Below are 55,914 nucleotides of genomic sequence, written 5' to 3'. Positions count from 1 at the left end.
ATCGGGATGAGGCCCTCGCGCTGGGCGCGCTTGCGTGCGAGCTTGCGAGCGCGACGCACGGCTTCCGCTTTTTCGCGGGCGCGCTTCTCGGACGGCTTCTCGTAATGATTGCGCAGCTTCATCTCACGGAATACACCCTCGCGCTGCATTTTCTTCTTGAGCGCTTTGAGAGCCTGTTCGACGTTGTTGTCACGTACGAGAACTTGCACGAGTGCTGCCTTTGTAATTCCTGACGAATGGATGAACGAAGCGATTTTGGGTCAGCAAGGAAACAAAATACCCTGCAAGCCGCTTCCGCCGCTTCGGATCGCGGATGATTAGCAGAACTCCAACAGCCTGTCCACTCCGCCAACCGCAACATCGTCATTTAGCGACGTGGCAGACCTAATCTGTTGATGTGTCCCATCTTCCGGCCTGCACGGGCGGAGCTTTTGCCGTAAAGATGCAGAGCAGTCCCGGCCTCGCTGGCATAGTGCTCCCAAAGATCTGCGTCCACGCCCAGCAGATTCGTCATCACCACGTCGCTGTGGCGATGAGGGGAACCAAGCGGCCATCCCGCCACGGCGCGCATATGTTGTTCGAACTGGGACACGAGGCAGCCATCCTGGGTCCAGTGTCCGGAATTATGGACCCGTGGTGCGATCTCATTGACGATCAGCGCCTCTCTTCCGTTTTGCCGGGTGACGAACAGCTCCACCGCCAGCACGCCGACGAAATCGAGGGCCTCTGCGATGACCCGACCAATGCGTTCAGCCTCGTTCGCCGTCTCTGCCGACACGCGGGCCGGTACGGTGGAGGTTTTGAGGATGTGGTTCTCGTGGTGGTTCTCGACGATCTCGTAGGGCGCGATCTGTCCGGCGGCACTCCGCGCCACGATGACGGAGCACTCAAGCGCGAAGGGCACGAATCCCTCGAGAACGCAGGGTGCATTCCCGATCTCAGACCAGACCGACTCCGGATCTGTCTCGCCACGTATGGCGATCTGCCCCTTGCCGTCATAGCCGAAGCGGCGGGTCTTCAGGATGGCCGGCCGGCCGATGTCCCGAAGCGCTGCGCCGAGATCCGCGGCCGAATCGACGGCGGCGAAGGGAGCGACAGAGAGCCCGAGGCTGCTTACGAAATGCTTCTCGTCGAGACGGTCCTGGGTGAGACGCAGGGCGCGTTCGCCCGGGAGGACCGGCACCTTCGACGCGAGGAAAGCGACAGTGAAATGCGGCACATTTTCGAATTCGAAGGTCACCCGGTCGACGCTGTCGACGAAGCGGGAAAGCGCCGCCTCGTCGTCATAGGCAGCGCAGGTGTGATGGCGCGTGACGTCGAAGGCGGGACTGTCGGGGTCGGGACAATAGACATGGCTGCGAAGACCGAGTTCGGCTGCGGCAAGGGCAAGCATGCGCCCGAGCTGCCCGCCGCCGAGAATGCCGATGGTGCCGCCTGGGGCAAGGGGAGGGGGTGTCACCCTTAGGCTCCCTCGACAGGAAACTCGGCCACCGCATCCGTCTGCGCCCGGCGCCAGGCGGCCAGACGCGCCGCAAGGGACGGGTCCGACAAGGCCAGGACGCTCGCCGCGAGCAATGCCGCATTGATTGCCCCCGGCCGGCCGATGGCCAGGGTGCCGACCGGGATGCCGGCCGGCATCTGGACGATGGACAGCAGGCTGTCCTGCCCGTGCAGCGACTTGCTCTCGATCGGCACGCCGAAGACGGGCAAGGGAGTCATGGATGCGGCCATGCCCGGCAGATGTGCCGCACCGCCAGCTCCGGCGATGATCACCTTGATGCCCTTGGCCTGGGCGGAACCCGCGAATTCATAGAGGCGATGCGGTGTGCGATGGGCGGAAATGATCCTCGCCTCATGAGAAACGCCCAGCGCTTCCAATATCTCGGTAGCGTGCCGCATCGTCGTCCAGTCGGACTGACTGCCCATGATGACCGCAACCTGGGGATTCTTGTCGCTCATGGCGTCTCCGAAGGGGCAACAGAGGCCCGAAAAAGGCGCGGATTATAAGGAAGGAAGGGGGTTCTGCAACCAGCGAAATTCGATGGCCTTGCTCACGCGATGATATCGGGGATCATCTGGTCCTCGATCAACGAGATCTTGTCCTTGAGCATGAGCTTTTGCTTCTTCAGGCGCCGCAGTTGCAGCTGGTCGCGCGCATTTGCCTCTTCGAGACTGGCGATCGCCACGTCGAGATCACGGTGCTGCTCCCGCAGATTGGCGAGCTTCTGCCGCAGATCTTCTGACTGGCCATCCATAAGGCGATCCTCCTGACCGCAAATTGTTGTGACTGAGGCGCTGCAGCGCAGGCGGCGTCCAGACTATACACCGGTCTGCGGAGGACTGGAATTCGACAAGTCAAACCCAATATGTCAATCTTGTCATGTGACGTTCAACGACAGGAGTGTGCCCATGTCCCTTCAGAATCATCTGGATGAACTGATGAATAAGCACCGGAACCTGGACGGCAAGATACACGACGCCGAGGCTCATCCATCCATAGATCCTCTGGAGGTTTTGGAGCTCAAGAAAGAGAAGCTCCGATTGAAGGACGAAATCAGCCGCATCGAGGCGCGCCTCGACAGCAGGCACTAGGCGGGCTCTTCCGCTCGCGGTCTTCGCATTCGGAAGCAGCTCTCGAAGAGTTGGACACTGGGGACCTAGATGTCCCTGGCGAGATCCCGAAGCTTGAACTTCTGAATCTTTCCTGTCGACGTTTTCGGCAGTTCCAAGAACACGACATGCCGCGGCGCCTTGTAACGGGCAAGCGCGCCACGGCAATATTCTATGATATCCTCGACACTTGCCGATTTGCCGGGCTTGAGCTCCACGAACGCGCAAGGGGACTCGCCCCAGCGCTCGTCCGGCTTCGCGACCACCGCCGCCGCTTGCACGGCCGGGTGTTTGTAGAGCACATCCTCCACCTCGATGGAGGAGATATTCTCCCCTCCTGAAATGATGATGTCCTTGGATCGATCCTTGATCTGGATGTAGCCATCGGCATGCATCACGCCGAGATCGCCCGAATGGAACCAGCCGCCGGCAAAGGCATCCTCGGTGGCCTTGGGGTTCTTGAGATACCCTTTCATGACGATGTTGCCACGGAACATGACCTCGCCGATCACCTCTCCATTGGCGGGCACAGCCTCCATCGTGTCCGGATCCATCACCGCCAAGTCGTCGAGAGCGGGATAGCGGACGCCTTGCCGCGCTTTCTTTTGCGCCCGCGCAGCTGCATCGAGGGCGTCCCACTCCTGCTTCCACTCGTTCACGACAGCCGGCCCATAAGTCTCGGTGAGGCCATAGACATGGGTAACCTCGAAGCCGGCATCCGCCATGGCCGAAAGGACCGCTTCCGGTGGCGGCGCGGCAGCGGTGATGAAGCTCACCGTGTGGGTGATCGGCCGCTTCTCCTCTTCGGTCGCATTGAGCAGCATCGACATGACGATCGGTGCCCCGCAGAGATGGGTCACCTTTTGGGCGGTGATGGCCTCATACATGGCCGCCGCCCGGACCGCGCGCAGGCAGACATGGGTGCCGACGGCGACCGACACCGACCAGGGAAAGCACCAGCCGTTGCAGTGGAACATGGGCAATGTCCACAGATAGACCGGATGCTTGCCCATATTGCCGGAGATGACATTGGCATAGCCCATGAGATGGGCGCCGCGGTGATGGTACACGACTCCTTTGGGATTGCCGGTCGTGCCGGACGTATAATTGAGCGAGATCGCATCCCACTCGTCGTCGGGTGCCGACCAGAGGTAATGCGGATCGCCTTCGGCCAGGAACGCCTCATAGTCCAGAGCGCCGAGCCGGGCCCCCGTCTGCGGGAATTCTGGATCATCATAGTCGATGATCAGGGGTTTCACGCTCGCCTGCGCCAGCGCCTCCGCCATGACCCCGGAAAACTCCCTGTCCGTGATCAGAACCTTCGTCTCGGCATGGTCGAGCATGAAGGCGATATTGGCGGCGTCGAGGCGGGTATTGATGGAATGCAGCACGGCACCCAGCATGGGGATGCCGTAATGGGCCTCCAGCATCGACGGGACATTGGGCAGCATGACCGAGACCGTGTCGCCCTTTCCCACGCCATGGCTGGCCAGTGCCGAGGCCAGACGCCGGCTGCGGGCATAGAATTCCTGGTAAGTGGCCGTGCTGCTGCCATGGATGATGGCGATCCGGTTCGGAAAGGCGCGTGCCGCGCGATCGAGAAAGCCGATCGGCGTCAGCGGCTGGAAATTGGCCGAGTTGCGGCCGAGATCGATATCATAAGGGCTCTGGGCCATGGGGGTTCATTCTGCTGGCGTGACAAGGCACAGCACACTAAGCAGAACAGCCTCGCCGCAGCAATCCGTTCATGGCGCCTTCCTCACTTCGATCCCGCGGGTCCGAGAGGGCGCAGCCCCCCCCCCGCTGATCTCGTGACGTCCCGGCGGCTCGTTTCGCGTTCGGCCCTCATCAGACGTTTGAAAAAACGTCACAGCCCAATCGCACGCTTTATCGTCGGCAGGGAACCGGAATATGATCCTGGCCAAGACATCAGCCGGGAGCGTCACGTGGCGGCGTGCTTCATCCCGGCGTTAGGGAGCCAGGTGGACCAGATGAGTCGATATCGTGACGTCTATGATGATTGGAAGCGTGATCCGGAGGGGTTCTGGGCCGCAGCCGCCCAAGGCATCGATTGGATGAAGCCTTGGGACACGATCTTCGATCGCGTTGAAGGGCTCGACCGCTGGTTTGTCGGCGCCGAATGCAACACCTGCTATAACTGCATCGACCGGCACGTGGAGCGGGGGCGAGCAGATCAGACGGCGTTAATTTATGACAGCCCGGTCACCGGGCAGGTGAAGACGTTCACCTATTCCGAATTGCTCGAGGAGGTTCAGGTCTTGGCTGCCGCCATGGCTGAGCTGGGGGTCGAACGGGGCGACCGCGTCATCATCTATATGCCCATGGTGCCGGAGGCAGCATTTGCCATGCTGGCCTGTGCCCGGATCGGCGCCATCCACTCGGTGGTCTTCGGGGGCTTCGCCGCCAACGAGCTTGCGACCCGCATCGATGATGCCAAGCCGAAGCTGATCCTCAGCGCGTCCTGCGGCATCGAGGGGGCCAGGATCATCGCCTACAAGCCCTTGCTGGACAAAGCGGTGAGCCTTGCCCACCACAAGCCCGATCATCTCGTGATTCTCCAGCGGCCCATGCAGGCCGCCGAGATGAAGCCGGGCGACCGCGACTGGGCCGAACTCGTGCAGGAGACCAGGCAAGCGGGGCGGCGCGCCGACTGTGTGGCTGTCAAGGCGACCGACCCGCTCTACATTCTCTACACGTCAGGCACGACCGGCAGGCCGAAGGGCGTCGTTCGCGACAATGGCGGCCACATGGTCGCCCTGAAATGGAGCATGGACAATCTCTATGGGGTCCAGCCGGGAGAAGTGTTCTGGAGCGCTTCCGACGTCGGCTGGGTCGTCGGCCACTCTTACATCGTCTACGCCCCGCTTCTCCATGGTGCGACGTCCATACTCTATGAGGGCAAGCCCGTCGGCACCCCCGACGCCGGCGCGTTCTGGCGCGTCATCGCACAACACAAGGCGGTCGCCCTGTTCACGGCACCAACGGCCTTCCGGGCCATCAAGAAGGAGGATCCCGAGGGACGCTTGATCGGCGCCCATGACCTCGGCAGCTTCCGCACCCTGTTCTTAGCGGGCGAAAGGGCCGATCCGGACACCATAAAATGGGCCGAGCATCATCTAAAGGTGCCGGTGGTAGACCATTGGTGGCAGACCGAAACCGGATGGCCCATCGCCGCAAATCCGGTCGGCCTCGGCATGCTGCCGGTGAAATACGGTTCGCCGACGGTTCCCATGCCGGGCTACCAGATCGATGTCCTCGACGAAGGGGGCCACGAATTGGAGCCGGGCAAGTTGGGTGCGATCTGCATCAAGCTGCCCCTGCCGCCGGGCTGCCTGCCCACCCTATGGAACGATGACGACCGCTTCCGCTCGAGCTATTTCGACACGTTTCCGGGATATTATCAGACGGCCGATGCCGGCTTCGTCGATGAGGATGGCTATGTCTACATCATGGCCCGCACCGACGACATCATCAATTGTGCCGGTCACCGATTGTCGACCGGCGCGATGGAAGAGGTTCTCTCGAGCCATCCTGACATCGCCGAATGTGCCGTGATCGGGGTTGCCGACGCATTGAAGGGACAGGTGCCGCTGGGCTTCGTGGTGCTCAAATCCGGCGTGTCACGACCGGCTGAAGCCATCGAGAAAGAGGTTGTCCAGAAAATCCGAGACGAGATCGGACCGGTCGCAGCGTTCCGGATGGCGATCGTCGTCGGCCGGCTGCCAAAAACGCGGTCCGGCAAGATCCTGCGCGCGACGATGCGCCAAATTGCCGATGGTGAGCCCTGGAAGATGCCGGCGACCATCGACGATCCCATGATCCTGGACGAGATCGGCGATGCTTTGAAGGGGAGGGGACTGGCGAGCGAGCCTCCGGCAGCACTGGCGAAGGTCGCACCCTAGCGGCGACGTCCTCGATACTGGGTTTCCCCTGTTCGGATGATCCCGGACAGGGGAAACTTTGGCCGAGCGTCAGCGCGACTCGTCTTCGTCCTCTTCGCTCGGCGCCCGCTTCAAGCCTGCAAGCTTGGCGAAGACCTTGTCCTCATCGATCTCCTGATCCTCTTCCGCGGGCGCTTCGGGCGGGACGATCGAGGATTGACCAAAGATGTTCGCCGCCGTGACCTCGGGGCTTTGGGTCTCCTCGGCCGGCCGCAATGTGCCGCCCCGATCTTCTTCGACAGCAATGGGGCCACGTTCGCGCAGCACGCGATCGGAAGCCTTCCGGACCGCTGCATCGAGTTCGCTCTGCGCGCAGAGGCCGAGGGTCACCGGGTCCTTCGGCGTGAGATTGGGGGAATTCCAATGCGTCCGGTCGCGGATGGATTCGATCGTCGGCTTCGTCGTGCCGACGAGCTTGATGATCTGGCTGTCATTGAGCTCCGGGTGATAGCGCAGCAGCCATGCGATGGCGTCCGGGCGATCCTGGCGACGCGAGACGGGAGTATAGCGCGGCCCCTTACGTCGCTTCACCTCCGGGATGTCCACTTTCGACTCCGAAATCCGCAGACGGTAGTTCGCATCCCTCTGTCCGCGTTCGATCTCTTCCCGGGTGAGCTGACCCGAGACGATCGGGTCCATCCCCTTGATGCCCGTCGCCACGTCGCCGTCGGCGATGCCTTTGACCTCCAGGGGATGCAGCGTGCAGAAATTGGCAATCTGATCGAATGTCAGAGAGGTGTTTTCCACGAGCCAGACGGCGGTCGCTTTCGGCATGAGCAAGGTTTTCGACATGGGGGCACTCCTTCAGAACCTCAGGCTCTGTTCCACGAGGGCATCGATGTGTTGATGTATTAAAGGGGTATATAGGCGCGATGGGCGGTTGTTGAAAAGGCTTTTGTGGCCTCATTCCGCCCTCACGTGGTGAGGATGATCTTGCCGATATGCCCGCTCTGTTCCAACCGCTGATGCGCTTGGCTTGCCTCTTCTAGGGGAAAGGTCGAATCGATCACGGGCTTGATTTCTCCGGAGGTGAAGAGCGGCCACACCTGTGCCTCGAGCTCCCGGGCGATGGCGGCCTTCTGGGCGACGCTGCGCGGACGCAAGGTGGAGCCGGTCAGGATGAGCCGCTTCAGCATGACGGGGAGGAAATTCACCTTCACTGACGATCCCCCCAGAAACGCGATCGAGACGATGCGCCCGTCGGGAGCCGCGATCTCGATATTGCGCGGGATGTACTCGCCGCCCACCATGTCGAGGATCACGTTGGCGCCTTGGCCCTCGGTCTCCTTCCGGATGATCTCCACGAAATCTTCGTCGTGATAATTGATCCCTCGTTCTGCGCCGAGTTCCTCGCAGGCCCGGCATTTCTCCGGACTGCCGGCGGTGGCGAAGACTCGGGCGCCGAAGGCTCGGCCCAGCATGATCGCGGTCGTGCCGATCCCACTTGTGCCACCATGAACCAACAACACCTCTCCCTGCCGCAAACGGCCGCGCTGGAAGACATTGGTCCAGACGGTGAAATAGGTCTCGGGCAGTCCTCCGGCCTCAAGCGGCGTGAGGCCGGAGGGGATCGGGAGGGAATTGGACTCGGCTGCGACGCAATATTCCGCATATCCTCCACCCGGAACAAGGGCGCAGACGGTGTCACCCTCCTGGTAGCGTGTCACGCCCGGGCCGATTTTCACAACCCGGCCGGCAACCTCCAGCCCAGGGGTTGTCGGCGCCCCGGGCGGTGGCGGATAGTGTCCCTGGCGCTGTACGACATCGGGGCGGTTGACCCCGGCGGCGATCACCTGGATCAGGATCTGCCCGTCGAGGGGGCGCGGAACCGCCAGGCGCGTCGGCTGGAGCACCTCGGGTCCCCCAGGCGTCGTGATCTCGATCGCGGTCATTTCAGTGGGCAGATCGTGCATGGAGGGCGTCACCGTGGAAGGAAGACAGTGGGAATGATCTAGCGAGCCTGTACGTTGGTGACAAGCAAACCTATCGCCTTCGCGTCGTGTTAGTTGGGAGAGAGGTGCCATGGAAGCGGATGAAGTCAGAAGAAAACCGTCCGAAATTGGGATCGGTGAGGAACTTGATTCGGTGTCGGTGGAGGATCTTCATCATCGCATCACGCTCTTGGAGGATGAAATTCAGCGCATCCGCCACGCACTCGAAAGGCGGATGGGCGTCCGCTCTGCAGCCGAAAGCCTTTTCCGCAAGTAGTGGCTTTTTTGCTAAGCTGACCGAAACGAGTTGTTTTTCAGTAAGTTGCCCATTTGAACAGGGATGCGCGAACATGCAACGCGAGTTTTCGGTGAAGTTTCGATAAATATTAACTATTCAGTAAGAATCTGTGGTGTATTTTCGTTAACGTAATCCAGTCATCTGGATTCTCTGAGTGGCTCCTGTCCACTCTGTTTGACGCCTCCCTGTTAGACCTTGGAGCCGCTTCGCGCGGCTCCATTTTTTTGTGCATAAACTCCTGCTTTGGCCATGGTCCCGCCCTTATTTCCGGCGACGCACTGGACCTTGGCGTGGGCTTTGCATCATATCCCACATCAAAAGAGGTTCGACGGGGAACACGAATGCTTTCGTGAAGCTGCGGACCAGGGAAAGCAGTGGGCGCCATAGGCGCACCAGGGCGGCAGGGGTGAAGTGTGGTTGCAGTGATCGAGACCGTGTCCCTCGGACAAACCATCGAGTTCGGGCCGCGTTTTGCGACGTCGGCATTGTTTACGCGGATCTATTCCGAAGGAATGTCGCTGGTGGAGGAGGCCGCTGACTATCTGGACGGAGATGGCCGTGTCGAATCCCGTGATCTCGGCCAGTCCGGGTCCGCATCCTATGCAAGGGAAAGCATGCGCCTGACCACACGGCTGATGCAGCTGGCCTCATGGCTCCTGCTCCAGCGCGCGGTCAAGGAAGGGGAACTGAGTCTGGAGGATGCGCGGCGCGAAAAGCAGCGCATCAATCTGCGTGACATCGGCGCCGGCCCAGCGCTCTCGACGGCGGTTGATCTGCCGCCGGGCTTGCAGCGGCTGATCGGGAAGAGCTTACATCTTCATCAGCGAATTCTGCGGCTCGACCGCATGCTCTATGATCGCCGATCGAAACCAAAGCCCCAGGCGAGCCCGGTCGGCGAGCAAATCAACATGCTGATGCGCGCATTCACCACGAGCTGAACAAGAAAACCCGGCGCAGAGCCGGGTTTTCGCTGAAGGGGTGAACGACAATTCTCGAAGTCCCGAAACGGGACAGAAACTTACTTGCCGCCGAGAAAGCCGTATTTCTGCTTGAAGCGGCTGACCCGTCCACCCCGGTCGAGCAGATGGCTCGAGCCACCGGTCCACGCAGGATGGGTCTTGGGATCGATGTCCAGCTGCAGTGTCTGACCCTCAGTTCCCCAGGTCGAGCGCGTATCGAAGGTGGTGCCGTCGGTCATGACCACTTTGATCATGTGATAGTCGGGATGGATTTCTTGCTTCATGGCAGGACTCTTCTCTGCAATGTGTGGAAAAACGCCGACACCCTCGCGGAACCAGCAGCTTCCTCGTTGCGCGGTTCTATAGCGGACGCCCGACCAGGGTGCAAGTCCGAAGCCCGGGTGTGGCGCATGGGCGCTCGCATTCTCGCAAGGCTTTCGTTAGGTTCGGCCGCACATTCGCCTCAGCCCATGAGAAGCCTTTTGACGAGACAGAAATCCGGCGAGAAGCGATCCCGCCACAACTTGCAACCGCTCCTGCGCCTTTTGCCCTTCGTGCTGCGGCACCGCTGGCGAATGGTGGCAGCGCTTGTGGCTCTCGTGACGGCCGCCGCGGCCACGCTTGCGGTCCCTCTCGCCGTGCGCCGGATGATCGACTTCGGCTTTACGCATGAGAACGCCACGCTGATCCATCAATATTTCGCGACCCTTCTCGGCGTGGCGCTGGTTCTCGCGATCGCCAGCGCGGCCCGCTACTACTTCGTGATCTGGTTGGGCGAGCGCGTCGTCGCCGATGTGCGCAGCGCGGTGTTTCAGCACCTGCTGGGTCTGGGAGCCGATTTCTACGAGACCGCCCGCACGGGCGAAATCATGTCGCGCCTGACGGCCGACACGACTCAGATCAAGGCCGCCTTCGGCTCCAGTGCCTCGATCGCGCTCCGCAATCTCATGCTGTTCGTCGGGGCGCTGGCGATGATGGTGGTGACCAGCCCCAAGCTGAGTGGGCTCGTCGTCGTTGCGATACCGATCATCGTCATTCCCTTGGTGCTGTTCGGAAAATGGGTCCGCCGGCTCTCCCGTTCGGCGCAGGATACGCTCGCCGACAGCGCAGCCTTCGCCAGCGAGCGCCTTGGCGCAATACGTCTGGTCCAGGCGTTCACGGAGGAGGGGAGGGCCGCCAGTTTCTTCGCGGGCTCGAGTGAGAATGCCTTCAATGCGGCCAAAGCGAGCACCAAGGCGCGCGCGTTCCTTACGGGCTCGATCATTTTCCTGACCTTCGGGTCCATCGTCGGCATTCTCTGGTATGGCGCCCAGGAAGTCCTGGCCGGCAACATGACGGGGGGCGCGCTCGGTCAGTTCGTGCTCTATGCGGCCTTCGCTGCGGGTGCATTGGGGGAGCTCTCTCAAGTGTGGGGAGAGGTGCAGCAAGCCTCCGGCGCCGCCGAACGCCTGTCGGAACTACTCGACACGAAATCAGCCCTGACCGTGCCGGCCAAGCCTGTTCCTCTGCCCGTTCCGCCGCGGGGGGAGGTCACGTTCGACGATGTGGGTTTCGCCTATCCCTCCCGTGGCCTGGACCGGGCATTGAGCGGCTTCAATCTGCAGATCAGGCCGGGCGAGACGGTTGCGGTGGTGGGCCCCTCGGGCTCTGGCAAGAGCACGATCTTCAACCTGCTGCTGCGTTATTACGATCCCCAGTTCGGCACGGTCCGCATTGATGGCGTCGATCTCAGATCCGCCGATCCGCGCGACATCCGCGCCCGAATGGCGCTTGTGCCGCAGGATTCGGTGATCTTCTCGACGACGATTGCCGAGAATATCCTTTATGGCCGGCCGGATGCCGATCGATCGGATATTCTCGCCGCGGCGCGCGCAGCCCGGGCCGAAGAATTTATTGCAGATCTCCCCGACGGCTTCGATACCGAGGTGGGCGAGCGTGGCGTTGTCCTGTCTGGCGGCCAGCGGCAACGGATCGCCATTGCTCGGGCCTTGCTGCGCGATGCGCCGATCCTGCTTCTGGACGAAGCAACGAGTGCCTTGGACGCAGAGAGTGAGCAAGCGGTGCAGGCTGCGCTCGATCAGCTCATGGCGGGACGCACGACCTTGGTGATCGCACACCGACTGGCCACCGTGCGCAATGCCGACCGGATTATCGTTTTGGACAAAGGCAAGATCGTCGCCGAAGGCCGGCATGAAGAGCTGATCCGCCATGGGGGGCTTTATGCCCGTCTGGCGAGCCTCCAGTTCATGGAAGGCGGCGGAGAACCGGCACTGCTGCCCGAGGCCGCTGGAGCGGAGCTGGACCCGCGGCCGTGAGCGCCGAGCGCCGCTCCGGCATGAACCGGGCTATCGCTCGGTCAGCTTCAGCTCGATCCGGCGATTGAGGGTCTTGGCCTCAGCGGTGCTCCCGGAAGCGATCGGCTGGTACTCGCCGAATCCCGCAGCCACCAGGTGCTGGGGATTGACCCCTTGCGCCACCAGGAACTTGACGACGGCGATCGCTCGCGCCGCCGACAGCTCCCAGTTTGACGGGTATTGCGGCGTGTTGATGGGATCATCATCGGTATGCCCATCGACCCGCAAGACCCAGGCGAGATCGTCGGGAATTTCCGATTCGAGCTCCTTGATGGCGCTCGCCAACTTTTGCAGCTCTGCGCGGCCCGCAGCCTGGAACACCGACTCGCCTTTGGGGAACAACACCTCAGCCTGGAAGACGAAACGGTCTCCCACCACCTGCACATCCGACCGCTGACTGAGGATTTCGCGCAGCCGGCCGAAAAACTCCGACCGATAGCGCGCAAGCTGCTGGACCCTCTGAGCCAGCGCGATGTTGAGGCGCTTGCCCAAATCGGCAATCTGCGACTTCGATTCTTGATCCCGTTTCTCGGAAGCGCCCAAGGCATCATTCAAGGTGGCGATCTGGCGCCTCAGGGCTGCGATCTGCTGATTGAGCAACTCGACGCGAGCCAGGGCCTCCGAGGACACCTGCCTCTGGGTCTCCAGATCACTCTCCAGGCCACTGACCGTCGATCCGGCCTCGCTTCCCTCCTGGCGCTCTTCGAGCAGATCGGCCTGCAGCCGGTCGCGTTCGGAGGACAGACCCTGAAGCTGACCGACAAGCGTGGCGAGCCGTGACTCAAGTTCCGCAGAGCCCGACTTTTCCAGAGCGAGCATCTCCGTCAGGGAGGCAATCTCGTTGCGCAGCCGCTGCAGGGCAGTGTCCTGGCCGCTGACTTCACGGGCCAGGAGATATTGCGCGACCGTGAAGACGGCCACCAGGAAAACGAAGACCATGAGCAGGGTGGCTGTCGCATCCACGAACCCAGGCCATTGAAGATGAGAATTGTCGCGAAATCCGCGACCGCCTCGCCGCGACAAGGCCATGGAATACCTACTCTTCCGTTGCTGGGGCGCGAGGCCGTCGCGTCAGCCGATCGGGCTCGCGATTCATCCGCGACAGCATCGTTTTGATCTCGGCCTGATTATCCGCCTGCGCCTGGGCCCATTTTCGGACGATCTGCTGTTCTTCGCGCATCTGCGCGACGAGTCCCTGCACCGCATTTGCCAGCCGTGTTATGGCCAGCGAATCCTCCTGCGGACCGGCATTGGCGGCCGGCCCACTATCGGGTTCACTGAGCGCTTCGCTCAAGGTGGTGTTGATCCTGTTCAGACTGTTCTGCATCTCCCGCAGATCGAGCTGGACATAGTGAGGAACGGCCAATTGCCCGCCGCTCCGCCCGTCTCCGGCATGAATGTCGGTCAGCGTCGACAGCCATTCTTCGAGATCATTGTAGAACCGGTTCTGGGCCTGCCCCGCCTGCAGGTCGAGGAAGCCCAGGATCAGCGATCCGGCGAGGCCGAACAGCGAGGAGGCGAACGCCGTTCCCATGCCCGCCAGGGGCGCTTCGAGGCCGGTCTTCAGCTGCTCGAAGATGGCGGCCGATTCCGTGGCGCCGACATCGAGCCCGCGAATGGTCAGACCCACGGCGCTCACGGTTTGCGACAGGCCCCAGAACGTGCCCAGCAGGCCGAGAAAGACGAGCAGTCCGATGAGATAGCGCGAGATGTCCCGCGATTCATCCAGCCGCGACGCGAGGCTGTCGAGCAGCGACCGCATGGTCCCTGGGGTCAGCACGGTCTCTGTTTGCCGATGACGAAGCAGAGTCGACATCGGCGCCAGGAGCACCGGGGTATGAGGGATTTCCAGGCCGGGATCCGAGATCCGGAAGCTGTTGACCCAGGCGACTTCGGGAAAGAGACGCCACACCAGGCGGAAGGCATATCCGATGCCGAGAACCAGCGTGCCGATAATGACCCCGTTCAGGCCCGGATTGACCATGAAGGCGGTCCTGATCTGGGGAAACAGGATCGCAATCCCGAATGCCATCAGGATCGTGAAGACGGTCATCCGGATGAGATACAGCCGAGGCCGCGTCAGCGCGAACAGATCGTATTCTTCGGCTAGGCTCTTCTTCAAGGCCTCCCCCTCGAGCTCTGTCTGTTAGTGCGCGGGAATTCCTTGTCGCTCTGCCCTTGCATCTTCATGTCAACATAAAGCGAAAGTCGGAAAATTTCATTAGCGCTCGGGAGCAAATTAGCGCCTGTGGCCAAGGTGCCGCACTTCATTTTTAAGTGGGCAGCCGCTTATTTCCGCGCTGCCTTGAGCTCCCGCTCCATCTCGCCATAGATCGACTCGTTCGCGGCCAGGACATCGCCTGTGGCCATGAAGTCTTTGCGCCCTTCGATGTCGCCGATCGTGCCGCCGGCTTCTCGGATGAGCAGGGCTCCGGCAGCGATGTCCCAGGGCTTCAGGCCCCGCTCCCAGAAGCCGTCATATCGTCCTGCGGCCACATAGGCGAGGTCGAGCGCCGCCGCCCCAAGGCGACGGATCCCTGCGGCCTTGGCTTGAATCCGCGCCAATTCCAGCCGGAACAGCCCATGGTCGCCGCGGGCATTGTGCGGGACGCCGCAGCCGATGACGGCCTGCGACAGATCCCGACGCGCCGCCACGCGCAACCGCCTGTCGTTCAGAAAGGAGCCGCGGCCGCGTTCGGCCGTATAGAGCTCGTCCGATATCGGATTGTAGATCAGGGCGGCGACCATGTCGTCATCGCGCTGCAGACCGATCGAAATGGCGAAATGCGGGATCCCGTGCAGGAAATTCGTGGTGCCGTCGAGGGGATCGATGATCCACCGATGATTGGGATCGGTCCCCTTGATGCCGCCGCGCTCCTCGAGCAGGAAGCCATAACCGGGTCGCGCTCGTGACAACTCCTCGACGAGCGTGTCCTCTGCCTGTCGATCGGCATTGGAGACGAAATCCGCCGGTCCCTTCATGGACACCTGCAGATTTTCTACTTCTCCAAAGTCGCGCTGAAGCCGGCGGGCGGCCTTTCGCGCAGCCTGGATCATCACGTTGATCAGTGCTGAACGCATCTTCTTCCTTGTTCCAGTCGCATTATCGGCGGTTAGTCGGCCCGTCGCACATAGGCGACCTCGTTGGTGTCAACAATGATACGCTCACCCGTGGTGATGAAGGGGGGCACCATGACGCGCAGGCCATTCTCGAGGACCGCCGGCTTATAGGAGGACGATGCCGTCTGCCCTTTGACGACCGCATCGGCTTCGACGATCTCGAGCGTTACGTAGTCAGGCAGGGTGATGCCGAGAGGCGTACCCTCGTGGCTGTCGACGGTGACCTTCATGCCGTCCTGGAGAAATGCGGCGCGATCACCCACGAATTCGGTCGACAGCTCGATCTGCTCGTAGGTTTCTTGATCCATGAACACCAGCATGTCCCCGGACGGATAGAGATACTGATAGTCTTTCTGCTCGAGGCGGACGCGCTCCACGGTCTCCGAAGACCGGAAGCGCTCGTTGAGCTTGCGGTTGTCGACCAGATTTTTGAGCTCGACCTGGGCGTAGGCGCCGCCCTTGCCGGGTTTCACGTGCTGGGTCTTTACTGCGACCCATAGGCCGCCCTGGTGCTGGATGACGTTGCCCGGGCGGATTTCGTTACCGTTGATCTTCATCTTTCACCTGAAGGAAAAGGGTTGCGCTGGCGGCGCTTGACGGCGCCATATGCAGCACTTGGGCGCGATACCTATCAACTCTGCCTGCGGGATGCATCAAAAACCGCGCAGCGATGCGCACCTACGTGCCGCGTCGGCGGGCCCGGCCGTTGACTTGGGGGCGCCAAATGCTATGTGTGGCGCCTGTTCTCCACGGCTCGGCAGACCGGCTGAAATGACGGACCCGGCGGCATCGGACGCAATGACAGCGCACATCCAAGGTAGCACCACCATCGATACCACCAAGCATACACGCATGGCCAACGCGCTTCGCGCCCTCGCCATGGACGCTGTCCAAGCAGCAAACTCAGGCCATCCGGGACTTCCGATGGGGGCGGCGGACATTGCCACCGTCCTCTTTACGCAGTTCCTGAAGTTTGACGCCACCGAGCCCCATTGGCCGGACCGCGATCGCTTCGTGCTCTCCGCCGGCCATGGCTCCATGCTGCTATACGGGCTGCTGCATCTTCTCGGATACGAAGACATCACGATCGACGAGATCAAGCGGTTCCGCCAGCTTGGCTCCCGCACGGCGGGACATCCGGAATATGGCCACGCCGCGGGAATCGAGACGACCACCGGGCCGCTCGGGCAGGGCCTGGGCAATGCCGTCGGCATGGCGATCGCCGAACGCCTGCTGTCGACGCGCTTCGGAGCCTCCGTGGTCGACCACCGGACCTATGTGCTTGCCAGCGACGGCGATCTCATGGAGGGCATCAGCCAGGAATCCATCGCGCTCGCCGGTCACTTGAAGCTCGGCAAGCTCATCGTTCTCTTTGATGACAACGGCATTTCCATCGATGGGCCGATCAAGCTGTCGGATTCGACCGATCAGCTGAAGCGCTTTGACGCCTCCGGCTGGCACACCATGGGCATCGACGGCCATGATCCCTCGGCGATTGCGGCGGCGATAACGGCGGCACAGTCCGACGATCGCCCCTCGCTGATCGCGTGCCGCACCGTCATTGGCTATGGGGCGCCGAAGAAGCAGGGCACCTCGGGCGCCCACGGCTCGCCGCTCGGGCCCGATGAGATTGCCGCCACCCGTAAGTCGCTGGCCTGGACCGACGAGCCCTTCGTCGTCCCGACCGACATTCGCGATCTGTGGCGTATCGCCGGCATCCGCGCCTGCAAGCATCGTCGCACCTGGGAGCAGAATGTCGCGGAACTCGACGTCGAGACCCGTGCCGAATTCGACCGCCGCCAGCGTGGAGACCTTCCCTCGAAGTTTGGCTCGGTCATCCGCAGTTTCAAGGACAAGCTGGCCAAGGACAAGCCGAAGACGGCGACGCGGTCGGCTTCACAGATGGTTCTCGACGTCATCAACGCCGTGGTGACCGAGACGATCGGGGGGTCTGCCGATCTGACCCCGTCGAACAACACGAAATCGGCCGACATGAAGGCGATTACGCCGGAGGATTTCTCCGGCCGCTTCATCCATTACGGCATCCGCGAGCATGGCATGGCCGCGGCGATGAACGGCATGGCGCTGCACCGGGGCGTGATCCCTTATGGCGGCACGTTCCTGATCTTCTCCGATTACTGCAGGCCCTCCGTGCGCTTGGCGGCACTGATGCAGCAGCGCGTCATCTTCGTTTTCACCCATGATTCGATCGGGCTTGGCGAGGACGGGCCGACCCATCAGCCGGTGGAGCAGCTTGCCGCCTTGCGGGCCATCCCCAACTTGAAGGTGCTGAGGCCCGCCGACGCCATGGAGACGGCCGAATGCTGGCAGATCGCTCTTGAGAACCGGGACGGCCCCTCCGTCATGGCTCTCACCCGCCAGAATCTGCCGGCGGTACGGCACGAATCCGATGCCGACAATCTGTGCGCCCGCGGCGCCTATGAGCTCGCTGGCACCAATGCCGACAGCGAAGTGGTGATCTTCGCCTCGGGATCCGAAATCGAGATCGCTTTGGCGGCCAAGGCTCAACTTGACAAGGCGGGGCATCACACCCGGGTGGTCTCAGTCCCGAGCTTCGAGCTTTTTGCCGCACAATCTCCGGAATATCGCGCATCGGTCCTCGGCCCGGAAAAACATCGGGTCGCCATCGAAGCAGCGGTTTCTATGGGCTGGGAGCGGTTCATCGGCCATGACGGCATCTTTATCGGGATGCACGGCTTCGGCGCCAGTGGACCCTACCAGGAACTTTACCGCCACTTCGGCATTACCGCCGAGGCGGCGGTGTCTGCCGTGACCAGCCGGATCGCCGGTACCAAGAACTGACACCTCGACCACAGCTTCAACAGGGATAGCGCTTCGACATGACCGTTCGTGTTGCCATCAATGGATTTGGCCGCATCGGCCGCCTCGTCCTTCGTGCCTATGCCGAATCCGGGCGCAGCGACATGGAGGTGGTGGCCATCAACAACCGGTCGGCGCTGGAAGGCGCAGCGCATCTCTTCAAATATGATAGCGTGCATGGCCGGTTTCCCGGACCGGTGGAGACGGGAGAGGGCTTCCTCGACATCGGCAAGGGTCGCATCGCCTATATCAGCGAGGAGGATCCAGCGAACATCCGCTGGGGCGACCATGGGGTTGACGTGGTTCTTGAATGCACCGGCAAGTTCAACAGTCGCGACAAGGCGCAGATCCACCTGACCAACGGCGCCAAGAAGGTCCTCTGCTCGGCCCCCGCGAAGGGCGCTGACATGACCGTCGTCTATGGCGTCAACCACAAGGATATGAAGGCGGACCAGACCATCGTCTCCAACGCCTCCTGTACCACCAACTGTCTCGCGCCCATGGCCATGCTGCTCGATGAGTTCTGCGGTCTGGAGCGCGGCTTCATGACGACGATTCATGCCTATACGACGGATCAGCGGCTTCTGGACAACAGCCATAAGGATCTCCGCCGCGCCCGCGCCGCCGGACTGTCCATGATCCCCACCACGACAGGGGCCGCCAAGACCGTTGGCGAAGTGCTCCCGAAGCTGAAGGGCAAGCTGGACGGGACGTCGGTCCGCGTCCCTGTACCCAATGTGTCCTTGGTCGACCTTGTGTTCGTGCCTGCCCGCGAAGTGAGCGCCGAGGCGATCAACGATGCGGTGCGCAAGGCTGCCGCAGGGAATCTGGCCGGGGTCGTGGAAGCATGTGACGAGCCGCTCGTCTCCACCGATTTCAACCATAATCCGGCCTCTTGCGTCTTTGATCTCACCCAGACGCAGATCGTCGACAAGCGTCTGGTACGCGTGGCCGCTTGGTATGACAATGAATGGGGTTTCTCCCACCGCATGAACGACACGGCGGCATATTGGAGCGCGCTTTAACGGCATCCGGGGGGCGGGTCATGGCGAGCTTTCGGACGTTGGATGATGTGGATGTCAGGGGCAAGCGGGTCCTCCTGCGCGTCGATCTGAACGTGCCTCTGAAAGGCGAGGAGGTTCAGGACCAGACCCGCATCGAGCGTGTCGTCCCGACCATTCGGGAACTGGTCTCGAAGGGGGCGAAAGTGATCCTCCTCTCGCATCTCGGGCGCCCAAAGGGCACCGTGGTGCCCGACATGACGTTGCGCGTGGTGGCTGAGCCTTTGGCCAAGGTTCTGGGTCAGCCGGTGAAATTCGTCGAGACGAACTGGGAAAACGGTGAGGCCCTCAAGGCCGTCGAGGCCGCCAAGCCGGGCGACGTTCTGCTGCTGGAGAACACCCGCTTTCATCCAGGCGAAGAGGCAAATCAGCCCGCCTTCGTTCGACGGCTGTTTGATCTGGGCGACATCTATGTGAACGATGCCTTCTCTGCGGCTCACCGGGCGCATGCCTCCACTGAAGGCATTGCGCATTTTCTTCCCTCGGTTGCGGGTCGTGCCATGGAAGCCGAGGTCGAAGCGCTGTCCTCGGCGCTCGAACATCCCGAACGTCCTTTGGTTGCGGTGGTCGGGGGTGCCAAGATCTCCACCAAGTTCGACGTGCTCGGGCATCTGACGTCGAAGGTGGACACGTTGATCATCGGCGGCGGCATGGCGAACACTTTTCTGGCTGCTCAGGGCAAGCCGATCGGTCGCTCGCTCTGCGAACCCGAGCTGTTCAACGAGGCCCGCAGTATCCTGAAGGAAGCCGGGCATCAGGGCTGCGAGATCCTGCTGCCCGTCGATGCCGTGGTCGCGGAGGATTTCAAGCCTCACGCCCATCACCGAACGGTCGACATCGGCGCCATCAGCGAGAAGGAGCGCATTCTCGATATTGGCCCGAAAACCGTTGAGCTTGTGAAGTCTCGCTTTGCGAAGGCCAAGACCCTCGTCTGGAATGGACCGTTCGGCGTCTTCGAATTGGAGCCCTTCGACCGGGGAACGGTGGCGGTGGCGAAATTTGCGGCCGAGTTGAGCCGCGCCGGCAAGCTGCGCTCCATCGCCGGCGGCGGCGACACCGTATCCGCGCTCAATCATGCGGGCGTGGCAGACGATTTCACCTATGTCTCGACCGCCGGCGGGGCCTTTCTCGAATGGCTTGAGGGCAAGGAGCTTCCGGGCGTCGCGGTCCTTGAACAGGCGGTGGCTGCGTGAGGCGATCCTCTTTCGCTGTGCCATCATCTTGAAGCATAATTCGGTCTATTGACCCACCGATCCATGAGGAATGAAACGATGAGCATGACCCTTGAACAGGTGGCGAAAGCCTTGGTGGCCGACGGGAAGGGAATTCTCGCGGCCGACGAGAGCACCAGCACGATCAAGAAGCGTTTCGATGCGATCGCCCTGACCTCCACCGAGGAGGCGCGTCGCGACTATCGCGAGATGCTGTTCCGCTCGACGGAGGCCATGACGGATCACATCTCCGGCGTGATCCTCTTTGACGAGACCATCCGCCAGAGCGCAAAAGACGGGACGCCCTTCGTCGAACTGCTGACCAGGGCGGGCTGCATTCCCGGCATCAAGGTCGATGCCGGAACGAAGCCCCTCGCATATCATCCGGACGAACAGATTACCGAAGGCCTGGATGGCCTGCGCGAACGCTGTCAGGAATATCACAAGCTGGGGGCTCGCTTCACGAAGTGGCGGGCCGTCATCACGATCGGCAAGGACATACCGAGTCGGGCGTGCATCCTCACCAACACCCACGCCCTTGCGCGATATGCGGCCATCGCCCAGGAAGCCGGTCTGGTCCCGATCGTCGAGCCCGAGTTGCTGATGGACGGCGATCACACCATTGATCGCTGCCTGGAGGTGACGGAGCGGGTGCTGCACAGCCTCTATGCGGAACTGAACATGCAGGACGTGGTCCTCGAGCAGACCCTCCTGAAGCCGAACATGGTGATCTCCGGTACGGAATGCCCGCAACAGGCTGGGATCGAGGAAGTCGCCGAAAAGACGGTGAAGGTGCTGAAGCGCACGGTACCCGCCGCAGTACCGGGCATCGTGTTCCTGTCCGGTGGCCAGTCCGACGAAATCGCGACCGCCCATCTGTCCGCCATGAATGCCGGTCACGACCTGCCATGGCCGCTGACCTTCTCCTATGGGCGTGCCCTGCAAGCGGCCGCGATCAAGGCGTGGGGTGGCAAATCCGAAAACGTGGCAGCGGGCCAGCGAGCCTTTACGCACCGGGCGAAGATGAACGGCCTTGCTGCCCAAGGCCGTTATAGCGCGGATCTGGAGAAGGCGGCCTGAGGGAGATAAGTTCTCTCGCCATCGTTGAGAGCAATTAAGGAGACGAGCTCATCGCCCGGAAACAGGCTGCCGCGTCGAGGATCCGCTCGCGCCTCTTTCTCGTAGCACCTGTCGGCCTCGCACCCGAAAGGCTCACCGAGCTTTTCGATGCTGCCTTGCTGGGGGGCGACGTGGCGTGCCTGTTGATCGCGGGCGAGACCGAATCCAGTGTGGAGGCCCTTGCTGCGGCCGTCATGCCCTTGGCTGCCGCCCACAATGTCGCCGTTCTTTTGGACGATTGTCCCGACCTGGCGCGCAGAATAGGGGTGGATGGCGTGCAGATTGGCGCTGATCTTTCGCGATACCAGGATGTTCGGCGAATGCTCGGAACCGACATGATCATCGGCGCTTTTTGTGCAGGCTCCCGTCACGCCGCGATGGAGCTCGGCGAAGCCGGTGCCGATTTTGTGGCCTTCGACGACATTGCCGGCGATCTTCCCGAAGATGAGGACTTCTCGCTACCGGTGTGGTGGTCTTCTGTTTTCGAGGTGCCCTGCGTCGCCTTGATGCCATCGGAGCCGGAGGGCGTCCGCGCCCTCGCGGCGGGGAGCGTGGAGTTCGTCCGTCCATCAGATACGATGTGGCTCTCGCCCGAAGCAGCACGGACGATGGTGTCCGATCTCAATGCCCTCATGGATGAAGTCGCGTCCGATGAAGCCCCTTAGGATCACCGCGCTCGGCATGGCAGTGGCCGCTCTCGGGTCGACGACGGCGACCTCTCCTCTGTGGGCAGACTATGCAGCCGCGATCCGGGCGGCCGAGGCAGGCGATTTTGCGACCGCCTTCAAGGAAGCCTCCCCCTTGGGCGAGGCCGGCGATCCTCAGGCCCAGGCCTTGATGGGCACCATGTATGAAAACGGCTGGGGCATTACCCGCGACCTCGACTTGGCTACACGCTGGTACGAGCAGGCAGCCGAGCGTGGCCACACCGGCGCAATGGTGGCGATCGCCCTGATGTTGTTGGACGGTCGCACCGGGGCTACGGATCCGAAAAAGGCTGAGCAACTGCTCCTCCAGGCCGCTCAGGCTGGATATCCGCCGGCTCAGCACAATCTCGGACTGCTCTATGCCGGTGCCGCCGGCTTCGATCAGGATTGGGCGAAATCCGCGGAATGGTTTCGGAAGGCGGGCGACCAGGGATTGGCAGACGCCCAATACAATTTGGGCGTCCTCTATGCCGAGGGCAAAGGCGTCAACAAGGACATGGTCCAGGCCGGCAGTTGGATTTCCAAGGCCGCAGCGCAGGGGCTCCCCGACGCGGCCCTTGATTACGGCGTCATGGTCTTTCGCGGTGAGGGCGTCCAGAAAGATGAAAAGATTGGCGCTCAATGGCTGCTCGTCGCAGCCCGGCAAGGAAATGCCGTGGCCCAGAACCGGGTGGCGCGGCTCTACCTGACCGGCCGGGGATTTACGGCGGATCCGGTCGAGGGCGCGAAGTGGAACATCCTGGCAAGCCAGTCTGGTCGCACCGACCCGGACCTTGACGCGGAGATCGCAAAGCTCACCGACGAACAGCGCGCCGAGGCCGATTTGCGGGTTCGTAATTTCATGGCAAGGCAGCTGGCCCGCGAGGGTCCGAAGGTGGCAACCACAGGCGTGACGGGCGGTTGAACGGCGAGCCCTGTTGACGCTGTTGTGAGCACAAGCCTAATCTTCAGCGAATCGCTGGAATGACGCTGCGGGCAATGCAATCGAGGAACAACGGCTGGGATGATGGCGGAGTCCACTAAGCTGGACAGAGCATTTGCGCGCTTTGAAGAGGCGCTGAGGCGGCTTGACGGAGAGCTGTCGGTGGCAGGCATGCGCGGTGCGGCCGTTGGCGATGCCGATGGGGCCGATGACGAGCGTCGGCGCATGGCCGAGGAGATCGAGCAGCTCCGAGCCGACAACACTCTCTTGCTTGACCGGCAATCGGCGGCTTCGGTCAAGATCGACGCCGCCATGGACCGTATACGGTCGGCTCTGGGCGAATGAGACCGGCGCACTCTTTATCGGTTGAACGGAGTTTCTAAGCACATGGCGCAGGTCGTAGTTCGCGTGAATGACCGCCCCTATACGATGGAATGCGGCCATGGCGAGGAGGAGCACCTGCTTGAGCTGGCGCAGCTTCTCGACAGTGAAGTTTCGAAGCTGAAGCGAAGCGTGGGCCAGGTCGGCGATATCCGGCTTCTGTTGATGGCGGGAATCACGATCGCCGACAAACTGTCCGAGGCGCTGCGCCACATCGAGGCGCTGCAGGACGAAGTGGCCGGTCTGAAGGATGCCCGGATGGCGGCGATCGAGCGCAGCCGGGCGCAGGAGGATCGTATGGCTGAGCAGTTGAGCAATGCAGCCGCAAAGCTCGAGACCTTGTCGCGCGAGCATTCCGTCAGCGAAGATTGACCGCTTTGGCAGTGGATTTCGCCGCCGCCTGTGCTTAAGTAGGGATGGCTGCCCGGTGCGTCAGGAGAACAATTTCCCTGGGGCCTATAACCGATCTCTATGGGAGCTGTCCCTGGTTGAGGCCGTGGCCTCTTTCACACGGCGCCCACCTACGCTAGTAGGGACCCGGGATCGTAACCTCCAACGGCCGGGTGGCTTTATCTGAAACGTTTCCCGGCTCAGCCATCGGACGGATCTAATGCTGCCAGGCGACCGGGCCGACACCGTGGAAGAGAAGAAGATGTTGCGCCGGCAAGCCGGTGCGACGCGGGCGAGGCTCCAGGCGGAGCTGGGAGCCGATGCGGGCGGACGGATTCGCAAGCTCGGGCTGGAACTTCTTGGGTCTCCCCAGGGAAGGGTCGTTGCGGGCTTTCATCCCTATCGCAGTGAAGTCGATGTGATGCCGCTGTTGGAAGCTCTGGGCGAAGCAGGATGGAAGACGGCGTTGCCGGTCATCGTCGAGCCCCATCAACCCTTGGCCTTCCGCAGTTGGTCCGTAGGTGAGGATACCGCCGAAGGCCATTACGGCATCCTGGCGCCGCGCGACCATGCGGCCATGGTCGATCCCGACCTGCTGCTCGTTCCGATGCTGGCATTCGACCGGGATGGCTACCGACTGGGCTACGGAGGCGGCTTCTACGATCGCACCCTGCACAAATTGCGCGCTCTGAAGCCGATCACCGCCATCGGCATCGCCTTTTCGGGCCAGGAGCTCGACAGCGTGCCGCATGATTCCGAAGACCAGCACCTCGACTGGATCCTCACGGAACAGGGGCCCGTTTACCCCCGCAATCGACCCGGCCGAGAGGCGGAATGCGACTGATCTTTGTGGGCGACGTCGTTGGCCGTTCGGGACGCACGGCTCTCTATCGCGAACTGCCGCGGCTGCGCGAGCAGCTGCAGGCGGATTTCGTTGTCGTCAACGGCGAGAATGCGGCCGGCGGCTTTGGGATCAACTACGACATCTTCCGCGACATGCGTGATGCCGGGGCGGATGTGGTGACCCTGGGCAATCACGCCTTCGATCAGCGCGAGGCTTTGGTCTTCATCGAGCGGGAGCCGACACTCCTCCGGCCGGTGAACTATCCCAAGGGGACGCCGGGCAGGGGCTCCGGCCTCTTCGATACCGCCGACGGCCGCCACGTCCTTGTGATGAACGTCATGGGCAGGCTGTTCATGGATCCCCTGGACGATCCCTTTGTGGCCATTGACCGGGAGCTGGACGCCTGCCCACTGACCGAGGGCTGCGATGCCTGCGTGATCGATATCCATGCTGAGGCGACCTCGGAGAAAATGGGCGTCGGTCATTTCGCCGACGGTCGGGCGAGTCTCGTCGTCGGGACCCACACCCATGTCCCGACCGCCGATCACCAGATCCTTCCCAATGGCACCGCCTATATGACGGATGCCGGAATGACGGGCGACTACAACTCGATCATCGGCATGGAGATCGAGGAGCCGCTGATCCGATTCACCCGCAAGCTGGCCAGCGGACGCTTCGAGCCGGCGGGCGGCGAGGCCACCCTTTGCGGCATCGGGGTGGAAATCGACGATGCGACCGGCTTGGCCAACGCCGTCGGCCCCATTCGCTGCGGTGGCCGGCTTGAACCCGTGCTTCCCGGCTTCTGGAACGCTTGAACTGGATTTCGCGGCACGCGCCGCTTATAACGGCGCCCAAGCAATTCCCTTAAGAGATCGATCATGGCCGGCCATTCCCAATTTAAGAACATCATGCACCGCAAGGGAGCGCAGGACGCCAAGCGCGCCAAGGTGTTCTCGAAGCACTCTCGCGAGATCACGGTTGCCGCCAAGGCCGGCGGACCCGACCCCGCCAGCAATGCACGGCTCCGGCTGGCGATCCAGAATGCCCGCGCCGAGAACATGCCCAAGGACAATATCGAGCGCGCCATCAAGAAGGCGGCCGGGGGTGATGCCGACACCTATGAGGAGATCCGCTACGAGGGCTATGGCCCCGGCGGCGTGGCGGTGATCGTCGAGACATTGACGGACAATCGCAACAGAACGGCCAGCAATGTCCGCGCCACATTTTCGAAGTTTGGCGGCAATCTGGGGGAAACGGGCTCCGTGTCCTTCATGTTCGACCGTGTCGGGCAGATCGTCTACAAGCCCGAAATCGGTGATGCCGATGCGGTTTTGGAGGCTGCCATTGATGCAGGTGCGGAGGATGTCCAGTCCGATGCGGATGGCCACGTCATCACCTGCGCCTTTGCAGAGTTGAGTGAAGTCGCAGCCGCCCTGCAGGACACTTTGGGCGAAGCCGAATCCGTTCGCCCCTTTTGGCGTCCCCAGAACGGCACGCCTGTGGATGAGGAGCGTGCGCAGAGCATGCTGAAGCTGGTCTCCTCCCTGGAAGACGATGACGACGTCCAGAACGTCTATTCGAATTTCGAGGTGGAGGACGACGTGATGGCCAAGCTCACCGCGGCCTGACCGCTGGGAACGCTGCTTCCTTTACGCTATTGATGGCCGATGGTGGCCATGGCGATTCGCATTATCGGTATTGATCCCGGTCTGAGGAAGACCGGATGGGGCGTGATCGATGTCGCCGGCAGCCGGCTGATTCATGTCGCACACGGCACACTCAAGGTGAACGACGCCCAGTCTCTGGCGGGTCGTCTGCTGGAGCTCCATGGCCAGCTCGTTGCAGTGATGGAGGAATGGCAGCCCCACGAGGCAGCCGTCGAGGAAACCTTCGTCAACAAGGATCCGCGATCCACGCTGAAACTTGGCCACGCCCGCGCCATCGCTCTCCTGGTCCCGGCCGCCGCAGGTCTGTCCGTGGCCGAATATGCGCCAAACGCGGTCAAGAAGGCCGTGGTGGGGGCCGGCCACGCAGACAAGACGCAGGTGCACGAGATGGTGCAGATCCTCCTCGCCCGCTGCAAGGTGACCGGTGCCGACGCCGCCGATGCGCTCGCGGTGGCCATCACGCATGCCCATCATCGCACGAGCATCGCCCTGCGCATGAAGGTGACCGCATGATCGGGAAGCTCAAGGGGTTCGTCGACAGCTTCGGCGAGGACTGGGTGATCATCGATGTCGGCGGTGTCGGCTATCAGGTCACCTGCTCCAGTAAGACCCTTCAGTCGCTGCCGGCGCCAGGCGAGAGCGTATCGCTGGCGATCGAGACCTATGTGCGCGAGGACCAGATCCGCCTCTTCGGTTTTCTGAGCCCCGTGGAACGGGAATGGTTCCTGTTGCTGCAGACGGTGCAGGGGGTCGGGACGCGGGTGGCCCTCGCGCTGCTCTCGACCCTGACCGCATCGGACCTTGCCAACGCCATCGCCATGCAGGACCGGGCGACCATCGCAAGAGCCCCAGGCATCGGACCCAAGGTTGCCCAACGGATCGTAACGGAGCTGAAGGACAAGGCGCCTGCGCTCACTTACGCCGATACCGGCCTGGTGCGGCTGCAAGCCCTTACCGACGCCGGCGGGAAGACCGGCACGGCCTCCGCCGAGGCGGTATCCGCCCTCGTCAATCTCGGCTATGCGCAGGTCCAGGCCGGCGCTGCAGTGGCGACGGCGCTGGCCAAGGCCGGTGACGACGCCCGCACCGAGCAGCTGATACGAGGCGCTCTGCGGGAGCTGTCCACATGAATGCGCGTCTGATCGACCGCGATGCCCGCGAGGAGGATGCCGTCGACACGACGCTGCGTCCCTTGCGCCTCGAGGAGTTCGTCGGGCAGGGCAAGGCCAAGGCCAATCTGCGCGTCTTTATCGAGGCAGCCAAGTCCCGGGGCGAGGCCCTGGATCACGTTCTCTTCGCCGGGCCTCCAGGGCTTGGAAAGACCACTCTCGCCCAGATCGTCGCCCGCGAGCTGGGATCGAATTTCCGGTCGACCTCCGGTCCGGTGATTGCCAAAGCCGGTGATCTTGCTGCACTCCTCACCAATCTTGAGGACCGCGATGTCCTGTTCATCGATGAGATCCATCGCCTGAACCCCGCGGTCGAAGAGATCCTCTATCCGGCGATGGAGGATTTTCAGCTCGATTTGATCATCGGCGAGGGTCCCGCGGCCCGCTCGGTGCGAATCGACTTGGCGCGTTTCACCTTGGTGGGCGCGACGACCCGTTCGGGCTTGCTGACCACGCCCCTGCGGGATCGCTTCGGAATTCCCATCAGGCTCGATTTCTACACCGATGAAGAGCTGCTGCAGATCGTCTCGCGCGGCGCCCGTGTTCTGGGGATCTCCATGACCGAGAGCGGCGCCAGGGAAATCGCCAAGCGCTCTCGCGGAACGCCGCGGATCGCCGGCAGGCTCCTGCGCCGTGTCCGGGACTTCGCCTCCGTCGGCGGCGTCGAGCGGATCGACGAGAAGGCAGCCGACGGAGCGCTCCGTATGCTCGAAGTGGATAATCGTGGTCTTGACATGTTGGACCGTCGTTATCTTCAATGCATTGCGCTCAATTTCGGCGGCGGACCGGTGGGTATCGAGACGGTGGCAGCGTCTCTGAGCGAGGCGCGCGACGCTCTCGAAGAAATTATCGAACCCTTTCTGATCCAGCAGGGTTTCGTGAATCGAACGCCCCGTGGTCGAATATTGACACCGCATGCCTTTGCTCATCTCGGCCTCGCCACACCAGGCAGGTTGCAGACGCTGCAAGTCGAGCTCTTCGGAGAGGATGATGCCCCGTGATCGCGATACCTGGCCCGACCTCGCTGGCCGCATGGCCGGGCCGGAGCACCGGCTGCCGGTTCGGGTCTATTATGAGGACACCGACTTCTCAGGCTTCGTCTATCATGCCAATTACCTGAAGTTCTGCGAACGCGCCCGCTCCGACTGGTTACGGCTCCTGGGCTGGCATCACCGGGATTTGATCACGGAGGAGGGCGGCGGTTTGGGTTTTGTCGTCCGCAAGCTGCAGGCCGAGTTTCGCAAGCCGGCGGTGATTGACGATGTGCTTGAGGTGGCAACAAAGATCGCCAGCCTGACGGGGGCTCGCCTGACACTCGAGCAGACGGTGTATCGAGGTCTGGAGCGCCTGTTCGAGATGGCGGTGACGGTGGCCCTCGTTGATCGCAGCGGACGGCCTCGGCGCGTTCCGGCTGAATTGATGGCGGTCATCGCCCCGAAGGCCGTGAATTCCGGCTAGCCCGCGCGGGGAGCGGCAAAAAAGTCAGCCATCCCGCCGCATTTCCGCAGCGCGGTAAATCGTCTATTAACCATGTCCTGTATTGTATCGGTGACGGGTGCCAACGGCGACACGGTGAGTGACCGGCGCGAGGGACCAGCGCGAGGTGAGAGTGCGCCGCAGTTTGAACAAACTTGACGGGCTTGGTGGGTTAACCACGCCTGGATCGAGCTTGAACTCCAAGCTCCCGGCATGCTGTTCAGCGAATTTCCGGGGACGTGAATGCCAGTAGAGATTGCACAGGGCGCTGCCGCCGCGCCCGTTGACTATTCGCTGATGGCGCTGTTCTGGCAGGCGCACATTGTGGTCAAGATCGTAATGATCGGCCTCCTTGCTGCATCGATCTGGACCTGGGCCATCGTGTTTGAGAAATACGTCCTGGTCCAGCGCATGAAGCGTGCGACGGATCGCTTCGAGCAGATGTTTTGGTCCGGCCAGTCGCTGGAGGAGCTTTATCTGAGCTTGGGCCCGCGCACCAACACGGGCATGGCGTCCTTGTTCATGGCTGCCATGCGCGAATGGAAGCGCAGCCAGGACAGTGCCATTCGCGCCGGTTTTCACGGCGTGCAGAAGCGGATCGAGAAGGTGATGGACGTACAGCTCCAGAAGGAGATGTCGCGCCTGGAAAGCCGATTGCTCTTCCTGGCGACCGTCGGGTCCACCGCGCCCTTCATCGGCTTGTTCGGCACGGTCTGGGGCATCATGAGCAGCTTCCAGGCGATCGCCGCGAGTAAGAACACCAATCTGGCCGTGGTGGCCCCCGGCATTGCCGAGGCGCTCTTCGCCACGGCGATCGGCCTGATCGCGGCGATTCCCGCCGTCATTTTCTACAATAAGATCAACAGCGATCTGGGCAAGATCGGTGCGCGTCTGGAAAACTTTGCCGATGAGTTCTCGGCGATCATCTCGCGGCAATTGGACGAGCGCAGCTAGCGCAATAAGGGAAAGAGGCAGGGGATGGGCGCGAGCCTTCAGACCAACAACAGCGGAGGTCGCCGCGGCGGACGCCGCAGACGGTCTTCCCACGCGCCTATGAGCGAGATCAACGTCACCCCCATGGTCGACGTCATGCTCGTGCTTCTCATCATCTTCATGGTCGCAGCCCCCCTGCTGACGGTCGGCGTGCCGGTAGAATTGCCGGAAAGCAAGGGCAACCCCATGGAAGGTGATAAGGAGCCGTTGACGGTCTCCGTCGACGGCGCCGGCAAGATCTTTTTGCAGGACACGGAGATCACCCTCGACACACTGGTGCCGAAATTGGAGGCGATAACCAAGCAGGGTTACGACGAGCGCATCTATGTTCGGGGTGACAAAGCGGTCGATTATGGCACTGTTGCTCAAGTCATGGGTTCACTGAGCGCTGCCGGTTTCAAGCGCATCGGCCTCGTCCTGGAACCCGCAGAGGATGGGAGCTGACCAGGGGATGCGCTGGAGCATCACCACATCCTTCCTGCTGCATGTCGCGCTGCTGATGGCGTGCGTGATTGCCTTGCCGTCGGCTGAGGAGTTTCACCCCGAGACGCCTCCGGCTGTCCCGGTGGAACTGCTGACCTTGAGTGACCTGTCGAAGCGCATGGCTGTCCAGAAGGATGCCGAAGAGAAGCCAGAGGAGAAAGCCGCGCCACCGAAGCCGCCTGAGGAAGTGAAGAAGGCCAAGCCCAAGCCTGAGCCCGCCCCTGAGCCGACCGAGGCCGCCAAGGCTCCCGCGCCGGAACCGGAACCCGAGCCCAAGCCCGTCGAGCAGGCGACCGCTGAGCCGATGCCGCAGCCCAGCGAGCCGACGCCTGCGCCTGAACAGGCGGTGCCCGACGCCAAGCCCGAGCCCGACAAGGTGCCGGAGAAGAAGGCCGAGACCCCCCCGCCGCCCAAGCCGAAGGCCAAGCCCAAACCGCCGGCCCCGAAAGTGGCGGAGAAGAAGCCGCAGCGCGACTTCAACCCCGACGATATCGCAGCGCTTCTGAACAAGATCCCGGATGCCCAGAGTGCCGCGGCCGATACGCCCGTTGAGACCGGCGCCCCCAAGCGGGCTGAGCGGACTGCCATGATCGGCAGCGACAGCGCCATCACCGCCGACGAGCGCGACTGGTTGCGCAGCCAGATCGAGAAGTGCTGGAACCCTCCGGTAGGTGTGTCCGACGCCCAGAACCTTATCGTGAAGCTGCGGATCGCCTTCAATATGGATGGGTCGGTCGTGGGCTATCCCGAGATCATGAACAGCGGCGGCTCACCCCTTTTCCAGGTTGCCGCCGATTCCGCCGTGCGCGCGGTGATGCGCTGTGCGCCCTACCAGATGCCGCAAGAGAAATATGAGAGCTGGCGCGACGTCATTCTGAATTTCGACCCGAGCCACATGTTCCCGAGCTGATCCCGAGAAGAGCGAACCTATGCCCCCACACAAGAGCGAAATGCTCCGGAAAGTCGTTGCCCTGGTACTGACCCTGATCGTGGCCCCCGTGCTGACGGTCGCGGCCTTTGTCACCCCCGCCCATGCCGTCCTCGAGCTCGACATCACCAGCGGGCAGCCGCAGCCCTTGCCCATCGCCCTGCCGAACTTCACCGGCGACACGCCCGAGGCGCAGAAATATGGCGTCGATATCGTCCAGGTGATCACCGGCGACCTCGAGCGCTCCGCCCTGTTCAAGGCGATACCGCAATCGGCCTTCATTGAGCAGATCTCGAATTTCGATCAGCCGCCGCGCTTTGGCGATTGGCGCATCATCCAGGCCCAGGCTCTCGTGACCGGGCGTGCCACGGTGCTGCCCGATGGACGGTTGCGGGCGGAATTCAGACTCTGGGACATCTTTGCCCAGCAGCAGATGCTGGGGCTGCAATTCGTGACCACCCCTCGCAACTGGCGCCGGATCGGCCACATGATCGCTGATGCGATCTATGAGCGGCTCACGGGCGAAAAGGGCTATTTCGACAGTCGCGTGGTCTTCGTCGATGAGAGTGGCCGCAAAGACAAGCGCGTCAAGCGCCTGGCGATCATGGACCAGGATGGGGCCAATTTGCGCCACCTCACGGATGGCAGTGATCTTGTGCTGACCCCGCGCTTCAGTCCCAACGCGCAGGAAATCACCTACGTCTCCTATGCAGGCGGCCAGCCGCGCGTCTACCTCTTCAACATCGAGACCGGGCAGCGCGAGATCGTCGGCGTTTTCCCGAACATGGCCTTCGCACCCCGTTTCTCGCCGGACGGCCAGCAGGTGATTCTCAGTCTCCAGAACGAGGGCAACTCCAACATCTTCGCTTTGGACCTGCGCTCGCGCCAGGTTCGGCAGATCACCAACAGCGGTGCTATCGACACGGGACCTTGCTACTCGCCCGACGGGCAGCAGATCACCTTCGAGTCTGATCGCGGCGGAACGCAGCAGATCTACACAATGAACGCCGACGGCTCGAATCAGCAGCGGATAAGTTTTGGCCAGGGGCGCTATTCCACACCCGTCTGGTCGCCGCGCGGCGACTTGATCGCCTTCACAAAGCAGATGAACGGCAAATTTCTCATCGGTGTGATGAAGCCGGATGGCTCTGGTGAGAGAATATTAACCGAAGGCTTTCATAATGAAGGTCCAACATGGGCGCCTAACGGCAGAGTATTAATGTTTTTTCGGGAGAGCCAGGGCGAGGGTGGTGGACCAAAGATCTGGACCGTCGATCTGACCGGCTACAACGAGCTGCAGTTGCAGACGCCGAATTTTGCGTCCGATCCTGCCTGGTCGCCCTTGCTGAAGTAGGCGCGGGGAAGTATTAACCATATTCCCCGAGGCTGACGCAGGCGACCGCAGTGAATGGCCGCTGCGGATCTTGAGAGCGGACATGCTGTCCGCTGGACGAAGCGGGATGGGCGGGTGCTCGCCACGGGTGTGTGTGCTTATACAGGTGGGAATTGAGATATGATGCGTTGGATCGCAGCCTCAAAAGCTGCAGTTGTGTGCCTTGGATTGCTGGCCGTAGCGGCGTGTTCTAACAAGAACAATCCGGCGAACCCTTCTGCCGGTGGCATGGAGCAGGCGGTTCCAGGATCCGAGCGGGATTTCACCCTGAACGTGGGCGATCGCATCTTCTTCCCCAACGACGTGACCCAGCTGAGCGCGGAGAATATGGACACGCTCCGCCGCCAGGCCCAATGGCTCAAGCAATATCCAGGCGTGACGGTCCAGGTTGAGGGCCATGCCGACGAACGCGGCACGCGCGAGTACAATCTTGCCCTCTCTGCCCGCCGTGCGGCCAATGCGAAGCAGTTCCTGCTCGCCCAGGGCATAGCTCCTAACCGGGTCTCGACCATCTCATACGGCAAGGAACGGCCGGTCGCCCTCTGCGATGCCGAATCCTGCTGGGCACAGAATCGTCGTGCTGTGACCGTCATAATGTCGGGGGCCGTCTCCGGCTGAGGCGGTCCCACGGGCGCAGACGATCTTCAAGTCTGAGTGAAGTTTAGGCAGGCGGACAGGTTCTTGTCCGCCTGCCTTATTTTGTCCTTGAAAGACACTAAGGCTCCGATGGTTGTGGATCCACGCGCCGCAGGGTAGTCTGCGGCGATACGGACATCGTCAGGAGAACAGTGTGACAGCTCGGCATCTAGGCGTCCGCGGGCCAATTTTCGCGGCGGTGATCGCAGCGGCGTGGCTGCTGCCGGGCGCTGCGGCCCAGGCTCAATCCTACGATCCCAGCACGGCTGCTCAGCTTGGCATGCAGATGAACCAGCTGCAGGAGCAGATGCGTCAGCTTGTCGGCCAGATGCAGGAGACCGGCTACCGTCTTCAGACATTGGAAGAGCAGATGCGTCGTCTCCAGGACGACTCCAACTACCGGCTCCAGCAACTGGAGCAGGGCAAGGGTCGCTCCGGCAGTCGCAGTGAAACGGGCAATTCTCGTGTGGCCTCGATTCAGGGCGGCGGTGCCGCCGGGCAGTCATTGTCCCAGGCGGTCCCGTCCTATGGCGCCGAGGGAGGCCTCGAGCAGCTTGCATCCTCGGTGGTTCAGGACCCCAGCCTCGATCCTAGCCGCGCTTACGCTGCACCCGGGTCGAATGGTGCCGCGAGAGGCGCATCGGGACCCCAGGTGCTGGGCACGATACCGGCCGACGCCACTGAGGCGGGAGCATCGGGAACCGCTGGCGGTGGGCCCGTTTCGCTGACCACTGGCCTGCAGAAGAGCTACGGCACGGTTCAGGGGAATTACGGGTCGGCGGCACCGGCCTATAATGGTCAGGACGGCGCGTCGGCTAGCCTCGTGCCTGAAACGGTGGAAAGTTCGGAACTCAACGACAACGGTCTGGCCCCGCCGATTGCCGCCGCACCGGCGCAGCAGGGAACGGGCGGATCGGCTGGAGGCACGGCGGTTGCCGCGCTCACGACGTCCGGTGGGGGACCGGACCAGCTCTATGAAACCGCCTATGCCAGCTATGCAGGCAAGGATTATGCTGCGGCCGAGCAGGGCTTCAGGACGTTCCTGACCCAGTATGGTAAGAATCCCCTGGCGGGGAATGCTCAGTATTGGTTGGGCGAGACGTATTATGCGCAGGGTGATTTTAAGCAGGCTGCGGGTGAGTTTCTGAAGGGGTATCAAAGCTACAAGAAGGGCCGCAAGGCCCCGGATAGCCTGCTCAAGCTCGCCATGACCTTGAACAAGCTTGGCCAGAAGGAGCAGGCCTGTGCGGCCTTCGATCAAGTCAGCCGCGCCTTCCCGAGCTCCAAGGATGCGATCCGCCGCGCCACTCAAGAAAGCAAGAAGGCTGGCTGCGCCTGAGGCGGCCGACCTCCTTGGAGGGGTGGAGCGTCGCTTCGCTGAGCTGGCGGGCACATCGCATATTGCCCTCGCAGTGTCCGGAGGTCCCGACAGCCTCGCCATGCTGGCGCTGGTCGATGCCTGGCGTTCTCACAGGGATGACACAGCACCCCGGCTGACGGTCCTGACCGTGGACCACGGGCTGAGGCCCGAATCGGCTGCCGAAGCCTCGTCCGTCAAGAGGCAAGTGGAGGGGCGGGGGCTTGCGCATGTCACTCTACGATGGGAAGGACGCCGGGCTGGGGGCGGAGTGCAGGAGGCCGCCAGAGCGGCGCGCTATCAGCTGATGCTGGACTGGTGTGGGCAAAACGGCGCCAGCCATCTGCTGGTGGCGCACACCCGCGACGATCAGGCCGAAACGATCCTCATGCGCCTCGCCCATGGCAGCGGCGTCGATGGTCTTGCCGGCATGGCAGCATCCACGAACCGCGGCGCCGTCGTCATCTTGCGCCCCCTTCTTGATGTCTCCCGGGCGGGGCTCGGCCGAGTCCTGCAAGGAACCAAGCTGGTGGCAGCTTTGGATCCCAGCAATGATGACCCGAAATATGAGCGCGTGCGCATGCGCCGGCTTTTGCCTTGTATCGAGTCCGCCGGAGTGACGACGGCGGCGATTGCCAGAACCGCGCGACGCATGGCCGAGGCGTCCGCCGCTTTGGAGGAAGTGGCTGCCGGCATCATCGCGGCCTCCTGTAGTCTGCACGCCGGTGGCTTTGTCGTGATCGAGCCCGAAAAACTGGCCGTTGCGCCACGCGAAATCATCCGGAGAGTCCTCGAAAAGGCCCTCCGTGTCGTGGGAGGGCTGGATCATCCGCCGCGCCATGATGCGGTGATGGCGGTGGCGGATCAGCTCCGTGGCGGCGTGGAGATCGCAACCACCCTTGCCGGCTGCCGCCTCATGACCCGGCGCGGGCATCTTTTCGTGGCGCGCGAATGGGCGCGCATGGATCAAGCCTTGGTGCCCATCGTCCATGACCGCGTCTGGGACGGGCGCTTCCGGGTGGAAGGGCAACATGTCCCGGAGGCTATGATTGGTCCTGTGGGACCGGCAGGCTGGGTGGATCTTCGTCGCGCATTGGGACGAACAATCCCTTTCCCGGCCGAAATCGCGCGCACCCTGCCGGCGGTCTGGTGTCGGGGCAAAATCGCCGCGGTCCCCTATTTGTCCTGGGAAAGCACGGATTTTTCACTTACCCTGACCCTTCTCAGAACTGAACTTTTACAAACCGCCCGGTGCGTGAGCCGGCTCACCGGTGAGGTTTTGTAAAAGGCTTGGACGAAGTCGTGACGGGCCAGAATTGTTGCGCTTGGCAAAGTCAGCCCCTGTTCCTATGTTATGACGAGCCGGGCCGATAGGCGCGCGAGCGCGCATGCCTGTGGAGTCGGACCGACCTTACGAGGGTATCCGTGAACAATTTTCGAAACTTTGCTGTTTGGGTCATCATTGCCCTCCTGCTGTTCGCTCTGTTCCAGCTCTTCCAGAGCCCTGGCCAGCGGGCTTCCAGCAACGATGTCACCTATTCGCAGCTGCTCAACGACGTGGAAGCGGGCAAGGTTCGCGACGTCCAGATCGCTGGCGAAACGCTCACCGGGACCTATACGGACGGTCGCAGTTTTTCCACTCAGGCTCCCAATGATCCGAACCTGATCAAGGAATTGCGCGAGCGCAATGTCGGCATCAGCGTCAAAGCCCCTGCGGACGACAGTTTCCTTTTGAACGTGTTCATTTCCTGGTTCCCGATCCTGCTGATGATCGCGGTCTGGGTGTTCTTCATGCGCCAGATGCAGTCTGGCGGCGGCAAGGCCATGGGTTTCGGGAAATCCAAGGCGAAGCTGCTGACCGAACGCCATGGCCGCATCACCTTTGACGATGTCGCGGGCGTTGACGAGGCGAAGGAGGATCTCGAGGAGATCGTCGAGTTCCTGAAGGACCCGCACAAGTTCCAGCGGCTCGGGGGCCGGATCCCCAAGGGTGCGCTGCTGGTGGGCCCTCCGGGGACGGGTAAGACGTTGCTGGCCCGCGCGATTGCAGGCGAAGCGAATGTTCCCTTCTTCACCATCTCCGGCTCCGACTTCGTCGAAATGTTCGTGGGCGTTGGCGCGAGCCGCGTGCGGGACATGTTCGAGCAGGCGAAGAAGAATGCCCCCTGCATCATCTTCATCGACGAAATCGATGCCGTCGGCCGGCATCGTGGTGCAGGCCTCGGCGGTGGCAATGATGAGCGCGAGCAGACCCTGAACCAGCTCCTGGTCGAGATGGATGGTTTCGAGGCCAATGAGGGCGTGATCCTGGTCGCCGCCACCAACCGGCCTGACGTGCTGGATCCCGCTTTGCTGCGTCCCGGTCGCTTCGACCGCCAGATCGTTGTGCCGCGTCCTGACATTGTCGGCCGTGAGAAGATCATCAAGGTTCATATGCGCAACGTGCCTTTGGCTCCCGACGTGGATGCCAAGACGCTGGCCCGCGGAACCCCCGGCTTCTCGGGAGCCGATCTTGCCAATCTGGTGAATGAGGCAGCCCTCATGGCCGCGCGTCGCGGCAAGCGGCTGGTCACTCAGCTCGAATTCGAGGACGCCAAGGACAAGGTGCTCATGGGTGCCGAGCGCCGCTCGATGATGATGAGCGACGAGGAGAAGAAGCTGACGGCTTATCACGAGGGCGGTCACGCGCTCGTGGCCATGAACCTGCCGGCCTCCGACCCCGTCCACAAGGCGACCATCATTCCCCGTGGCCGCGCCTTGGGCATGGTCATGCGTCTTCCCGAGCGGGATCACCTGTCGGTGACGCGTGCGAAGTTCAAGGCCGATCTGGGCGTCGCCATGGGCGGTCGCGCGGCGGAGGAGCTGATCTTCGGCCACGAGAAGGTCACGTCCGGCGCATCCTCCGACATCAAGATGGCAACCCAGATGGCCCGTGCCATGGTCACTCAGTATGGAATGAGCGAGAAGCTCGGACCTTTGGCCTATGGCGACAACGAGGAAGAGGTGTTCCTCGGCCATTCCGTTGCCCGCACGCAGAACCTGTCTGAGGAGACCCAGCGGATCGTCGATGCGGAGATCTTCAAGCTGGTGGATGAAGGCCACAAGCTGGCGAAGGACATTCTCGAAAAGAACATCGATCAGCTGCATATCGTGGCGAATGGCTTGCTCGAATACGAGACCTTGTCCGGAGATGAGATCAAAAATCTGCTCAATGGCAGGCCGCCGGTAAGAGACACCACCATCAAGGAGGATCCCTTGCCTCCGAAATCCGCCGTCCCCTCCGCCGGCTCCGGCCGTCGTGGAGACGCGCCCACCGGCGATATGAAGCCTCAGCCGCAGGCTGGAGGCGCTGCACATCGGACGAGGTGAAGCCGGAGACTTGTTCTCCGGCTTTCCATATTTCGGGAGGCGCAATTGGCCGAAGTCTATCTGAGGCCCATGGGCATTCTGCACGGCGCCGAAGCTCGGGCCGCCATCGCGAGCGGAGTGGCGGTGCCCCTCGCGGGGGGACCAGCAGCCTTTAGTCTGGCCCAAATCTTGGCGCGCGACGAAGCCAAGAACAAGGTCATCGAGATTGGCGGGCTGACATCAACGTCGGACGCGATTTTGAAAGAGCGGTTGCAGGCCCTTATGGCCCCGCGCGCGCCTGTGGCAGGTCTGGATTTTTCGCGGCCGCTTGTCATGGGCATCGTCAACGTGACGCCCGACAGTTTCTCCGATGGGGGCGAGTTTGCCGACAGTGCCGAGGCGATTCGGCAGGGCAGGGCTCTCGCCGCGGCCGGCGCCGACATCCTCGACATCGGAGGAGAATCGACCCGGCCCTTTTCGCAGGGCACGGATCTCGATGAGGAGCGGCAGCGGGTGATCCCCGTGATCGAAGCTCTGCGCGACACGGGCGTGCCGATCTCGATTGATACGCGGAAATCCTCCATGATGATCGAGGCTGTGAGCGCCGGTGCAGCCATCGTGAACGACGTCTCCGCCCTCACTTATGATGCAGCTTCTCCCGATGCGGTCGCGCGCCTCCAGGTTCCGGTGATCCTCATGCACAGTCAGGGGCCGCCGGAGACCATGCAGGTCGATCCCACTTACGAGCACGTCCTCCTCGATGTCTATGACAGCCTGGCCGGACATATCGCGCGGGCCGAAGAGGCCGGCATTAACCGTGGCACCATTATTGCTGATCCCGGTATAGGTTTTGGCAAGACGCACCTGCACAATATGCAGCTGATGGCTGGCCTGAGCCTTTTTCACGGCTTGGGCGTCCCCTTGCTTCTCGGCGCGTCGCGCAAAGGCTTCATCGGAACCATCACCGGGGAGAAGGAGGCGCGACACCGTATATCGGGCTCCGTCTCCGCGGCCATGGCGGGGATGCAGCAAGGGATCCAGATGGTTCGGGTTCACGACGTGCGCGAAACGGTGCAGGCGCTCGCGGTTTGGTTTAGACTGAATGACCCGCGATAGAACAGGATCAGGCACGGGGGGCAGAATGCGCAAATATTTCGGGACGGACGGGATAAGAGGTCAAGCCAACGCATGGCCGATGGATGCAGAGACGGCGCTGAAAGTCGGCATGGCGGCAGGTCGTCTCTTTACCCGCGACGAGAACAGCCACCGGGTCGTAATCGGCAAGGACACTCGGCTGTCCGGCTACATGATCGAATCGGCGCTGGTCGCAGGCTTCCTCTCTGTGGGGATGAACGTCTTCCAGTTCGGTCCGTTGCCCACCCCGGCCGTCGCCATGCTCACCCGTTCGCTGCGCGCCGATCTCGGCGTTATGATCTCCGCCTCCCACAACCCCTTCGCCGACAACGGCATCAAGTTGTTCGGACCCGATGGCTACAAGCTCTCGGATGAGCAGGAACTCGAAATCGAGCGCATGATCGAAGAGGGGGTGGGGGAGAAGGCGGCATCCGACAAGGTGGGCCGTGCCAAGCGCATCGAGGATGCTCAGGCGCGCTACATCGAATTCGCCAAGCGCACCTTCCCTAAGGATCTCCGCCTCGAGGGGATCCGGGTCGTTGTCGACTGCGCCAATGGTGCAGCCTACAAGGTCGCGCCCGCTGCCCTCTGGGAGCTGGGTGCTGAAGTGTTTCCCCTCGGGGTTGAGCCGGACGGCTTGAACGTCAACGACAAATGTGGCTCGACAGCACCCGAGCGGCTTTGCGAACGGGTAAGGGAGCTGCGGGCGGATGTCGGAATCGCATTGGATGGCGATGCCGACCGGGTGATCCTCGTCGATGAGAAGGGCCAGATCATCGATGGCGACCAGGTCTTGGCGCTGATCGCCGAGAGCTGGTCCAGCGCCGGCAGGTTGCGCGGCTCCGGCGTAGTGGCGACCGTCATGTCGAATCTTGGCCTCGAGCGCTATCTGAACGGGATCGGCCTCGATCTCATTCGCACGAAGGTCGGCGACCGCTATGTGGTGGAGTGCATGCGCCGCGACGGCTTTAACATTGGTGGCGAGCAATCGGGACACATCGTGCTCAATGATTTCACCACGACGGGCGATGGACTGATCGCGGCCCTTCAAGTGCTCGGCGTGGTCGTGGCGAGCGGCCGTCCCGTGAGTGAGGTCTGCGCTCGCTTCCAGAAGGTGCCGCAACTCCTGAAGAGCGTGCGTTACTCCAATGGCAATCCGCTGGAAGCCTCCGTTGTAAAGGCCGCGATCGATGCGGGCACGGAGCGGCTGGGGTCCAGCGGCCGCGTCGTCATTCGCGCCTCGGGGACGGAACCCGTCATTCGGGTTATGGCGGAGGGTGACGACGAGACGATCGTGCGCGCCGTGGTCGATGAGATTACCAGTGTCGTGAAGCAGACGGCTGCGACTGCCGCAGCTGCCTGAATCCAGTCAATCACCGACAGTCTGAGCAGGGCCCGGGCACTCGACCGGGCCCTTTTTCGTGGCGGCATCCCACCCGTCGCACCCTCAAAACCACCGGCACATGGTTAAGGCATTATTAATCTTTATGGTTAATAAAACTTATACAAGTGATCAATCGAGCGGGGGCGCTCAATTGGCGATGCATCGAGTTGGCTTACGCGCCACGGCGGGACCTTGGCGCGCTGGGCTCATGCAACCGAATCAGGGTCTGGCGAGCGAGGGGACAGCGTATGTTAGGTAAGGTGACAGGGGCCGTTTTGGGTGCAGGCGTGGTGTTGGTCTCGAGCGCCGGTCTTTCTTGGGCCGCCGACTTGCTCCCCGCACCGGTTCCGGAACCCGTTGTTGATGCCAGCTGCCTCTATCTCCGGATCGATGGCGGAGGCAGCTTTCACGAACGCCCGAATGTCTACAAAAATCACGGCAAGTACGGCAAGAGCAAGGCTTATGGAGAGAAGCTGAAGGATGGAGGCTTCATCGAGGGTGGCGTTGGCTGCCAATTCACCTCCATGTTCCGTGCCGATATAACCGGCGGCTATCACTTCGGCACCGGCTTGAAGGACAAGTACAACAGTCTCGATGCGGAGCTTTCGACGGCCACCATCTTTGCCAATGGCTATGTCGACTTCGATATGTTCACGGATTTCGTGACGCCTTACATTGGCGGTGGTGTCGGTGTGGCCTTCCACGACATCTCTGACGTGAAGAGGCCGCCACTTTCGAGCTCAGGGTCGAACACTCAGTTTGCTTGGAACGTCCAGGCGGGCCTGGTCTTCGACGTCACCGAAAACATCGCCTTGGATGTCGGCTATCGCTATTTGGACCTGGGCGATGCAAAGTCCGGCGGACCCGACCCATTCCACGTGGACAATGTGGTCTCCCACGAAGCGCGCATCGGTCTGCGCTATAGCTTCAACTGATCAAAGCAGGAATTGCAGCACAGTCCTGACAACGAGCGCGTCGGGATTGTGCTGCTCCGGAACGATCGTCTCGATGCGGCCTCAATCGGTCTGGAGGCCGGCGCATTGACGTCGTGAGCCGATCACGTTTCCGCTCTTAGCATCCCGGATTAGCCTTGCGTTCTTTCCTTCCGGAAAGGCGCAGATCCGGGAGCCATATTTTGTCAGTTCACAATTCTCTTTTTGCGGCATGCCTTGCCGCTGCGTCAGCCGTCACGGGTGCCGCCGCCGCCGATCTGCCTCCGCGCTCCGTCTCAAGCTCTTTGGAGCCCGCTTGGACGGACACAGAATCGGAGCCGGTGCAGAGTGGCTTTTACGTCCGCGGTGATTTCGGTGGGTCATGGGCCCACGTGGCGATCAAGCCGAACCTCGAATCGGACATCGACAATTTCATCTTCGGAGGCGGTGTCGGCTATCGTGTCAACCGTAACTTCCGAATGGACGCCACAGCCGAATATGGCGGTGGCTACAACATGCAGAGGAAACATCTGCCGAAACTGTCGACGGGTCACTACAACCGCTACAGCTTTCAACCAATTACGGTCATGGGCAATGCCTATGTCGAGGTTCCGGTCACCGCCGTGCTGAGCCCTTACCTCGGCATGGGGGCCGGCTATTCTGTCTTTTCCCACGAAACCCAGAACTTCAAAGGCCCCCATCCCCTGGAGGCTCAGATGAAGACCGACGGCGGCTTCACCTGGGCGGCCATGGCTGGTGTTGGGATCAGTGTCACTGAGCAGTTCGGCTTTGATCTGGGCTACCGGTATCGCCAGATCCTGGTGGAGGGGCCGTGGGACTTCAATGATCATTCCCTTCGCGCCGGGCTCCGCTACACCTTTTGAGCACGGGCCGGCTTCGGGGAGGTCAGCTGATTAAGGCCCGGTTAACCGTGCGGGCAACAAAGCCGAGCTGCGACATCGTAGGACAGATTGCTTCGGATTTTAGCCTCATTTGAGCAGTCTAACGAATGGGAGATGGAACGTTGCCTCAAATGGGACGTTCCCGATCCTGTGAGTAGAGTGCGTGCGTACGCAAGGAGGGAAATCGTGAAGTACAATCTGACAGCAGCCATGCTCGGACTGGCCGCTCTGGCTGGCACCTCCGGTCATGTCCTGGCCGCAGATCTGGCCCAGCCTTATATTCCGCCGCAAGTGGTTCCCGAGACGGTCTATGTGGATGAGACCGGCTGGTATCTCCGTGGCGACATCGGTTGGTCCTTTCTCGATTCGGACATCGGTCGGAAGAACGACAATGCCTTCACCGGAGGCGCTGGTGTGGGCTATCGGTTCAGCAACAATTTCCGTGGCGATGTGACGGCGGACTATTCCGGAAACTACAATGTCGGCGGAAACAAGCTGGATGCTTGGACGCTGCTCGGCAACGCCTATGTCGATATTCCCATCAGCGATACCGTGGTGCCCTATCTCGGAGCGGGCGCCGGCTATGGCTGGTATGATGGCACGCATGGCTATAGCGAGGACGGATTCACCGTCGCCGCCATGGCGGGTGTCGGCTTCAAGGTCAGTGAGAATATGACCCTGGACGTAGGCTATCGCTTCCGCGATGGCTTTATTGATGGGCCGAATTTCTATGATCACTCCGTCAGGGCGGGCTTGCGGGTCGGCTTCTGACAGAAAAAGACCGGGTCTAATGAGAGGCGGCATCACGGATGCCGCCTTTTTCTTTGCTCCAGGCTTGTAGCATCCCAGTCACAGAGCTCTCCTTTCAACCTAAAGGATATGTTTCACTATTTAAGCAATTTTTAAGTGTGTTAGGGTTGTGCCATCGACACGGAAATGACGGGCTACCGCCTGACCGGAGGAGAGGCAAACATGAAGTACTTACGGTTTCTCGGGGCCGCGGCAGTCCTATATGCCGCCATCGCTACGGCCTCGGCGGCCGATCTTGTTCCCATCGAGCCGCCGGTGGCTCCGCCGCTGCCGGTTTATGACCCGGGATTTTATCTTCGCGGTGACATCGGCTGGTCCTTTATGGACACGAAGTTCCTTGAAAATGACGACAATCTCACGGTGGGGGTCGGCGTCGGCTACAATTTCACGGAGATTTTCAGGGCGGATCTGACCGGCGACTACTCTGGATCCTATGACATCGGTCTTCCGGACGACATGAATGTCTGGACCGTCTTAGGCAACGCCTATGTCGGGGTTCCGATCATCGAAGAAGTAACCCCGTATGTGGGACTGGGTGTTGGCTGGGGGTGGCTCGACGCGGGATCTGCAGAAGATGATGGGTTCGCCTTAGCGCTTCATGCGGGCTTCAGCTTCGCTGTCTTGGACAATCTTGACCTCGATATCGGCTATCGCTTCCGCGATATCATGGTCACCGGCGCGGACTTTAAGGATCATTCTCTGCGGGCAGGCTTCCGAATCGGTTTTTGACGACCGCGCGACCGGGGGCGCTTGGGGAGGGTCGGGCATGCGCAAGCATGCTCGGCCCTTTGCCGATTTGTCTGAACTTGACGTGCACGCGGAAGTCAGGACTTCTGCTCTAGTCGACAGCCCAGCGCTCGACCAGCTGTTCGACGCTGCGGAAGGTTTCCACGCCTCCGCTTTCGAGTGCAACGGTTGTGGGTTGTGCCGGTGTAATGCGGCCGAACCGCAAATGACTGTGCTCTATTGCCCAGGGTTGACTCTTCACGCGCAGCACGGACAGCGGCCAGCGGTCTGAGTCTCTGATCATCTCAACATGCCGTGCTATGCGATCATATTTGGTTTCGTCGGACCAGGCGTTCATGGGAATCGTCCTCCACCAGCGTGAGCACGCTTTCTCCGGGTCTGGTCAGTCCCAAACCCGGTCGGGCGCACCACCGATTTTGTTCTTCGAGGAGTTTTGGTTCGTGATGAGACTCAGCCAGACCGCTTGGGTAGGCTCCTTCGAGAGATATACGCCAGTAAAGCGGGCCTTGAGCCATCTCTTCGCTCCTTGAGCAATCCCATGATCAGGTCACATCGTTAATTTTGAGTTTAAATTCATCGTCGACGTGCCACAGTTCTCTCCCCCTTGCGCCACTGAGGCTTTGCTGTGTCCCGTGAGGAATATTTGAACACCTTCGCCTCCGGCATCCGATTGCTCTGGATGTTCGCCATGGCCGCGACCAGAGCCGGAGGGAGATGCGCCTTTCGTGACGGCGCCATAGGCAACTCAGCTTACTCGGGGCATCAATACAAACGCGCAGCCGGCGGGATCGACGCGACATCGTTGGACAGTGGCGTAAGATGTACGGGGCGGTATCCGATGCGGCAGCGATTATGCGCGTCAAGCCAGCAATAGGTATGCTTTAACCAATTCCGATCATCACGCTTTGGGAAATCTTCGCGCGCGTGAGAGCCCCGACTCTCGGTGCGTTCGATGGCCGAGCGAAGGCTAACGATCGCCTGGCTGATCATATTGTCGAGTTCGAGCGCCTCAACGAATTCGCTGTTGAAGATCATCGAACGGTCCGTGAGGCGAAGGTCATCCCGAAGTCGAGCGGCAACTTCGCCGAGTTTGCTTGCACCCTCCTCCAACAGCGGTCCATCCCGAAAGACTGCGCAGTGTCGCTGCATTATGAGTTGCATGTCCAGGCGCATGCTTCCAACATCGCTCTGACCAGATGCCCAGCGGATGCGGTCAAAGCGCGTGAGAGCCCGCTCGGTGGCCTCCGGCGGAATGGGCGCGTGCTTCTCGCCGGCAGTGACGCTTGTCGCTGCCCTGAGTGCCGCCGCTCGGCCAAACACTATGATGTCGAGAAGAGAGTTGGAGCCGAGGCGGTTTGCGCCGTGAACAGAGACACAAGCGGTTTCACCAATGGCCATGAGACCCGAGACGACGGCCTTGTCGTCGCCATCGCTCCTGGTTACCACCTCACCGTGAAGGTTGGTCGGCACACCGCCCATATTGTAGTGGACGGTGGGCAGCACCGGGATGGGGTCCCGGGTCACATCCACCCCGGCAAAGACCTTCGCGGTCTCGCTAATCCCTGGCAAGCGGCTATGGAGCAGGCCTGCCCCAAGGTGCTCAAGGTGAAGGAGGATGTGATCCTTCTTCGGCCCGCATCCTCGACCTTCGTTTATTTCGATCGTCATGGCACGACAAACGACATCGCGCCCAGCCAGATCCCTGGCACTGGGCGCGTAGCGCTCCATGAACCTTTCACCCTCGGCATTGGTCAAGTATCCACCCTCGCCTCGCGCGCCCTCCGTGACCAGGCAGCCGGAGCCATATATGCCGGTGGGATGGAACTGCGTGAATTCCATGTCTTCCAGAGGCAAGCCAGCGCGTAGCGCCATGGCGTTGCCGTCGCCAGTGCAGCTATGGGCGGCTGTGCAGGAGAAGTAAACGCGACCATATCCGCCCGTTGCGAGAATGGTTTTATGGGCATGAAAGCGGTGGAGGGTTCCTGCTTCGAGGCTTAAGGCGATCAGGCCGAGGCAACCGCCTGCATCGTCCATGAGCAGGTCCAGCGCTACATATTCTACGAAGAACTCGGTACGGAGTTCGAGACACCGTTGATAAAGAGCATGAAGAATGGCGTGCCCGGTGCGATCCGCAGCCGCACAGGTTCTCTGAGCCATCGTCTTTCCGTAATCAAGGGTTTGCCCACCGAACGGACGCTGGTAAATCCGCCCGTCTTCCGTTCGAGAGAAAGGCACTCCGAAATGCTCAAGTTCGAGCACAGCAGGGCCGGCCTCGCGGCACATATATTCTATGGCATCCTGATCGCCGAGCCAGTCGGACCCTTTAACGGTATCGTACATGTGGAATAGCCAGTGATCGCCATCCTCCATATTACCGAGAGATGCGGCCATACCCCCTTGAGCCGCCACGGTATGGCTGCGGGTGGGGAAAAGCTTGGTGACGCAGGCCGTTTTCAAACCTGAGGCGGCCATTCCCACGGCGGCACGCAACCCCGCCCCGCCTGCGCCAACAATCACCACGTCATGAAAGTGATCAGTTATCTCATAGTGACCCATTTCTGCGCACCTGTATCACTGGCCAGCACTTTGGCCACCATCGACGTGGAGGATTTCGCCCGTCACGAATGGTGCGGATTCGAGGTAGAGTACGGCTTTGACGACATCGTCGATTTCCCCCATATGGCCGATCGGGTGCAGCTGGTCGAGTGAGGCATGTGTTTCCGGCGGATGCATGGATGTTCGGATGATGCCGGGTGATACGGCATTCACGCGGATGCCTCGCCTGGCATATTCGATGGCCAGTGATCGAGTGGCCGCATTGAGACCCCCCTTTGTGAGCGCCGCCAGGGTGGCCTGGACGCTTGAACTCGCTCGCTCTGCAAGCGTCGTCGTGATCTGGACCACATGCCCCGCTCCCCGCTTCTCCATCTCTGCGATGGCGAACTGCGTGATGTTGAAGAAACCGGTGGTGTTGACCGCAAGAATAGCGACGTAATCTGCCTCGGTATACTGTGTGAAGGGTTTCGCAATGAAGATCCCGGCATTGTTGATCAAGGTGTCGATGCGTCCGAAATGCGCCATTCCTTCTGAAATCACATGCTCCGCTGTGCCGCGCTCAGCAATGTCTCCAGCGACCGTGAGAATATCGGGATCGCCTGAGGGCGCGATTGAGCGGGCCGTCGCGACGACTCCGTATCCGAGCGTGCGATAGGCGCCGACCAAGGCAGCGCCGATTCCGCGGGATGCGCCTGTGATGACGGCGACTTTCTTGTCCATCTTGCCGCCCTCACAGACCGATCTGGCCGACGAAATGACCGAGCTGTGTCTCGACGTCCCCGGGTTTGTGAAATCCGAGGTCCATCAGTTTTCTAATGCGATCCTGCGCCGCCGGGCGCTTGAGCGAGCTGAGAAAAGCATCCCATTCCGGTGCGATGTCGGAATCCGCCGGCAAGCTGGCCACATTCACCAACGTCTTCGTCTCCACCAATGCCTGCCGGTCGAAGGTCGCGATGCGGGTCGCCAGGGCATCGACAAAGGCATCGAGCTCCGCATCGGGGAACGACCGATTGACATAGCCGTAGCGCTCAGCGAGTTCGCCATCGACGTCATCTGCCCCGAGCAGAACCTCGAGCGCACGACCACGACCCATAAGGCGCGGCAGCCTGGCCATAGGGCCACCTCCCGGCACCAGGCCAGCTCCGACCTCCCACTGTGACAAGACCGCCTTTTCGCGACTTGCAAAGCGCATGTCGCTGGCAAGGGCGAGTTCGCTGCCGACACCGGTTGCTCGTCCACGGATCTTCGTGATCGAGACCACCGGCGCCCGGCTGATGCGCACCAGAAGATCCGGTAACTGCTGCAGCCCTGTCGGTCCCGGTGGCAGTCCTAAGGTATCCTCCGGATCCGCCAGAAAATTGTAATGCGTGATGAAGAAGCCGTCGATGGCACTGTCGAAGACCACCACTTTCACCTCTTGATCCGTCTCCAGCGCTTCGACCATCTCCCTCAGCGGCGGAATGCTCTCGGGGCCGAAGATATTGAGGGGTGGGCAGTCGAAGATGACACGCCAATACGCGGCGGACCGGCGTTCGAGGTGAATGAAATTTCCGGACATTTCTGCCTCCGTGCTCAGGTGGTGATGCACGACTTAGGTGGCAGACAGGAGCTCCAGCCTCTATAGCCCTAACGTATCGACGATACATTGGTATCGACTGCTGGCCACTGTGCCCAGTGAAGTTGGGTCAGCTGGAAGAGTGAGCTTCCGGTCCCCTGTATCGCTTCTGGACAGCACCCAGAAGGTTTCCTTGCGTTCCTGAAGAAAAATCGCCGCTCCCGGAAAGACTTCTGTCCCTCAAGTCGGATCGAACATGTCCAGCCGATCTCGGTGGCGCAGCTTCACGCCACCGATACCAAGATATCGGCGATACCAACGTGTAATCGCCACCGGGACAGCATGGCCCGAAGATGACAGTCGAAGCCTGCTCATTCAGCCCGCTGAGGCGGCTGCAGAGGAGAACCGCCATGTCCCAAAAACCGCCCCCTCTCACTCGGCGCGACGTCCTGGTCGCAGCCGCCGTCGCCGGAGCCGTCACCATGATGCCACTGCCGCTCTCAGCCGAAACCAGCGACGTCAGGCCATTCCAGCTGCACGTTCCCGAGGAGGCACTCGCCGATCTCCGTCGCCGGATCGCCGCCACCCGGTGGCCGACGCCGGAACTGGTCGCCGATGCCACTCAGGGCGTGCAGTTCGCGACAATGCAGAAGCTGGCCAAGTACTGGGAAACCGAGCATGACTGGCGAAAAATCGAAGCGCGGCTGAACAGCCTGCCGATGTTCGTCACCGAAATCGATGGGCTGGATATCCACTTCATCCATGTCCGGTCAAAACTTCCGAATGCCCTTCCGCTGATCATCACCCATGGCTGGCCCGGCTCCGTCATCGAGCAGTTGAAAATCATCGGCCCGCTGACTGATCCCCTCGCCCATGGCGGTACGCCGGAGGACGCGTTCGATGTCGTGATCCCCTCGCTTCCGGGTCACGGCTTCTCTGCCAAGCCGACCACCACCGGATGGGATCCGCAACGGATCGCCCGTGCCTGGACAACGCTGATGAAGCGTCTGGGATACACACGCTTCGTTGCCCAGGGTGGCGACTGGGGCGACGCCGTGTCCGAACAGATGGCCGTCCAGGCGCCGCCCGAACTGATCGCCATCCACACCAATATGCCTGCAACGGTCCCCGAAGACATCGCTGCGGCCCTTGCGGCCGGCAGCCCGGCACCAGAAACCCTGTCGCCCGAGGAAGCGAACGCCTATGCGCAACTCGGTTTCTTCTACAAGCATGGCCTCGGCTACGCCCAGGAAATGGCGAACCGTCCGCAAACGCTCTACGCGCTCGAGGATTCGCCGATCGGCCTCGCAGCCTGGATGCTTGATCACGACGCGCGCAGCTACGAACTCATTGCACGTATTTTCGACGGCGCGACGGAAGGTCTGACGCGCGACGATATTCTCGACAACATCACACTCTACTGGCTGACGGGCACGGCGGTTTCCTCGGCCCGCCTTTATTGGGAAAACAGGCTCGCTTTCTTTGCGCCCAAGAACATTACCATTCCGGTCGCCGTCAGCGTATTTCCCGACGAGATCTACGCCGCGCCCAAGAGCTGGGCGGAAAAAGCGTTCCCCAGGCTCATTCACTTCAACCGCCTGGCCAAGGGCGGGCATTTCGCCGCCTGGGAACAGCCGGCCGCATTCACCGCCGAGCTGCGCACGGCATTCCGGCCGCTGCGGTCTTAGGTGACCGCGCACCGGCACAGCCTCCGCCCCTTCCCAGTCGTCACCAAGGATAGTGTCATGAATCCGCAGAACAAGCTGCTCTACACCGCCAAGGTCCACACCACCGGAGGACGCGAAGGCAGCACCTTTCGCAGTTTGCATCGGTGACAGTCTGACGGCGATCACGCGACCTGAGGAGGACAGTGAATGATCAGCTCATCAGTGTGCGAGCGGAAAGATTCCGGTCGCCGTCGCTGGCTCGGTTGCAACGACTATCACTCGCCGATTTCGGCGTTCCCCGTCATCGATTTGAGCCGTGGTTGATCGAAATGACGCTCTCAACGACCTACAACACGATCGACATCAACAAGCTTCCGATCTTCTACCGTGAGGCTGGCCCTCATGATGGCCCGACGCTCCTCCTGCTGCACGGGCTGCCTTCGTCGTCGCGCATGTATGAACCGCTTCTGCTGAGACTGGCGGATCGTTACCGGCTCATCGCGCCGGACTATCCCGGCTTCGGACACAGCGCGTCGCCGCCCCCATCCGAATTCGCCTACACCTTCGATCACCTGGCCGAGATCATGACCGCGTTTACCGATGCGCTGGATCTGTCTCGCTACAGCCTCTTTATGCAGGACTATGGCGGCCCGGTCGGCTTTCGGATGGCAACGGCCCATCCTGAGAGGGTTGACGCGCTGATCATCCAGAACGCGGTGGCTCATGATACGGGCCTCAGCGATCTCTGGGGTCCCCGCCGCGCCTTCTGGGCCGACCGCGCGGCTCACGAGGACGAGGTGCGCCGCAACCTGCTGTCGCTGGAGGCCACCCGTCGGCGTCACCTTGGCAGCGATCCGCGCCTCGAACGCTACGACCCCGATCTGTGGACCGACGAGTTTGCCTTCCTCAGCCGGCCAGGGCAGGCGGATATCCAGACCGAGCTGTTCTACGACTATCGCTCGAACGTCACGGCCTATCCGTCCTGGCAGGAGTGGATGCGCCGCAACCAGCCGCAGCTTTTGGTGCTCTGGGGGAAATACGACCCCTCCTTCGACATCTCGGAGCCGGACTCTTATCGCTGTGACGTGCCGAATGCCGAGGTTCACATTCTCGATGCTGGCCACTTCGCTCTCGATACGGCCGCGGATGAGGTTGCCGAGCTTGTGCACTGCTTTCTGGAATCGGTTCTGGCCGACGCGCCTGCGTCCCGGAGCCATGAACCGGCCCCTCTCCTCAAGGAATCAGCCATGAACGATATGGAAATCATCGACTCTAGCTTCAGCGCCGTCATCAACGCCCCCATCGACAGGATCGACATCCCCGAATGGTGTTTCTCGCTGCCGGAGAAGGATTATCAGGCCTGTTCGCCGGCTCACATCGCCGCGGGTTTCACCACGGCGCCCGACGGCCGGCGCATGTCGATCAATGTCGAGGTGATCGGCGGCAGCCTGATGGTCCAGCACTATGTCGAGACCCTCGCAAAGAAGGATCACCTGATACTTGAATCGGCCTCCGACATCTTCACCCCCACGGGGCGCACGACCCTCCACATCAAGTGGGAGCTGAGCGTCAGGGCGATCGACGGACAGCGCTGCGAGTTCACCAACCATGTCGTCTCGACGGCAACGGACGAGTTCCGCTCCTTCCTCGACCGTCAGGGCATACCGTTCGACGTCTTCCGCGCGCAACGGGCACCGATGTCGATCGCTCACAACAAGGGCGAAACCCCGCTCTTCGCAGCCAGCATCGAACGCGCGGCCCTCAGAAAATAAGGCATCGCGAAATTTGGAGACACGACATGACGCAGCCAGCGTATGAGAAGCGGTCGACCGCTCTTCTCTTCGTCGATCCCTATAACGATTTCCTGTCGGAGGGCGGTAAGATATGGCCCCGAGTGAAGGAGATCGCCGAGGAAGTCGGCCTTATCGACAATCTGAGACGCATCGATAAGGCCGTCCGCGATGCCGGCCTCAGGGTGTTCATCGTACCGCATCGCCGGTGGGAGCCGGGTGACTATGAGTGCTGGTGTTTCCCCAATCCAACCCAGCGCGCGATCATGAAACGGCATTCATTCGCTCGAGGCGAATGGGGCGGCGACTGGCATCCAGACTTCGCTCCCCGGCCCGGTGATATTGTTGTCAAGGAGCACTGGGCTCAAAGTGGCTTTGCCAACACGGATCTCGATCAGCAACTCAGGCAGCACGGAATAACCCATGTGTTGGTCGTCGGCCTGCTCGCCAATACCTGCATCGAGTCAACGGGTCGTTATGCGATGGAACTCGGCTTCCACGTCACTCTGGTCCGAGACGCAACCGCGGCTTTCTCACGAGAAATGATGCATGCGGCCCATGAGCTGAATGGCCCGACATTCGCACACGCAATATTAACAACGCGGGACCTGTTGGAGAGACTGCCACCCGCTGAGGTCCACGCATCTAAGACTGTCGAACCAGATCCTGTGCGGCTCCGATGAGAAGCCAAAGCCCACCCCAACGACCAAGAATGGAGTGGCGGAGCCGTCTCGTCGTCATTTCATGTTCTTCATACAAGGCAAAGCGGCAGGCGCCCCGGCGAGCGCCTGCCATACACCTGCCAATGACTGGTTTGCCAGCGTCGCCACAAGACACACTTGTGGCGACAGGCTCACGCTGTCACGCGGCCGCGCACCATATGCTGAGTGACCATCGCCACGCGCTCACCGAGATGCTCTGCGGTTAGCAGATCTGATTCTGGCGGGACGATCTCCGGCCCCTCGTCGGCATTCGACTGGGCACCCGCTCCGAGAAAGAAGCCCAGCCTGTTGAGCTCCGCTTCGGAACCTGTCGATAAATTATTGCCGGGAAGAAGGCCAAGGTTGACCCAATGCATCCCGAGTTGTGCAGCCAGGATGACGAACTGCATCAAAGTCGAGAGCTTGTCGCCGGATCGCGAAGCTGAATTGGTGAAACCGGCGGCAATCTTGTTGCGCCAGGCACCGGAAGCGAAAACACTCGATGTTGCGTCCATGAATGCTTTGAAGGGTGCGGACGCGCTGCCCATGTATGTCGGTGCGCCAAAAATGATGGCATCGGCAACGGCCAGATCATCCCATCGGCTCTGAGCCTCCTCCGAAGTCAGATAGAGGACCGAGGCGCCCGGGACTTTCTCTACTCCGCGCCGTACAGCCTCGGCCTGGCGGGCGGTGTGGCCATATCCGCTGTGAAAGACGATGGCGACACGTATGTCCGTCCTCACCATATGAATATTCATTTCTGTCTCCCTCGAGAGCCTGTGGTTGAAATCGCTGATAGTCAGCCACTGGCAACGCAGGAAATCATTGGCACCTTGGTATCGACGACACTTTGGTATCGGTGAGAATGAACGACCAAAGCCCAACATCGCCGCCTGATAGTCGCAGTCTTGAATTTTGATGAGGCCAGCTGGTTGCGAGCAAACCCTTATCGTCGCAACGCAGGTCAACCATTCACTTGACGGGGAGCGGACTACGGCTCGCCGGTGGCGGTTTTCGGAAGCCAGCTGCGTCATCAGCATCTCTGAGGTGACCTTAAGGTGCACTTCAGTAAATTTCAGACCTTCCCCAAAGATTATTCAGCCAGCCAAGCCTATCCTGTTCACACTACTGTCACGCCGCCTAAGAACAGGATCTGAAAACCGCCAATATTAATAAGCAGGAGGGTTGCATGCCACTCGTCATTCACTCACATCATGTCTCTGCAAGACCTCGCACGACCTGCAAAGAAACGGCTTCAAAAGCTCGAGTTTTGGTTGTCGACAACGATGAGGATCGCTGGGCCTCCCTTGGGAGGGAGCTGCACCGATCGGGCACAGTCCTCGATGTATCGGCTCAGTTTCCCTATCAACTGGTTTTGAAGCGGCCGGAAACGCCGACCTGTCTCGTTATTGCCCTGCCTCACGGCCGCTTCGGGTTACAATTCCTGAAGCAATTCAACGCGGCAGAAACGCCCATCCCTCTCATTTTCGTCGCCGAGTCCGCTGACGTCGCCACCTCCGTGGAGGCGATGAAAAGCGGTGCGATCGATTTCCTCTGCCAGCCCTATCGAGACCACGACCTCCTTGAGGCCATTGAGACTGCCCTCACACAGGACCGGGCGCGGTGTGAATCCCATCAGCTTTTCAGCCATCTGACCCGGCTGTACGAGACCCTCAGCGAGCGCGAACGACAGGTTATGGATCAGGTGGTTAAAGGAAAAATGAACAAACAAGTGGCCTTTGTTTTGGGCATCAGTGAAATCACTGTAAAGGCTCACCGGGGTAAGGTTATGCGAAAGATGAAGGCGAGATCATTGCCGGATCTCACGCGCATGGCAGACGCAATTGCGCAAGTCAGCCCAATTTATGACCACCAAAATTTAGGCGCATTACTTTCTCGTGGGGATCAAACTGCTCGTTGATCAGTGCTGCCGGTCGAGGCCGCTCTTCGGCTCCATAAGCTTGTTCAGCACTAACATTAACCCCTCGGCTCGCTGTGTCATGGGTGTTTCAACGCCGTTGCCGAAACGATCATGCTGGGACATTAGCAGTGTGCGCGCAGGGGCAACCTTACCATGACTGAGCAAGAGCTCGGCGTATGAAATGGATGCGCAATACTCCCAATAGGCGCCTCCTTGAGACTTGGATTGAGAAAGCGCTTCGGACAGCAGCTTCTCGGCTTCGGGCGTATTCTCGGAAAAAATTTTCCCGATGATTTCGGCTTTGTTCCTTTTTATTTCAGGAATCAGCCAGCGATAATCGATGTTTGTTGCGACGGTCAACGCCCTGTCGATCTCGATAAGTGCTTCGTCAAGCCTGTCGTTTGCGGCGAGCGCTTGAGCAAGTTCCACCAGGAAGAATGGATAAAACAAGAGATAGGAAGCTTCCTGCATTCCAGCGAGACCCGTTCGAAGCGGTGCAATCGCCGCTGCGGGCTCGCCGCGTTTCGCCAGCACGCTTCCCCTTATGCACAGTCCAGCCGCATGAAATGGCTGCATGCCATGCTTGTAAGCATGCTCAACGAGCTCCTCACCAATTTGCTCCGATGGGCCCAATTTTCCCAGGGTTATGAAAGTGAACCCTGCCCAGACGAGCGCAATGCAAAGCGCCGTTGCATGCCGTGTCTCCCGCGCCTCGGCAACGGCTCGCATTGCGGACTGCGCCGCCCCTTCATGCTCTCCTAATGATACAAGATTGACCGTGAGATGACCGGCCGAGGAGGCCCGGAGATCAGAGCCTAGGCGGATGAGATCTTTCTCGCGCCGCTCGACCGGATAAGTCTCGCTCGCCCGCTGCAGTCTCTCAGCGGCCTCGCGGTGGGCGGCCAGATATGTCAAAGATATGCCAACGATCCAATCGGCAGCAGCGCGAAACTGTATCTCACGGTCACGCGTCATTTCCTCAAGTCGTCGAGCCGCCTCCAATGCTTCGACAAGTTGGGCGGAGCGCGATTTGAACAGCCAGATATCCATGCTGGCGCGCTGTTGAAAATCAGGTTCGTCGAGCTCCTCGGAAAGGCTAAGGCCCTTTGTCAGTGCAAGGAGTGATCCTTCGACCATCCCCTGGGTATACAATAATGTTCGCCCATAGGCGCACTGCAGCACCATCTCATCTCGCGATCCCAGCGCGTCGCCCAGCTGGGCCAATGCCCTGCCACTCCAATCTCGACATTCGGCGATGAGCGATTCCGCGATCCAGAAGTCACAAGAAGCGGCAGCAAGTCGGATGCCAATGGCGCTGTCGCCCGTTTCGCCAAACGCCCAGGTCAAGGCGCCGCGGAGATTGTCGATTTCCGGGCGGTAGAGAGGCAAGCCGTCGATGGCAGCCTGCAATCTGCTTTCCACTCCGAACGCTGAGAAAACCTCGAGAAAAAACTCGGCATGCCGTCGTGCTACCTGCTCGGCTTCTCCACTTTCCAGAAGTTTTTCAGCCGCATAGGCGCGGGTTGTCTCAAGCAGCCTCCAGCGCCCTGTAACCAACCGATCGGGTATGATCAGCGACTTGTCGACGAGATTGGCCAGGGTCTCGGTCACCGACCGCTCACCCAGGCTGCCCCCAGTCAGAGCCTGCGCGGCTG

At 61.3% G+C, this 55,914-nt stretch carries 56 protein-coding genes, 1 other RNA gene and 1 pseudogene (2 of these 58 cut by a window edge); 40 read left to right on the top strand and 18 right to left on the bottom strand.

Annotated elements, in window-relative coordinates:
- The 4 genes from rpsU to FKM97_RS18060 form a co-directional block, all read right to left on the bottom strand.
- Positions 1-209: the 5' portion of a 30S ribosomal protein S21 gene (rpsU, locus tag FKM97_RS18075; protein WP_144293832.1), read on the bottom strand. The gene continues 22 nt to the left of window position 1, outside the view; the window shows 209 of its 231 coding nt (coding positions 1-209); its start codon is at positions 207-209; its stop codon lies off the left edge, out of view.
- 158 nt (positions 210-367) lie between these two features.
- On the bottom strand, positions 368-1,459 hold the full coding sequence (locus tag FKM97_RS18070) for a 5-(carboxyamino)imidazole ribonucleotide synthase (protein WP_144293831.1): 1,092 nt from the start codon (positions 1,457-1,459) through the stop codon (positions 368-370).
- A gap of 2 nt (positions 1,460-1,461) precedes the next feature.
- Positions 1,462-1,959, bottom strand: a complete 498-nt coding sequence (gene purE / locus FKM97_RS18065; RefSeq protein WP_144293830.1) for a 5-(carboxyamino)imidazole ribonucleotide mutase — start codon at positions 1,957-1,959, stop codon at positions 1,462-1,464.
- Positions 1,960-2,051: 92 nt separating this feature from the next.
- Complete coding sequence (locus FKM97_RS18060; RefSeq protein WP_144293829.1) at positions 2,052-2,255, bottom strand: YdcH family protein; 204 nt, start codon at positions 2,253-2,255, stop codon at positions 2,052-2,054.
- 154 nt (positions 2,256-2,409) lie between these two features.
- Between FKM97_RS18060 and FKM97_RS18055 the strand changes: the two genes are divergently transcribed.
- On the top strand, positions 2,410-2,592 hold the full coding sequence (locus FKM97_RS18055) for a YdcH family protein (RefSeq protein ID WP_144293828.1): 183 nt from the start codon (positions 2,410-2,412) through the stop codon (positions 2,590-2,592).
- Between the two features lie 65 nt (positions 2,593-2,657).
- Here the strand turns inward: FKM97_RS18055 and FKM97_RS18050 are convergent, their stop codons facing one another.
- Entirely contained in the window at positions 2,658-4,286 is a 1,629-nt protein-coding gene (locus FKM97_RS18050) for an acyl-CoA synthetase (RefSeq protein WP_144293827.1), read from the bottom strand.
- Positions 4,287-4,601: 315 nt separating this feature from the next.
- Here FKM97_RS18050 and FKM97_RS18045 point away from each other — a divergent pair, with 315 nt between their 5' ends.
- On the top strand, positions 4,602-6,533 hold the full coding sequence (locus tag FKM97_RS18045; protein WP_144293826.1) for a propionyl-CoA synthetase: 1,932 nt from the start codon (positions 4,602-4,604) through the stop codon (positions 6,531-6,533).
- A 69-nt stretch (positions 6,534-6,602) separates the two neighbouring features.
- Here FKM97_RS18045 and FKM97_RS18040 read toward each other — a convergent pair whose 3' ends face one another.
- Complete coding sequence (locus tag FKM97_RS18040; RefSeq protein WP_144293825.1) at positions 6,603-7,364, bottom strand: DUF1013 domain-containing protein; 762 nt, start codon at positions 7,362-7,364, stop codon at positions 6,603-6,605.
- 122 nt (positions 7,365-7,486) lie between these two features.
- On the bottom strand, positions 7,487-8,485 hold the full coding sequence (locus FKM97_RS18035) for an NAD(P)H-quinone oxidoreductase (protein ID WP_205015163.1): 999 nt from the start codon (positions 8,483-8,485) through the stop codon (positions 7,487-7,489).
- A gap of 109 nt (positions 8,486-8,594) precedes the next feature.
- On the opposite strand from FKM97_RS18035, the gene FKM97_RS18030 reads away from it, so the two are divergent.
- Both FKM97_RS18030 and rcdA read left to right on the top strand, forming a co-directional pair.
- Entirely contained in the window at positions 8,595-8,780 is a 186-nt protein-coding gene (locus tag FKM97_RS18030; protein ID WP_144293824.1) for a DUF1192 domain-containing protein, read from the top strand.
- Positions 8,781-9,214: 434 nt separating this feature from the next.
- Positions 9,215-9,739 carry a protease adaptor protein RcdA gene (rcdA, locus tag FKM97_RS18025; RefSeq protein WP_246105148.1) on the top strand — a complete coding sequence of 175 codons (525 nt, stop codon included), beginning with the start codon at positions 9,215-9,217 and terminating at the stop codon, positions 9,737-9,739.
- An 80-nt stretch (positions 9,740-9,819) separates the two neighbouring features.
- Here rcdA and rpmE read toward each other — a convergent pair whose 3' ends face one another.
- Positions 9,820-10,044 (bottom strand): 50S ribosomal protein L31, encoded by a 225-nt coding sequence (rpmE, locus tag FKM97_RS18020; protein ID WP_144293823.1) that lies wholly within the window; start codon positions 10,042-10,044, stop codon positions 9,820-9,822.
- A 186-nt stretch (positions 10,045-10,230) separates the two neighbouring features.
- Here rpmE and FKM97_RS18015 point away from each other — a divergent pair, with 186 nt between their 5' ends.
- Complete coding sequence (locus tag FKM97_RS18015; RefSeq protein ID WP_170240983.1) at positions 10,231-12,075, top strand: ABC transporter transmembrane domain-containing protein; 1,845 nt, start codon at positions 10,231-10,233, stop codon at positions 12,073-12,075.
- A gap of 30 nt (positions 12,076-12,105) precedes the next feature.
- Here the strand turns inward: FKM97_RS18015 and FKM97_RS18010 are convergent, their stop codons facing one another.
- From FKM97_RS18010 to efp, 4 genes are all read right to left on the bottom strand, one after another.
- Positions 12,106-13,143: a peptidoglycan -binding protein gene (locus tag FKM97_RS18010; protein ID WP_144293821.1), complete on the bottom strand. Its 1,038-nt coding sequence runs from the start codon at positions 13,141-13,143 to the stop codon at positions 12,106-12,108.
- Positions 13,144-13,150: 7 nt separating this feature from the next.
- Positions 13,151-14,236 carry a flagellar motor protein MotA gene (locus FKM97_RS18005; protein WP_144293820.1) on the bottom strand — a complete coding sequence of 362 codons (1,086 nt, stop codon included), beginning with the start codon at positions 14,234-14,236 and terminating at the stop codon, positions 13,151-13,153.
- A gap of 167 nt (positions 14,237-14,403) precedes the next feature.
- The gene (locus FKM97_RS18000) at positions 14,404-15,195 is read right to left on the bottom strand and encodes an inositol monophosphatase family protein (RefSeq protein WP_144293819.1); all 792 of its coding nucleotides are present in this window, start codon (positions 15,193-15,195) and stop codon (positions 14,404-14,406) included.
- A gap of 32 nt (positions 15,196-15,227) precedes the next feature.
- Entirely contained in the window at positions 15,228-15,791 is a 564-nt protein-coding gene (gene efp / locus FKM97_RS17995; protein WP_144293818.1) for an elongation factor P, read from the bottom strand.
- 241 nt (positions 15,792-16,032) lie between these two features.
- Between efp and tkt the strand changes: the two genes are divergently transcribed.
- From tkt to FKM97_RS17845, 30 genes are all read left to right on the top strand, one after another.
- Positions 16,033-18,057 carry a transketolase gene (gene tkt / locus FKM97_RS17990; RefSeq protein ID WP_144293817.1) on the top strand — a complete coding sequence of 675 codons (2,025 nt, stop codon included), beginning with the start codon at positions 16,033-16,035 and terminating at the stop codon, positions 18,055-18,057.
- A 38-nt stretch (positions 18,058-18,095) separates the two neighbouring features.
- Positions 18,096-19,100, top strand: coding sequence for a type I glyceraldehyde-3-phosphate dehydrogenase (gene gap / locus FKM97_RS17985; protein WP_144293816.1), 1,005 nt, complete (start codon positions 18,096-18,098; stop codon positions 19,098-19,100).
- 20 nt (positions 19,101-19,120) lie between these two features.
- Complete coding sequence (locus tag FKM97_RS17980; RefSeq protein ID WP_144293815.1) at positions 19,121-20,329, top strand: phosphoglycerate kinase; 1,209 nt, start codon at positions 19,121-19,123, stop codon at positions 20,327-20,329.
- 78 nt (positions 20,330-20,407) lie between these two features.
- Positions 20,408-21,427: a class I fructose-bisphosphate aldolase gene (locus tag FKM97_RS17975; protein ID WP_144293814.1), complete on the top strand. Its 1,020-nt coding sequence runs from the start codon at positions 20,408-20,410 to the stop codon at positions 21,425-21,427.
- A 50-nt stretch (positions 21,428-21,477) separates the two neighbouring features.
- Positions 21,478-22,131 carry a thiamine phosphate synthase gene (locus FKM97_RS17970; protein WP_144293813.1) on the top strand — a complete coding sequence of 218 codons (654 nt, stop codon included), beginning with the start codon at positions 21,478-21,480 and terminating at the stop codon, positions 22,129-22,131.
- The gene (locus FKM97_RS17965) at positions 22,118-23,077 is read left to right on the top strand and encodes a tetratricopeptide repeat protein (protein ID WP_170240982.1); all 960 of its coding nucleotides are present in this window, start codon (positions 22,118-22,120) and stop codon (positions 23,075-23,077) included. The genes FKM97_RS17970 and FKM97_RS17965 overlap by 14 nt, the downstream gene beginning before the upstream one ends.
- A gap of 99 nt (positions 23,078-23,176) precedes the next feature.
- Positions 23,177-23,440 (top strand): hypothetical protein, encoded by a 264-nt coding sequence (locus FKM97_RS17960; protein ID WP_144293811.1) that lies wholly within the window; start codon positions 23,177-23,179, stop codon positions 23,438-23,440.
- A 42-nt stretch (positions 23,441-23,482) separates the two neighbouring features.
- Positions 23,483-23,848, top strand: a complete 366-nt coding sequence (locus FKM97_RS17955; protein ID WP_144293810.1) for a cell division protein ZapA — start codon at positions 23,483-23,485, stop codon at positions 23,846-23,848.
- Positions 23,849-23,890: 42 nt separating this feature from the next.
- Positions 23,891-24,050, top strand: a non-coding RNA gene (ssrS, locus tag FKM97_RS17950) — 6S RNA.
- A gap of 36 nt (positions 24,051-24,086) precedes the next feature.
- Positions 24,087-24,710 carry a 5-formyltetrahydrofolate cyclo-ligase gene (locus FKM97_RS17945; RefSeq protein ID WP_144293809.1) on the top strand — a complete coding sequence of 208 codons (624 nt, stop codon included), beginning with the start codon at positions 24,087-24,089 and terminating at the stop codon, positions 24,708-24,710.
- The gene (locus FKM97_RS17940; RefSeq protein WP_144293808.1) at positions 24,701-25,525 is read left to right on the top strand and encodes a TIGR00282 family metallophosphoesterase; all 825 of its coding nucleotides are present in this window, start codon (positions 24,701-24,703) and stop codon (positions 25,523-25,525) included. Before FKM97_RS17945 ends, FKM97_RS17940 begins: the two co-directional genes overlap by 10 nt.
- Positions 25,526-25,588: 63 nt before the next feature.
- A complete protein-coding gene (locus tag FKM97_RS17935) occupies positions 25,589-26,338 on the top strand; it encodes a YebC/PmpR family DNA-binding transcriptional regulator (protein WP_144293807.1) in 750 nt (249 codons plus the stop codon).
- A gap of 39 nt (positions 26,339-26,377) precedes the next feature.
- Positions 26,378-26,890 (top strand): crossover junction endodeoxyribonuclease RuvC, encoded by a 513-nt coding sequence (gene ruvC / locus FKM97_RS17930; RefSeq protein ID WP_144293806.1) that lies wholly within the window; start codon positions 26,378-26,380, stop codon positions 26,888-26,890.
- Positions 26,887-27,507: a Holliday junction branch migration protein RuvA gene (ruvA, locus tag FKM97_RS17925; RefSeq protein WP_144293805.1), complete on the top strand. Its 621-nt coding sequence runs from the start codon at positions 26,887-26,889 to the stop codon at positions 27,505-27,507. Before ruvC ends, ruvA begins: the two co-directional genes overlap by 4 nt.
- On the top strand, positions 27,504-28,547 hold the full coding sequence (ruvB, locus tag FKM97_RS17920) for a Holliday junction branch migration DNA helicase RuvB (RefSeq protein WP_144293804.1): 1,044 nt from the start codon (positions 27,504-27,506) through the stop codon (positions 28,545-28,547). Before ruvA ends, ruvB begins: the two co-directional genes overlap by 4 nt.
- A complete protein-coding gene (gene ybgC / locus FKM97_RS17915; RefSeq protein WP_144293803.1) occupies positions 28,534-29,004 on the top strand; it encodes a tol-pal system-associated acyl-CoA thioesterase in 471 nt (156 codons plus the stop codon). The genes ruvB and ybgC overlap by 14 nt, the downstream gene beginning before the upstream one ends.
- Before the next feature lie 261 nt (positions 29,005-29,265).
- Positions 29,266-29,976, top strand: a complete 711-nt coding sequence (tolQ, locus tag FKM97_RS17910) for a protein TolQ (RefSeq protein ID WP_144293802.1) — start codon at positions 29,266-29,268, stop codon at positions 29,974-29,976.
- Positions 29,977-30,000: 24 nt separating this feature from the next.
- Positions 30,001-30,459, top strand: a complete 459-nt coding sequence (tolR, locus tag FKM97_RS17905) for a protein TolR (protein ID WP_144293801.1) — start codon at positions 30,001-30,003, stop codon at positions 30,457-30,459.
- Positions 30,460-30,466: 7 nt separating this feature from the next.
- The gene (locus FKM97_RS17900) at positions 30,467-31,408 is read left to right on the top strand and encodes a TonB C-terminal domain-containing protein (RefSeq protein ID WP_144293800.1); all 942 of its coding nucleotides are present in this window, start codon (positions 30,467-30,469) and stop codon (positions 31,406-31,408) included.
- A gap of 19 nt (positions 31,409-31,427) precedes the next feature.
- The gene (tolB, locus tag FKM97_RS17895) at positions 31,428-32,780 is read left to right on the top strand and encodes a Tol-Pal system beta propeller repeat protein TolB (protein WP_246105145.1); all 1,353 of its coding nucleotides are present in this window, start codon (positions 31,428-31,430) and stop codon (positions 32,778-32,780) included.
- Positions 32,781-32,942: 162 nt separating this feature from the next.
- The gene (gene pal, locus FKM97_RS17890) at positions 32,943-33,437 is read left to right on the top strand and encodes a peptidoglycan-associated lipoprotein Pal (protein WP_144294017.1); all 495 of its coding nucleotides are present in this window, start codon (positions 32,943-32,945) and stop codon (positions 33,435-33,437) included.
- Positions 33,438-33,609: 172 nt separating this feature from the next.
- On the top strand, positions 33,610-34,794 hold the full coding sequence (gene ybgF / locus FKM97_RS17885) for a tol-pal system protein YbgF (RefSeq protein ID WP_144293799.1): 1,185 nt from the start codon (positions 33,610-33,612) through the stop codon (positions 34,792-34,794).
- Entirely contained in the window at positions 34,745-36,097 is a 1,353-nt protein-coding gene (gene tilS, locus FKM97_RS17880; protein ID WP_144293798.1) for a tRNA lysidine(34) synthetase TilS, read from the top strand. Before ybgF ends, tilS begins: the two co-directional genes overlap by 50 nt.
- 140 nt (positions 36,098-36,237) lie before the next feature.
- Positions 36,238-38,181 (top strand): ATP-dependent zinc metalloprotease FtsH, encoded by a 1,944-nt coding sequence (gene ftsH / locus FKM97_RS17875; protein WP_144293797.1) that lies wholly within the window; start codon positions 36,238-36,240, stop codon positions 38,179-38,181.
- 45 nt (positions 38,182-38,226) lie between these two features.
- On the top strand, positions 38,227-39,276 hold the full coding sequence (folP, locus tag FKM97_RS17870) for a dihydropteroate synthase (protein WP_205015161.1): 1,050 nt from the start codon (positions 38,227-38,229) through the stop codon (positions 39,274-39,276).
- 25 nt (positions 39,277-39,301) lie between these two features.
- Entirely contained in the window at positions 39,302-40,657 is a 1,356-nt protein-coding gene (gene glmM / locus FKM97_RS17865) for a phosphoglucosamine mutase (RefSeq protein ID WP_144293796.1), read from the top strand.
- Positions 40,658-40,926: 269 nt separating this feature from the next.
- Entirely contained in the window at positions 40,927-41,613 is a 687-nt protein-coding gene (locus FKM97_RS17860) for an outer membrane protein (RefSeq protein ID WP_144293795.1), read from the top strand.
- A gap of 200 nt (positions 41,614-41,813) precedes the next feature.
- Positions 41,814-42,494, top strand: a complete 681-nt coding sequence (locus FKM97_RS17855) for an outer membrane protein (protein WP_170240981.1) — start codon at positions 41,814-41,816, stop codon at positions 42,492-42,494.
- 204 nt (positions 42,495-42,698) lie between these two features.
- Positions 42,699-43,283, top strand: coding sequence for an outer membrane protein (locus tag FKM97_RS17850; protein ID WP_170240980.1), 585 nt, complete (start codon positions 42,699-42,701; stop codon positions 43,281-43,283).
- Positions 43,284-43,484: 201 nt separating this feature from the next.
- Positions 43,485-44,051 (top strand): outer membrane protein, encoded by a 567-nt coding sequence (locus tag FKM97_RS17845; RefSeq protein ID WP_170240979.1) that lies wholly within the window; start codon positions 43,485-43,487, stop codon positions 44,049-44,051.
- 109 nt (positions 44,052-44,160) lie between these two features.
- On the opposite strand, the gene FKM97_RS17840 is transcribed toward FKM97_RS17845, so the two are convergent.
- The 4 genes from FKM97_RS17840 to FKM97_RS17820 form a co-directional block, all read right to left on the bottom strand.
- Entirely contained in the window at positions 44,161-44,406 is a 246-nt protein-coding gene (locus FKM97_RS17840; protein ID WP_144293791.1) for a hypothetical protein, read from the bottom strand.
- A 425-nt stretch (positions 44,407-44,831) separates the two neighbouring features.
- Entirely contained in the window at positions 44,832-46,625 is a 1,794-nt protein-coding gene (sdhA, locus tag FKM97_RS17830; RefSeq protein WP_144293790.1) for a succinate dehydrogenase flavoprotein subunit, read from the bottom strand.
- Between the two features lie 15 nt (positions 46,626-46,640).
- Positions 46,641-47,345, bottom strand: a complete 705-nt coding sequence (locus tag FKM97_RS17825; protein ID WP_144293789.1) for an SDR family NAD(P)-dependent oxidoreductase — start codon at positions 47,343-47,345, stop codon at positions 46,641-46,643.
- A 10-nt stretch (positions 47,346-47,355) separates the two neighbouring features.
- Entirely contained in the window at positions 47,356-48,183 is an 828-nt protein-coding gene (locus FKM97_RS17820; RefSeq protein ID WP_144293788.1) for an enoyl-CoA hydratase/isomerase family protein, read from the bottom strand.
- Between the two features lie 407 nt (positions 48,184-48,590).
- Here FKM97_RS17820 and FKM97_RS17815 point away from each other — a divergent pair, with 407 nt between their 5' ends.
- The 4 genes and pseudogenes from FKM97_RS17815 (at position 48,591) to FKM97_RS17795 (ending at position 52,320) form a co-directional block, all read left to right on the top strand.
- The gene (locus tag FKM97_RS17815) at positions 48,591-49,868 is read left to right on the top strand and encodes an epoxide hydrolase family protein (RefSeq protein ID WP_170240978.1); all 1,278 of its coding nucleotides are present in this window, start codon (positions 48,591-48,593) and stop codon (positions 49,866-49,868) included.
- 308 nt (positions 49,869-50,176) lie between these two features.
- A pseudogene (locus tag FKM97_RS17805) lies at positions 50,177-50,995 on the top strand (alpha/beta fold hydrolase); the annotation flags it as partial.
- A 99-nt stretch (positions 50,996-51,094) separates the two neighbouring features.
- Entirely contained in the window at positions 51,095-51,619 is a 525-nt protein-coding gene (locus FKM97_RS17800; protein WP_144294015.1) for a hypothetical protein, read from the top strand.
- Positions 51,620-51,645: 26 nt separating this feature from the next.
- On the top strand, positions 51,646-52,320 hold the full coding sequence (locus FKM97_RS17795) for a cysteine hydrolase family protein (protein ID WP_144293786.1): 675 nt from the start codon (positions 51,646-51,648) through the stop codon (positions 52,318-52,320).
- 170 nt (positions 52,321-52,490) lie between these two features.
- On the opposite strand, the gene FKM97_RS17790 is transcribed toward FKM97_RS17795, so the two are convergent.
- Positions 52,491-53,096 (bottom strand): flavodoxin family protein, encoded by a 606-nt coding sequence (locus FKM97_RS17790; protein WP_246105144.1) that lies wholly within the window; start codon positions 53,094-53,096, stop codon positions 52,491-52,493.
- 431 nt (positions 53,097-53,527) lie between these two features.
- Here FKM97_RS17790 and FKM97_RS17785 point away from each other — a divergent pair, with 431 nt between their 5' ends.
- The gene (locus FKM97_RS17785) at positions 53,528-54,259 is read left to right on the top strand and encodes a response regulator transcription factor (protein ID WP_144293785.1); all 732 of its coding nucleotides are present in this window, start codon (positions 53,528-53,530) and stop codon (positions 54,257-54,259) included.
- Here FKM97_RS17785 and FKM97_RS17780 read toward each other — a convergent pair whose 3' ends face one another.
- Positions 54,260-55,914, bottom strand: the 3' portion of a protein-coding gene (locus FKM97_RS17780; RefSeq protein WP_144293784.1) for an ATP-binding protein. It continues 1,231 nt past the right edge of the window; 1,655 of the gene's 2,886 nt are visible here — the last part of the coding sequence; the start codon falls outside the window, past its right edge; it ends in the stop codon at positions 54,260-54,262.

It is taken from the genome of Rhodoligotrophos appendicifer (assembly GCF_007474605.1).
GTDB classification, from domain to species: Bacteria; Pseudomonadota; Alphaproteobacteria; order Rhizobiales; family Im1; genus Rhodoligotrophos; species Rhodoligotrophos appendicifer.
This window is presented reverse-complemented; position numbering and strand designations above follow the sequence as displayed.

What these genes read in the sequence shown, in the direction of transcription:
- purE (WP_144293830.1), bottom strand. Translation starts at nt 1,959, where the DNA reads ATGAGCGACAAGAATCCCCAGGTTGCGGTCATCATGGGCAGTCAGTCC.
- FKM97_RS18060 (WP_144293829.1), bottom strand. Translation starts at nt 2,255, where the DNA reads ATGGATGGCCAGTCAGAAGATCTGCGGCAGAAGCTCGCCAATCTGCGG.
- FKM97_RS18055 (WP_144293828.1), top strand. Translation starts at nt 2,410, where the DNA reads ATGTCCCTTCAGAATCATCTGGATGAACTGATGAATAAGCACCGGAAC.
- FKM97_RS18050 (WP_144293827.1), bottom strand. Translation starts at nt 4,286, where the DNA reads ATGGCCCAGAGCCCTTATGATATCGATCTCGGCCGCAACTCGGCCAAT.
- FKM97_RS18045 (WP_144293826.1), top strand. Translation starts at nt 4,602, where the DNA reads ATGAGTCGATATCGTGACGTCTATGATGATTGGAAGCGTGATCCGGAG.
- FKM97_RS18040 (WP_144293825.1), bottom strand. Translation starts at nt 7,364, where the DNA reads ATGTCGAAAACCTTGCTCATGCCGAAAGCGACCGCCGTCTGGCTCGTG.
- FKM97_RS18035 (WP_205015163.1), bottom strand. Translation starts at nt 8,485, where the DNA reads ATGCACGATCTGCCCACTGAAATGACCGCGATCGAGATCACGACGCCT.
- FKM97_RS18030 (WP_144293824.1), top strand. Translation starts at nt 8,595, where the DNA reads ATGGAAGCGGATGAAGTCAGAAGAAAACCGTCCGAAATTGGGATCGGT.
- rpmE (WP_144293823.1), bottom strand. Translation starts at nt 10,044, where the DNA reads ATGAAGCAAGAAATCCATCCCGACTATCACATGATCAAAGTGGTCATG.
- FKM97_RS18015 (WP_170240983.1), top strand. Translation starts at nt 10,231, where the DNA reads ATGAGAAGCCTTTTGACGAGACAGAAATCCGGCGAGAAGCGATCCCGC.
- FKM97_RS18010 (WP_144293821.1), bottom strand. Translation starts at nt 13,143, where the DNA reads ATGGCCTTGTCGCGGCGAGGCGGTCGCGGATTTCGCGACAATTCTCAT.
- FKM97_RS18000 (WP_144293819.1), bottom strand. Translation starts at nt 15,195, where the DNA reads ATGCGTTCAGCACTGATCAACGTGATGATCCAGGCTGCGCGAAAGGCC.
- efp (WP_144293818.1), bottom strand. Translation starts at nt 15,791, where the DNA reads ATGAAGATCAACGGTAACGAAATCCGCCCGGGCAACGTCATCCAGCAC.
- tkt (WP_144293817.1), top strand. Translation starts at nt 16,033, where the DNA reads ATGACAGCGCACATCCAAGGTAGCACCACCATCGATACCACCAAGCAT.
- gap (WP_144293816.1), top strand. Translation starts at nt 18,096, where the DNA reads ATGACCGTTCGTGTTGCCATCAATGGATTTGGCCGCATCGGCCGCCTC.
- FKM97_RS17980 (WP_144293815.1), top strand. Translation starts at nt 19,121, where the DNA reads ATGGCGAGCTTTCGGACGTTGGATGATGTGGATGTCAGGGGCAAGCGG.
- FKM97_RS17975 (WP_144293814.1), top strand. Translation starts at nt 20,408, where the DNA reads ATGAGCATGACCCTTGAACAGGTGGCGAAAGCCTTGGTGGCCGACGGG.
- FKM97_RS17965 (WP_170240982.1), top strand. Translation starts at nt 22,118, where the DNA reads ATGAAGCCCCTTAGGATCACCGCGCTCGGCATGGCAGTGGCCGCTCTC.
- FKM97_RS17960 (WP_144293811.1), top strand. Translation starts at nt 23,177, where the DNA reads ATGATGGCGGAGTCCACTAAGCTGGACAGAGCATTTGCGCGCTTTGAA.
- FKM97_RS17955 (WP_144293810.1), top strand. Translation starts at nt 23,483, where the DNA reads ATGGCGCAGGTCGTAGTTCGCGTGAATGACCGCCCCTATACGATGGAA.
- FKM97_RS17945 (WP_144293809.1), top strand. Translation starts at nt 24,087, where the DNA reads ATGCTGCCAGGCGACCGGGCCGACACCGTGGAAGAGAAGAAGATGTTG.
- FKM97_RS17940 (WP_144293808.1), top strand. Translation starts at nt 24,701, where the DNA reads ATGCGACTGATCTTTGTGGGCGACGTCGTTGGCCGTTCGGGACGCACG.
- FKM97_RS17935 (WP_144293807.1), top strand. Translation starts at nt 25,589, where the DNA reads ATGGCCGGCCATTCCCAATTTAAGAACATCATGCACCGCAAGGGAGCG.
- ruvC (WP_144293806.1), top strand. Translation starts at nt 26,378, where the DNA reads ATGGTGGCCATGGCGATTCGCATTATCGGTATTGATCCCGGTCTGAGG.
- ruvA (WP_144293805.1), top strand. Translation starts at nt 26,887, where the DNA reads ATGATCGGGAAGCTCAAGGGGTTCGTCGACAGCTTCGGCGAGGACTGG.
- ruvB (WP_144293804.1), top strand. Translation starts at nt 27,504, where the DNA reads ATGAATGCGCGTCTGATCGACCGCGATGCCCGCGAGGAGGATGCCGTC.
- ybgC (WP_144293803.1), top strand. Translation starts at nt 28,534, where the DNA reads ATGATGCCCCGTGATCGCGATACCTGGCCCGACCTCGCTGGCCGCATG.
- tolQ (WP_144293802.1), top strand. Translation starts at nt 29,266, where the DNA reads ATGCCAGTAGAGATTGCACAGGGCGCTGCCGCCGCGCCCGTTGACTAT.
- tolR (WP_144293801.1), top strand. Translation starts at nt 30,001, where the DNA reads ATGGGCGCGAGCCTTCAGACCAACAACAGCGGAGGTCGCCGCGGCGGA.
- FKM97_RS17900 (WP_144293800.1), top strand. Translation starts at nt 30,467, where the DNA reads ATGCGCTGGAGCATCACCACATCCTTCCTGCTGCATGTCGCGCTGCTG.
- tolB (WP_246105145.1), top strand. Translation starts at nt 31,428, where the DNA reads ATGCCCCCACACAAGAGCGAAATGCTCCGGAAAGTCGTTGCCCTGGTA.
- pal (WP_144294017.1), top strand. Translation starts at nt 32,943, where the DNA reads ATGCGTTGGATCGCAGCCTCAAAAGCTGCAGTTGTGTGCCTTGGATTG.
- tilS (WP_144293798.1), top strand. Translation starts at nt 34,745, where the DNA reads ATGCGATCCGCCGCGCCACTCAAGAAAGCAAGAAGGCTGGCTGCGCCT.
- glmM (WP_144293796.1), top strand. Translation starts at nt 39,302, where the DNA reads ATGCGCAAATATTTCGGGACGGACGGGATAAGAGGTCAAGCCAACGCA.
- FKM97_RS17860 (WP_144293795.1), top strand. Translation starts at nt 40,927, where the DNA reads ATGTTAGGTAAGGTGACAGGGGCCGTTTTGGGTGCAGGCGTGGTGTTG.
- FKM97_RS17845 (WP_170240979.1), top strand. Translation starts at nt 43,485, where the DNA reads ATGAAGTACTTACGGTTTCTCGGGGCCGCGGCAGTCCTATATGCCGCC.
- FKM97_RS17840 (WP_144293791.1), bottom strand. Translation starts at nt 44,406, where the DNA reads ATGAACGCCTGGTCCGACGAAACCAAATATGATCGCATAGCACGGCAT.
- sdhA (WP_144293790.1), bottom strand. Translation starts at nt 46,625, where the DNA reads ATGGGTCACTATGAGATAACTGATCACTTTCATGACGTGGTGATTGTT.
- FKM97_RS17825 (WP_144293789.1), bottom strand. Translation starts at nt 47,345, where the DNA reads ATGGACAAGAAAGTCGCCGTCATCACAGGCGCATCCCGCGGAATCGGC.
- FKM97_RS17820 (WP_144293788.1), bottom strand. Translation starts at nt 48,183, where the DNA reads ATGTCCGGAAATTTCATTCACCTCGAACGCCGGTCCGCCGCGTATTGG.
- FKM97_RS17815 (WP_170240978.1), top strand. Translation starts at nt 48,591, where the DNA reads ATGTCCCAAAAACCGCCCCCTCTCACTCGGCGCGACGTCCTGGTCGCA.
- FKM97_RS17800 (WP_144294015.1), top strand. Translation starts at nt 51,095, where the DNA reads ATGAACGATATGGAAATCATCGACTCTAGCTTCAGCGCCGTCATCAAC.
- FKM97_RS17795 (WP_144293786.1), top strand. Translation starts at nt 51,646, where the DNA reads ATGACGCAGCCAGCGTATGAGAAGCGGTCGACCGCTCTTCTCTTCGTC.
- FKM97_RS17790 (WP_246105144.1), bottom strand. Translation starts at nt 53,096, where the DNA reads ATGAATATTCATATGGTGAGGACGGACATACGTGTCGCCATCGTCTTT.
- FKM97_RS17785 (WP_144293785.1), top strand. Translation starts at nt 53,528, where the DNA reads ATGCCACTCGTCATTCACTCACATCATGTCTCTGCAAGACCTCGCACG.